General features: G+C 29.9%; 41 protein-coding genes. 34 read left to right on the top strand and 7 right to left on the bottom strand.

Annotated elements, in window-relative coordinates; translation table 11 throughout:
* The first annotated feature begins 336 nt into the window (after positions 1-336).
* The 22 genes from KGF52_RS07620 to KGF52_RS07515 all read left to right on the top strand — a co-directional run bounded on the left by KGF52_RS07620 (position 337) and on the right by KGF52_RS07515 (position 27,174).
* Positions 337-882, top strand: coding sequence for a biotin transporter BioY (locus KGF52_RS07620; RefSeq protein WP_227829577.1), 546 nt, complete (start codon positions 337-339; stop codon positions 880-882).
* A gap of 19 nt (positions 883-901) precedes the next feature.
* Positions 902-2,038: an acetyl-CoA C-acyltransferase gene (locus KGF52_RS07615; RefSeq protein ID WP_227839679.1), complete on the top strand. Its 1,137-nt coding sequence runs from the start codon at positions 902-904 to the stop codon at positions 2,036-2,038.
* A gap of 3 nt (positions 2,039-2,041) precedes the next feature.
* Positions 2,042-3,433: an AMP-binding protein gene (locus KGF52_RS07610; RefSeq protein ID WP_227839678.1), complete on the top strand. Its 1,392-nt coding sequence runs from the start codon at positions 2,042-2,044 to the stop codon at positions 3,431-3,433.
* Between the two features lie 69 nt (positions 3,434-3,502).
* Positions 3,503-4,378, top strand: coding sequence for a dipicolinate synthase subunit DpsA (gene dpsA, locus KGF52_RS07605; RefSeq protein ID WP_227839677.1), 876 nt, complete (start codon positions 3,503-3,505; stop codon positions 4,376-4,378).
* Positions 4,379-4,380: 2 nt separating this feature from the next.
* Positions 4,381-4,971 (top strand): dipicolinate synthase subunit B, encoded by a 591-nt coding sequence (locus KGF52_RS07600; RefSeq protein WP_227839676.1) that lies wholly within the window; start codon positions 4,381-4,383, stop codon positions 4,969-4,971.
* Positions 4,972-5,561: 590 nt separating this feature from the next.
* Positions 5,562-8,165: a bifunctional acetaldehyde-CoA/alcohol dehydrogenase gene (gene adhE, locus KGF52_RS07595; protein WP_227839680.1), complete on the top strand. Its 2,604-nt coding sequence runs from the start codon at positions 5,562-5,564 to the stop codon at positions 8,163-8,165.
* A 270-nt stretch (positions 8,166-8,435) separates the two neighbouring features.
* The gene (locus KGF52_RS07590; protein ID WP_227839675.1) at positions 8,436-10,655 is read left to right on the top strand and encodes an EAL domain-containing protein; all 2,220 of its coding nucleotides are present in this window, start codon (positions 8,436-8,438) and stop codon (positions 10,653-10,655) included.
* A gap of 246 nt (positions 10,656-10,901) precedes the next feature.
* Positions 10,902-11,564 carry a phenylalanine--tRNA ligase beta subunit-related protein gene (locus tag KGF52_RS07585; protein ID WP_227839674.1) on the top strand — a complete coding sequence of 221 codons (663 nt, stop codon included), beginning with the start codon at positions 10,902-10,904 and terminating at the stop codon, positions 11,562-11,564.
* 377 nt (positions 11,565-11,941) lie between these two features.
* Entirely contained in the window at positions 11,942-13,351 is a 1,410-nt protein-coding gene (locus KGF52_RS07580) for a L,D-transpeptidase family protein (RefSeq protein WP_227839673.1), read from the top strand.
* An 85-nt stretch (positions 13,352-13,436) separates the two neighbouring features.
* Positions 13,437-13,712, top strand: coding sequence for a Nif11-like leader peptide family natural product precursor (locus KGF52_RS07575; protein ID WP_227839672.1), 276 nt, complete (start codon positions 13,437-13,439; stop codon positions 13,710-13,712).
* 639 nt (positions 13,713-14,351) lie between these two features.
* The gene (locus tag KGF52_RS07570; protein WP_227827686.1) at positions 14,352-14,663 is read left to right on the top strand and encodes a hypothetical protein; all 312 of its coding nucleotides are present in this window, start codon (positions 14,352-14,354) and stop codon (positions 14,661-14,663) included.
* 1 nt (position 14,664) lies between these two features.
* Positions 14,665-16,590 carry a V-type ATP synthase subunit I gene (locus tag KGF52_RS07565; RefSeq protein ID WP_227827685.1) on the top strand — a complete coding sequence of 642 codons (1,926 nt, stop codon included), beginning with the start codon at positions 14,665-14,667 and terminating at the stop codon, positions 16,588-16,590.
* A gap of 2 nt (positions 16,591-16,592) precedes the next feature.
* Positions 16,593-17,084, top strand: a complete 492-nt coding sequence (locus tag KGF52_RS07560; protein WP_003422657.1) for a V-type ATP synthase subunit K — start codon at positions 16,593-16,595, stop codon at positions 17,082-17,084.
* A gap of 51 nt (positions 17,085-17,135) precedes the next feature.
* Positions 17,136-17,699: a V-type ATP synthase subunit E gene (locus tag KGF52_RS07555; RefSeq protein ID WP_227839671.1), complete on the top strand. Its 564-nt coding sequence runs from the start codon at positions 17,136-17,138 to the stop codon at positions 17,697-17,699.
* Positions 17,700-17,715: 16 nt separating this feature from the next.
* A complete protein-coding gene (locus tag KGF52_RS07550; RefSeq protein ID WP_227839670.1) occupies positions 17,716-18,693 on the top strand; it encodes a V-type ATP synthase subunit C in 978 nt (325 codons plus the stop codon).
* The gene (locus KGF52_RS07545; protein ID WP_009893746.1) at positions 18,686-19,003 is read left to right on the top strand and encodes a V-type ATP synthase subunit F; all 318 of its coding nucleotides are present in this window, start codon (positions 18,686-18,688) and stop codon (positions 19,001-19,003) included. The genes KGF52_RS07550 and KGF52_RS07545 overlap by 8 nt, the downstream gene beginning before the upstream one ends.
* Before the next feature lie 116 nt (positions 19,004-19,119).
* Positions 19,120-20,898, top strand: a complete 1,779-nt coding sequence (locus tag KGF52_RS07540; RefSeq protein ID WP_227433967.1) for a V-type ATP synthase subunit A — start codon at positions 19,120-19,122, stop codon at positions 20,896-20,898.
* A complete protein-coding gene (locus tag KGF52_RS07535; RefSeq protein ID WP_227433968.1) occupies positions 20,895-22,268 on the top strand; it encodes a V-type ATP synthase subunit B in 1,374 nt (457 codons plus the stop codon). Before KGF52_RS07540 ends, KGF52_RS07535 begins: the two co-directional genes overlap by 4 nt.
* Positions 22,269-22,273: 5 nt before the next feature.
* Positions 22,274-22,942, top strand: a complete 669-nt coding sequence (locus KGF52_RS07530; RefSeq protein WP_227482033.1) for a V-type ATP synthase subunit D — start codon at positions 22,274-22,276, stop codon at positions 22,940-22,942.
* 366 nt (positions 22,943-23,308) lie between these two features.
* On the top strand, positions 23,309-24,358 hold the full coding sequence (locus KGF52_RS07525; RefSeq protein ID WP_227839669.1) for a putative 2-aminoethylphosphonate ABC transporter substrate-binding protein: 1,050 nt from the start codon (positions 23,309-23,311) through the stop codon (positions 24,356-24,358).
* 103 nt (positions 24,359-24,461) lie between these two features.
* Positions 24,462-25,451 (top strand): ABC transporter ATP-binding protein, encoded by a 990-nt coding sequence (locus KGF52_RS07520; protein WP_227827681.1) that lies wholly within the window; start codon positions 24,462-24,464, stop codon positions 25,449-25,451.
* Between the two features lie 4 nt (positions 25,452-25,455).
* Complete coding sequence (locus KGF52_RS07515; RefSeq protein WP_227839668.1) at positions 25,456-27,174, top strand: putative 2-aminoethylphosphonate ABC transporter permease subunit; 1,719 nt, start codon at positions 25,456-25,458, stop codon at positions 27,172-27,174.
* Between the two features lie 95 nt (positions 27,175-27,269).
* Here KGF52_RS07515 and KGF52_RS07510 read toward each other — a convergent pair whose 3' ends face one another.
* Both KGF52_RS07510 and KGF52_RS07505 read right to left on the bottom strand, forming a co-directional pair.
* Entirely contained in the window at positions 27,270-28,421 is a 1,152-nt protein-coding gene (locus tag KGF52_RS07510; protein ID WP_227839667.1) for a GGDEF domain-containing protein, read from the bottom strand.
* Positions 28,422-28,640: 219 nt separating this feature from the next.
* Positions 28,641-30,404: a bifunctional homocysteine S-methyltransferase/methylenetetrahydrofolate reductase gene (locus KGF52_RS07505; protein ID WP_227839666.1), complete on the bottom strand. Its 1,764-nt coding sequence runs from the start codon at positions 30,402-30,404 to the stop codon at positions 28,641-28,643.
* A 438-nt stretch (positions 30,405-30,842) separates the two neighbouring features.
* Between KGF52_RS07505 and KGF52_RS07500 the strand changes: the two genes are divergently transcribed.
* The 7 genes from KGF52_RS07500 (at position 30,843) to KGF52_RS07470 (ending at position 37,325) form a co-directional block, all read left to right on the top strand.
* The gene (locus KGF52_RS07500) at positions 30,843-32,204 is read left to right on the top strand and encodes an MATE family efflux transporter (protein WP_227839665.1); all 1,362 of its coding nucleotides are present in this window, start codon (positions 30,843-30,845) and stop codon (positions 32,202-32,204) included.
* Between the two features lie 94 nt (positions 32,205-32,298).
* Entirely contained in the window at positions 32,299-33,003 is a 705-nt protein-coding gene (locus KGF52_RS07495; RefSeq protein WP_227827676.1) for a GntR family transcriptional regulator, read from the top strand.
* A 203-nt stretch (positions 33,004-33,206) separates the two neighbouring features.
* Positions 33,207-33,518 carry a PTS sugar transporter subunit IIB gene (locus KGF52_RS07490; protein ID WP_227827675.1) on the top strand — a complete coding sequence of 104 codons (312 nt, stop codon included), beginning with the start codon at positions 33,207-33,209 and terminating at the stop codon, positions 33,516-33,518.
* A gap of 21 nt (positions 33,519-33,539) precedes the next feature.
* Positions 33,540-34,856: a PTS sugar transporter subunit IIC gene (locus KGF52_RS07485; protein WP_227839664.1), complete on the top strand. Its 1,317-nt coding sequence runs from the start codon at positions 33,540-33,542 to the stop codon at positions 34,854-34,856.
* Between the two features lie 74 nt (positions 34,857-34,930).
* Positions 34,931-36,241, top strand: coding sequence for a 6-phospho-beta-glucosidase (locus tag KGF52_RS07480; RefSeq protein ID WP_227839663.1), 1,311 nt, complete (start codon positions 34,931-34,933; stop codon positions 36,239-36,241).
* A 22-nt stretch (positions 36,242-36,263) separates the two neighbouring features.
* A complete protein-coding gene (gene chbG, locus KGF52_RS07475; RefSeq protein WP_227839662.1) occupies positions 36,264-36,995 on the top strand; it encodes a chitin disaccharide deacetylase in 732 nt (243 codons plus the stop codon).
* Between the two features lie 12 nt (positions 36,996-37,007).
* Positions 37,008-37,325: a PTS lactose/cellobiose transporter subunit IIA gene (locus KGF52_RS07470; protein ID WP_227839661.1), complete on the top strand. Its 318-nt coding sequence runs from the start codon at positions 37,008-37,010 to the stop codon at positions 37,323-37,325.
* A gap of 122 nt (positions 37,326-37,447) precedes the next feature.
* Here the strand turns inward: KGF52_RS07470 and KGF52_RS07465 are convergent, their stop codons facing one another.
* Positions 37,448-37,912 carry a hypothetical protein gene (locus KGF52_RS07465; RefSeq protein WP_227839660.1) on the bottom strand — a complete coding sequence of 155 codons (465 nt, stop codon included), beginning with the start codon at positions 37,910-37,912 and terminating at the stop codon, positions 37,448-37,450.
* 280 nt (positions 37,913-38,192) lie between these two features.
* On the opposite strand from KGF52_RS07465, the gene KGF52_RS07460 reads away from it, so the two are divergent.
* From KGF52_RS07460 to KGF52_RS07440, 5 genes are all read left to right on the top strand, one after another.
* A complete protein-coding gene (locus KGF52_RS07460) occupies positions 38,193-39,131 on the top strand; it encodes an ABC transporter substrate-binding protein (RefSeq protein WP_227839659.1) in 939 nt (312 codons plus the stop codon).
* A 128-nt stretch (positions 39,132-39,259) separates the two neighbouring features.
* Positions 39,260-40,273, top strand: coding sequence for an iron ABC transporter permease (locus KGF52_RS07455; protein ID WP_227839658.1), 1,014 nt, complete (start codon positions 39,260-39,262; stop codon positions 40,271-40,273).
* A gap of 5 nt (positions 40,274-40,278) precedes the next feature.
* Positions 40,279-41,301, top strand: a complete 1,023-nt coding sequence (locus KGF52_RS07450) for an iron ABC transporter permease (protein ID WP_227839657.1) — start codon at positions 40,279-40,281, stop codon at positions 41,299-41,301.
* A 14-nt stretch (positions 41,302-41,315) separates the two neighbouring features.
* Entirely contained in the window at positions 41,316-42,098 is a 783-nt protein-coding gene (locus tag KGF52_RS07445; RefSeq protein ID WP_227839656.1) for an ABC transporter ATP-binding protein, read from the top strand.
* An 11-nt stretch (positions 42,099-42,109) separates the two neighbouring features.
* A complete protein-coding gene (locus KGF52_RS07440) occupies positions 42,110-43,450 on the top strand; it encodes an MATE family efflux transporter (protein WP_227839655.1) in 1,341 nt (446 codons plus the stop codon).
* 62 nt (positions 43,451-43,512) lie between these two features.
* Here the strand turns inward: KGF52_RS07440 and KGF52_RS07435 are convergent, their stop codons facing one another.
* From KGF52_RS07435 to KGF52_RS07420, 4 genes are all read right to left on the bottom strand, one after another.
* Positions 43,513-45,795 carry an EAL domain-containing protein gene (locus KGF52_RS07435; protein ID WP_227827664.1) on the bottom strand — a complete coding sequence of 761 codons (2,283 nt, stop codon included), beginning with the start codon at positions 45,793-45,795 and terminating at the stop codon, positions 43,513-43,515.
* Between the two features lie 355 nt (positions 45,796-46,150).
* Complete coding sequence (locus KGF52_RS07430; RefSeq protein WP_227839654.1) at positions 46,151-47,314, bottom strand: UxaA family hydrolase; 1,164 nt, start codon at positions 47,312-47,314, stop codon at positions 46,151-46,153.
* A 12-nt stretch (positions 47,315-47,326) separates the two neighbouring features.
* Positions 47,327-47,602 carry a UxaA family hydrolase gene (locus KGF52_RS07425; RefSeq protein ID WP_009891186.1) on the bottom strand — a complete coding sequence of 92 codons (276 nt, stop codon included), beginning with the start codon at positions 47,600-47,602 and terminating at the stop codon, positions 47,327-47,329.
* Positions 47,603-47,622: 20 nt separating this feature from the next.
* Positions 47,623-48,597: a 2-keto-3-deoxygluconate permease gene (locus KGF52_RS07420; protein WP_227839653.1), complete on the bottom strand. Its 975-nt coding sequence runs from the start codon at positions 48,595-48,597 to the stop codon at positions 47,623-47,625.
* Positions 48,598-48,750 lie beyond the last annotated feature (153 nt).

Here is a 48,750-nt window from a genome sequence, read left to right as displayed (position 1 = left end):
TCTTTATCTATGTTGTTTAATTGATTTTCATTAGTTTTCATATTGTCACTTCCTTGTTAATTTATTATATGAAATAAAATCTCATATAAAATATATCATATTATAATTTACAAGTATAGGGCAAATAGATTTGTTTATAAGTAAAATTTTATAAATAACCATTAAAACATAAAGGATTAGAAGCAAGTTTACTTATAAATTAAATGTAAACCTAAAATTATATTGAAGTTGACAAAAAACTGTCTTTCTTTTATACTAAAACAAAGCCTTAATAGAGGGTTTATTATATGTACATATAAACTAAATTGAATAAGACATATGAAGGGAATTATAAAAATGAAAAATAATAGAGTAAATATTCAAGATTTAACTAAAATGTCAATATGTGTAGCATTATTATGTATATCATCCTATATATATATACCATTACCATTTACACCAGCAGGAGTAACAGCACAAACAATAATGATAAATCTAATAGCTTTAATATTAACTCCAAGACAAGCATTTAGTACAGTTGGTGTATACATAATGATAGGTTTAATTGGAATCCCTGTATTTGGTGGAGGTGCATCTGGAATTGGCAAATTACTAAGCCCAACAGGTGGTTTTTATTTTGGATTTTTATTTGCATCACTAATTATTAGCTTATTAAAAGGTAAAAATAATGATATTAAAAGATATATACCAATAACAATTTTTGTTGGTATGCCTATTATATATTTTATGGGAACAGTATTTATGTGTTACTTTAATCAAATGACAGTAGAAGCAGCCCTTTTTGCAGCAGTGGTACCATTTTTAATTGGAGATACGATAAAAGCAATTATTGCATCTTTTTTAGGTGTTAAATTAAATAACGTACTTAAAAGAAATCTATGATGAAGAGAGGATATAATGTATGGAAGATGTTTTTATATTAGGAGGATTAAGAAGTCATATAGGTTTAAAAAATGGAATTTTTCAATGTGTTCAACCAGAATTACTAGGAGCAAAGGTTTTAAAACATCTAATTGAAAAGTATGAGATTGATAAGATTGATGAGATTATATGTGGAAATGCAGTTGGTACAGGAGGTAATATCGCAAGATTAATGACTTTAACAGCGGGAATAGAAAGTGAAGTTCCTGCTTTTACTGTAGATATGCAATGTGCTTCTGCTATGATGAGTTTAGATATAGCATTTTCAAAGATTAAATCTGGGCAATGTGATTTAATTATTGCAGGAGGTTTTGAGAGTAGCTCTCTACAACCAATGCGTACATATCATAAAAATGATAAAAGATATAATATCAATAATCCAAGCTATGCAGTTGCTCAATTTTCTCCAGATGATAATAGTGAGAATAGTATGCTCGAAGGTGCAGAAAGAGTGGCAAAGTTATATAAAATTGAGAAGGCAGAATTAGATTATTGGGTAAAAGAAAGTCATAGAAGAGCAAAAAACACAAGAGAAGAAAAATTTCTTGAAGATATTATATCTCCTATAGATAGCAATACATATGATGAAGGTATACGTGATAAAATGAGCCAAAGATTATTAGATAGGATACCTTCGATTTTAGGAAAGGGAAGTATTACAAATGCAGCAAATGCATGTCTTATTAATGATGGAGCTTCATTTCTTATACTGTGTTCTAAAAGATATTTAGAGACTACAAAAAAGAATCCAAAAGCTAAAGTTATTAACTCTTGTACAATAGGAACAGAGCCACATTTAAGCCCAACATCTGCTATGAAAGCTATGGAGAGAATTTTAGAGATAGAAAAGCTTAACTATATGGATATATCTGCGATTGAATTTAATGAAGCATTTGCAGTTATAGATGTTTTATTTCAAAGAAAATATCCAGCATTAATAGATAGGTATAATATATTTGGAGGGGCTTTAGCATATGGTCATCCATATGGTGCTTCTGGTGCAATTATTGCGTTACATCTTTTAAAAGCACTTGAAAAAAATAATGGAAGGTATGGAATTTGCTCTATAGCAGCTGCTGGGGGATTAGGCTCTGCTTTATTGATTGAAAGGGTGTAGATTATGAATTACTATGAACTTTTGAAAGTAAAAAGAAACAGCCATAAAGATAAAGATTTTTTGATTATAGATGGAGAAAAGTATACTTATGACAGTATATTAAGAGATAGTGAGGAGATTGGGAGACAAATTTCTATAGTTGAAAATATTCCTGTTTTAATTTATTCTAAAAATATAAAGTTCCAATTAGTAAGTTTTTTAGGTGTTAACTATTCAAATAATGTGCCTATCATTTGTCATTATAATCTTTCTAAAAGAGTATTAAGTGATATTTTAATAAAGAATAATATTTCAGTTGTTATATCTGATGAGAATATAGATATAAATGATTTATCTAATGGTAGTTGCAATAGGATATTAAAGATAACTAATTCTTCTACAGACCATCACAGTATAAATGTATATCAATATAATAATATCTTAGACTATTTAGATAAAGAAATTTGTATGGGAGCTTTATCTTCAGGCTCTACAAATGTCCCAAAAGTATTATATAGAACATATGAAAGCTGGGCTGGATTTTTTCCTATACAAAATGAAGTTTTCCATATTTCTGAGGACTCTATTTTATTTATCAATGGAACACTTAGTTTTACAGGAAATCTAAATTCTATAATGTCAGTACTCTATGAAGGTGGTAGTGTTGTAATAAGTTCAGGTTTAAATTGTAAAACATGGATAAATGCAATAAAACAATACAATATAACTAACATATATCTTATACCTACAAAACTTCAGTTATTGGTTAAATATTTAAGTGAGACAATAGTTAAAGTTAGAAGTGTTTTTACAGGTTCTCAATTGTTGTTTGAGGATACAGCAAGAAAAATAAAAAAATATATGCCAGACTCTGAAATAATTTTATATTATGGAGCAAGTGAATTAAACTACATTACATATTTGTGTTATGATGAATTGATTGAGAAACCATTAAGTATAGGTAAGCCATTTCCAAAAATAGATGTATATATTAAGAACGGAATAATTTTTGTAAATACCGAATATGCAGTATATAATGCATCAGAGCCTTATTCTGTCAATGACATTGGATATTTTGATGATGATGGATATTTGATATTTGAAGGAAGAAGTGATGATGTTGTAAATATTGGTGGATTTAAAGTTAGTTCTACTAAAGTTGAAAATGTAGTCAAAAGAATTCCTCAAATTGAAGATGCAGTTGCATTACCTTATTTAGATACTATAAGGGGAAGTCAAATTGCATTATTTGTAACAACCATAGATAAAATTACAAAGAAGGATTTATTGACTAAGATTAGAAATTATTTAATTAGAAATGAAATTCCAAGAAAAATTATTTTTTTAGATTCATTACCATATACATCTTCTGAAAAGATAGATAGATTAGCATTATTAGCAATGTTAGAAGTATAATATTTAATAATTTTAGTGAACCAATATATTGATAAAAACATATTGTATATAGTAAAGGAGGCTTACAATATGTCAAATCAATACGATATAACTGTTATAGGCGGAGACCTGCGACAAGTGTACATGGTAAAAAAACTAATTAATAAAGGATATTCTGTAGTTGTATATGGAATAGCAAATGAAATTATAAATGGAATCGCTGGAAAAGCAACTTCACTAGCTGAAGCACTATCCAAAAGTTCCATTATTTTATGTCCAATTCCATTTACAAAAAATCAATTTAGTATTGAAAATACTGATGGTTGTCTTGATGCTACTATTGATAACTTGTTAATTAACTTATCTCCTAATCAAATACTATTTGGAGGCAACATACCAACTAAAGTTTACAAATTTTGTGAGCAACACTCTATTCAGGTTTATGATTTTATGAAGATGAATGATGTTGCTATTTTAAATGCAGTTGCTACAGCTGAAGGAGCCATATCAGAAGCGATTAAAAGAAGTATAATCAATATGCACCAAAGTAACTGTCTAGTACTAGGCTTCGGAAGATGTGCACAAATACTTGCTAAAAAATTATATGCTTTAGATGCAAATGTATGTGTTGGAGCAAGAAATAATGATGCAAGGAGTACGGCTAATGCATTTGGGTATTCTAGTATTTCTTTAAATCAACTAGATGAAAATCTTTCAAAGTTTGATTATATTTTTAATACCATACCAGAATGTATTTTAACGAAAGAGAAATTAGAAAAAGTATCACAAGAAGTAACTATTATAGATATAGCTTCTTCTCCTGGTGGATTAGATTATTCTGCTACACAAAATTTAGGTATTAATGCAAATCTTTGTCTTGGGCTTCCTGGTAAATACTCACCAAAGACATCTGGTGAAATTCTTGTTAACGCTATAGAAAATATTATAAATGAAAGAAGGGATTAGAGATGAAACTTGAAGGACTTACAATTGGAGTAGGATTTACTGGTTCGTTTTGTACTTATGATAAAATATTTATAGAGTTAGAGAATTTGGTAAAAGCAGGAGCAAACGTGCACACTATATTTTCAGACGTATCACAAAATATAGATTGTAGATTTGGAAATTCTGAAGAATTTATGAAAAAAGCATATGAACTGACAGGAAATAAACCTATTGTTACAATTGAAGAAGCAGAACCATTTGGACCTAAAGGAATTGCGGATATTATAATAATAGCCCCTTGTACTGGAAATACTGCCGCTAAGTTAGCAAATGGTATTACGGACTCTCCAGTATTGATGGCAGCAAAGGGTCATCTTCGCAATGATAAACCACTTGTAATTTCAATATCAACTAATGATGCTCTAAGTTTTAATTTCAAAAATATTGGTATTCTTCTTAACTCTAAAAATATATATTTTGTACCTTTTGGTCAAGATAATTGTAATGCAAAGCCTAATTCTATGATTGCACATACAGAGTTAATAATTCCAACTATAGAGCTTGCTCTTGATAATAAACAGTTACAACCTGTTATAAAAAGTCCACATCAATAGATTAATGATGTAATATGATATATGTGTATGATTAGTAATATTAACAAAGTCCAGCAATCTTATTTGCTGGACTTTAGTTCGTAATATATTAATTTTATTTCATGATATATATAAATTATCAGGCATATATTTCTAATTATACTATATATTATAGCTGTTTGTATATTTAAGTGTATTTAATTTAATTTGCTTTTTAGGTCCTTTACTTTCTTCTTCAAGTCTTTTTAAGTTTTATATAATACTATACTTGAAAAAAGTATCTTTTAATTTTTTTATTAAAAAATACAAAAATACAAATGTTAAAATAATAACGTTATCCTTAAGCGTTGAGATGAATTTGTTTATAATTTATATAAAAAATAAAGTGATATATAGTTAATTTAGATATTTGTAAAGAATAGTATCATTAATATGAATAATATAAGACTAAATAAAAAATAAAATGTTAAAAAAATAACTTGAAAATGTAAAAATAACATGTTATACTGTTAATAAATTAACAGAAAAAGAAGATTATACTATTCTAGGAGGGCATTGAAATGGCTAATAAAGAACAGGTTATAATAGAAAATAAAAGGGGAGAAGAAGCTATGGTAGATAATTCATGTGTTGTAAATAATGTTGAAAATCTAGTTAAAAAATTAGCAAAAATTAGAGAAGCTCAAAAAATCTTTGCTACATACACTCAAGAACAGGTAGATAAGATTTTTTTAGCAGCATCTTTAGCAGCTAATAAGCAAAGAGTTCCTCTAGCTATAATGGCACAAAAAGAAACTGGTATGGGAATTGCCGAGGATAAAGTTATAAAGAATCACTATGCATCAGAGTATATATACAATGCATATAAAGAAACTAAAACTTGTGGTGTTATAGAGAGAGATGAAGCCTTTGGCCTGACTAAAATAGCTGAGCCAATAGGAGTTATTGCAGCAGTTATACCTACAACTAATCCAACTTCTACTGCTATATTTAAATCACTTTTAGCTCTAAAAACTAGAAATGGAATAATATTTTCTCCACATCCAAGAGCAAAAAATTCTACTATAGAGGCAGCAAAGGTAGTCCTTGAAGCTGCTGTTTTGGCCGGAGCTCCTGAAGGTATAATTGGATGGATTGATGAGCCATCTTTGGAATTAACTACGACTGTTATGAAGGAAGTTGACTTAACTCTTGCTACAGGAGGCCCTGGAATGGTTAAATCAGCATATTCATCTGGAAAACCAGCTATTGGAGTTGGTGCAGGTAATACGCCAGCAATAATTGATGACAGTGCAGATATAAAAACTGCTGTAAATTCAATTCTTGTATCTAAGACATTCGATAATGGTATGATATGTGCTTCTGAACAATCAGTTATAGTATTAGAAAATATATATAATGAAGTTAAAAAAGAATTTAAAGAGCGTGGTGCTTACTTATTAAATAAAGAAGAAACAGAAAAATTAAGAAATGTAATTTTAGTAAATGGAGGATTAAACTCTAAAATCGTTGGCCAAACAGCTTGTACAATAGCAACACTAGCAGGTTTTGAAGTTCCAGTTGATGCTAAAGTTTTAATAGGTGAAGTTGAATCAGTTGAAATAGAAGAAGCTTTTGCTCATGAGAAACTTTCACCAGTACTTGCAATGTATAAAGCAAACAACTTTGATGATGCAGTTAGTAAAGCAGAAAAATTAGTAGAAGATGGAGGGTTTGGTCATACATCTTCATTATATATTGACGATGTAAATCAGAGAGAAAAGCTTGATAAATTTACTAAAGCTATGAAAACTTGTAGAATTTTAATTAATACTCCTTCTTCTCAAGGTGGTATAGGTGATTTATATAATTTTAAACTAGCTCCTTCTCTTACTCTAGGATGTGGTTCTTGGGGTGGAAATTCAGTATCTGAAAATGTAGGAGTTAAGCACTTACTTAATATTAAGACAGTAGCTGAGAGGAGAGAAAATATGCTTTGGTTTAGAGCACCAGAAAAAGTTTATTTTAAAAAAGGTTGTTTAGGAGTGGCGTTAAAAGAACTTAAAGATGTAATGAATAAAAAGAGAGCTTTTATTGTAACAGATACATTCCTTTACAATAATGGATATACTAAAACAGTTACTGACTTATTAGATGAAATGAACATCAAGCATACTACTTTCTTTGAAGTTGAACCAGACCCAACTTTAGAATGTGCTAAGATAGGTGCTAAAGCTATGAGAGAGTTCAATCCAGATGTAATAATATCTATAGGTGGAGGAAGTGCAATGGATGCAGGTAAGATAATGTGGACATTATATGAGCATCCAGAAGTAGATTTCCAAGACCTAGCAATGAGATTTATGGATATAAGAAAAAGAGTGTATACTTTCCCTAAAATGGGTGAAAAAGCTAGTTTTGTAGCTATACCAACATCAGCAGGTACTGGTTCAGAAGTAACTCCATTTGCAGTTATAACTGACCAAGATACAGGGGTGAAATATCCATTAGCAGATTATGAGTTGATGCCAAATATGGCTATAGTTGATGCTGATATGATGATGAATATGCCAAAAGGATTAACTTCTGCTTCTGGTATTGATGCTTTAACTCATGCACTAGAAGCATATGTATCTATGCTTGCAACTGACTATACAAATGGTCTAGCTTTACAAGCCATTAAGAGCATATTTGAATATCTTCCACGTGCATACGATAATGGAGCAAAAGACTCAGAAGCAAGAGAAAAAATGGCAAATGCTTCTACAATGGCGGGAATGGCTTTTGCAAATGCATTTTTAGGTGTTTGTCACTCTATGGCTCACAAGTTAGGTGCTTTCCATCATGTACCACATGGTGTTGCAAATGCTCTTTTAATAACAGGTGTTATGAAATTTAATTCTTCTAATGCACCAAAGAAAATGGGAGCTTTCTCTCAATATAAGTATCCAGAGGCATTAAAGAGATACGCTGAAATAGCTTCATTCTTAGGATTAAAAGGAAATTCTGATGAAGAAAAATTCCAAAGTTTATTGATAGCTATTGAAGATTTAAAGAGTAAAGTTGGTATTCCTAAAACTATAAAAGAATTTGGGGTTGAGGAATCTAAATTTATAGATTCACTAGATGAAATGGTGATTCAAGCATTTGATGACCAATGTACAGGTGCGAATCCAAGATATCCTCTTATGAATGAAATAAAAGAAATGTATCTAAATTCATATTATGGAAAATAAATTTACTACAAAACTTACTATAAAATAAATAAACTAAAACCCTATATACATGAGATATATAATCTCATGTATATAGGGTTTTTTATTTGAAAAAATATAAATAGTTTTAAAACTTTAATTCAAAATTTAATTAAAGAATGTTATTATAATAATTAGAATGAATCTATATGTAATATTTAGATATATTTGTATGTAAGATAAGTAATAAATTTGTATTAAAAAAGATATAAATAGGGATATAAAGTGTTGACTAATTAAGGGAGGGGTAAGATGACTAAAAGAAATAAAAGTGTTACATTAATTATAATTCTCTTATTGGCATCATTATTTCTGATATTAGGATATCTATATATAGAAGATACAAGAAATCTTCTTATATCAGAGGCAGAAGTACATATAAAAGAAGTTGCAATACAAGGTTCTCAATTAGCACAAAGACAAATTGAAAAAGATTTAGATATTTTAAATATTTTTTCAAGTTATTATACTTCAAATCCAAACATGTCTAATGAAGAAAAAATAAAAAAGCTTTTAGATGAAATGGAAAACCAAAAATTTTATACTATGGCAATTGTTGATATAAATGGGAATACAGAAAATACTAAGGGTAATAAGTTTTCTGTTAAAGATAGAGAATTCTTTAAAAATTCAATTAATGGTAAAGAGTATGTTTCAAGTCCATATGTTGATGAAGTAAATAAGTCTGTAAAAAAGATTGCTATCTCAGTACCAATATTAAATAATGATAAAGTAGTTGGAGTTTTATATTGTACTTATGATGTCAATACTCTAATGAAACTTATAAATGTATCTTTTTATGAAAATAATAGTATATCTTATGTTGTAAAAAATAATGGGGCAGTTATACTTCATCCTCAACAAGATAGATTGTCAAAGAATATTTATGAATTGTTAAAACAGGATAATGACATTAAAGATGTAAATCAATTAAAAAAACAATTAGAAGAAAATAAAATAGGTGCAGCAATTTTAAATATGTCAAGAGAAAGACGATACCTAGGATATGCTACTATGGATAATGGGAAGAGCAAAGATAATTATATAAATGATTGGAACTTGATTTTTTCAATTCCAGAAAGTGTTATATTTCGTAATTCTGAGCAAATTATTAAGAGAGCTGTATATGCAGTGTTATTGATTATATTTGTGTTTATTGCAATTATTTTTTATATAATGTACATAAAAAAATCTAATGAAAAAGAAATATTGAGGTTAGCATATGAAGATAGAGTTACACATATAGGAAATCAAAATAAATTTTATAGAGAATGTAGTAAGTGTCTTTTAAATAAACCATCTTTAAATTATATTATAGTATATTTTGATATTGATAATTTTAAAATGATTAATGATACTTTTGGATATGAATTTGGTGATAATCTATTAATTACTATAGCAAGAGCTTTAAAAGAGGAATTAACAGAAGGTGAAATATATGCACGCCTTTCAAGTGATTATTTTGCTATTTTCTGTGAATATAAAAATGGAAGAAATAAAATTATAAAAAAACTTGATAGTATACGAAATAATATTGAAAATAATCTAAATACAGTATTTGAAATTTCTCTTTGTGTGGGTATTTACTTCGTAGAAGAAGGAGAAGTAGATGCTCAAAAGGCTGTAAATAAAGCTAATATGGCGAGGTCTGTTGCCAAAGGTAAAAATATAAACTATGCTATTTATAACGAAGATGTTAGAAATAAGCTTAGTGAGGAATCTATAATTTTAGATGATATAAAGACAGCATTAGTAAAGAATCAATTTGAAGTTTATTATCAACCTAAGTTTTCACTTGTAAATGGTGATATGATAGGAAGTGAAGCACTGATAAGATGGAATCATCCTGAACATGGTTTTATAAGTCCAGCTATATTTATTCCAATAGCAGAAAAAAGTCAATTGATTTTAAAAATAGGTAGATTTGTATTTGAAAGAGTCTGTATCGATTTATCTAAATGGGAAAAACAAGGTAAAAAATTAGTACCAGTTTCAGTAAATTTATCTAGAGTTGAGTTATATCAACCAGATATTGTAAAGTTTATCAATAGGACTATCCAAACATATAACATCCATTCAAATTTAATTGAATTGGAGATAACAGAAACTGTAGCTATTAATGAATTAAATATACTAAAGAGTGTTTTAAATGAATTAAGAAAGTATGGCTTTTCAATTTCTATGGATGATTTTGGGACAGGCTATTCTTCTATTAGTTGTTTAAGGGACATGCCAATTGATGTATTAAAATTAGATAAGTCTTTTCTTAATGGTATTGAAAATGATGAGAAAAGTCGTAATATAGCAAAGTCTATAGTATCTCTAGCAAAATCATTGGATTTAGTTGTAATTATAGAAGGGGTTGAGAGTAAGAAACAGGCTGAATTAATGAAACAATTTGGCTGTGATTTAGTTCAGGGATTTTATTTTGCAAGACCAATGCCAGTTCAAAATTTTATGGAATTACTCTAAGAATAAAATTTAATTTTTTATATAAAACACTATTATATATGCTTGTATTTAATAAATGCTTGCTAGATAATTAGTGTTTTTTATTTTGTAAGATTTATATATGAAGAAAGTAATTATCTTTTACAAAAAATCTGTTAAAAATGAATTATTTTAAATATAAATATGTTATTAACAAAAGAATAGTACTATAATGTATAGATGATAAAAAATTTAACTAAAAATTTAATGTATAGGAGTTGTTTGAGTATGATAGATATAAGCATTGATAAAAAACTTAAGGACAGATGGCCTGATGCAAAGTTAGGATGTATCCAAGCAAAAGTAGTAGTAAATAAAAGCTCAGAAAAGTTAATAAATGGGATAAATGAGTTTTGTGATATTTTAAATCAAAAGCTAGAAATTGAAGATATTACTAAATTGGATAAGATTAAAGATGCAAGAGATGCATATAAAGAGCTTGGAAAAAATCCAAGTAGATATAGAACGTCTTCAGAAGCATTAGTTAGAAGAATTGTTCAGGGGAAAGGTCTATATACAATAAATAATATAGTTGAAATAAATAATCTAATATCTATAAAATCACTATATCCAGTTGGTACATATAATATAGGTAAATTACATTCACCAATATGTTTTACTGTAGGTGATGAAGGCGAGCAGTATAAAGGTATTGGAAAAGAGTTGATAAATATAGAAAATCTACCTATACTATCTGATTCATTAGGTAAATTTGGAAGTCCAACTAGTGATTCTGAGAGAGCTATGATAACAACAGATGTAAATGAAATACTAATTTGTATATTTTCATTTAGTCCAGAATCAGATATTGAAGAGTATTTTGGATACGCTACGGATTTACTTAAAGAATACGCAGATGGGAAGGACATAGAAACTAAAATAATTAAATAATAATTATATAAAATGTATATAACAACGTTATGTTAAGTTGGATACTAATATATAAGAATAAATCAAAAAAGGAAACTAACAATATATTAGTTTCCTTTTTTGAAAATAGTAGTTTAATGTAACAAAAATAGACAGATAGCCACACTGAAACTTAAAAGTATGGTAATATATTATGTAGCAGAGGTTATGTTTAAGGGATTTTGAAAGGAGGTATTAACAATAAGCATTTTATCTGAAAGATAAAGTAGTATCATGTAAATAACTCTATCTTCAAAAATATAAATTAATAATATAATAGTTTGGGTATATAGAAGAAATAAGGTTTTTTAAAAACTAGTAAAGTACATAGGTAATTATAATGAAGAAAGGATTTAGTTATGATTGAAGGAAAAGAAGCAAAACAAGAAAGTGGGCAAAAAAATCTAAAAGTTAAGATAGCTATAGTAGTAGGTGTTTTGATTGTAGCTTATATAGGGATGGCAATCTTTTTTAGAAATCATTTTTACTTTGGTACTACTATTAATGGTGTGAAAGCATCAGGAAAGACAGTTGAACAAGTAAATGATTTATTAACATCAAGTACTAATTCTTATACTTTAAGTCTAGAGGAAAGAAACAATAAAAAAGAACAAATAAAATCAAAAGATATAGACTTAAAGTTTACACCAGATGATAAGGTTCAAAAAATAAAAAATAACCAAAGTGCATTTGGGTGGATTGGTGGAATATTTAAATCTAAAGAGTATAATAATATGGTAACTCTTTCATATGATAAAGATTTACTAGAAAAAAGGTTTAATGCTTTATCTTGTTTTGATAGTAAAAATGTTGTAGAGCCTAAGAGTGCATACCCTAAGTATGATAGCAGTAAAAATGCTTATGCTATAGTACCAGAGGTACTTGGAAACAAAGTAAAAAAAGATGATTTTTATAAACTAGTACAAAAATCAATTAATTCTGGTGTTACTTCTGTTTCTTTAGAGGAAAGTAAAATATATGAAGCTCCAAACAATACAAAGGATTCAGAAAAGTTAAAAGAAGCTATTAAGACATTAGATAAATATGTTAGTGTAGTTGTTACATATGATTTTAGTGACCGTAAGGAAACTTTAGACGGTTCTGAGATTAATAAGTGGTTAAAAGTAGACTCAGAAAAAAATTATGACATAACTTTCGATAATGATGTGATGGTAGAGTACACAAGAGGATTAAGCAAAAAATATAGTACTTTTGGAGATTCAAGACCATTTAAAACTGCAACTGGGAAAGAGATTACTATTTCAGGTGGAATTTATGGATGGTTGATAGATAAAAAGAAAGAAGCTGAAGCTTTAGTTGATGTTGTAAAAGCTGGGAAAAATGTTACAAGAGAACCTATCTACATACAAAAAGCTGTATCTCGTAATAAAGATGATATTGGTAATACCTATGTTGAGATTAGTCTTTCTGGCCAACACATGTGGTTCTTTAAAAATGGAGAAATGCTTGTATCAACAGATGTTGTAACAGGAAGTTTAGCTAGGGGATTTGCTACACCATCAGGTATATATCCTCTTAACTATAAAGCTAGAAATGTTTCTTTAACTGGTCAAGGCTATAGTTCACCTGTAAGTTATTGGCTTCCATTTAATGGAAATATAGGAATTCATGATGCTACTTGGAGAAGTTCTTTTGGTGGAGGTATATATAGATCTTCAGGTTCACATGGATGTGTAAATACACCTTTTTCTAAGGCAAAGAAAATATATGAAAATATAGAACCAGGTACACCAATTATTTTATACTAGTAAATGTACTGTTTATAACGATTAAGTGAAGTCATCTTAGTTTTTTTTAGATGGCTTCTTTTTTATATAGAAAGGAATGTATATAATGAATGAAAAATTAATTAAAATTTTAGATGAAGCAAAGAAAGATTCAGAGTTTAAGAAAGAGATTATGGAAACAAGAAAACAACGTGATGTTATGGATTCATTTTGTAAAGTAGTTACATCTAGAGGATATGATATAACCATAGGTGAACTTTTTTCTATAGGAGAAGAATATACATCCAATCTTCTAAAAAGCGTAAATGGAGGAGCTGCATATCCTATTGAAGATTGGAGTGATTGGTTCGAGGACTTTTTCATCATGTTGGCGAATATATAATATATAAACTAATTAGTTATATTATCTATTTAAAGTTAAGAAAATAATTGAGAGATTAAAATATTTAAAAATAAGTGTAAATTTTATCAATCTTAAAAAAGGATTAACTTATCTCTAATAAATTTAAAAAAATTTAAACTAAAATAAGCTGACAAAAATCGATATAAACTAATGATTTATAAAAGTTAGATGGAAAAATATAAGATATTTCTAAAAATTCAAAAAAAACAATAAGCTTTATCCTCTTAGGTGTTGAAAAAAAAGATAAAAATAATTTATATGGAATAAATAAAATCATACGTAAAAAAAAATTGAAATAAAAATTAAAAATGTCGATAAAATGTTAATTTCAAAACAAAATAACGCTATTGACAAACTATATTGCTTTAAATTATAATTATTGAAAATAATGATATTTAAAAATCATACTCATGTCATAGTCTAAAAGTAAGTCAAAAAAGAATATAAGTCTAAGCAAGTACTACTCTAAAATGTATTTTATTAAAAAATAAATGTTGAAAAAAATTAATTATTATATAAAAATGCTGTTTATACTTTAACAATGAGGTAGTAATCTAATTAGAATAAAAAACTCTAATTAGTTATATACATAGTAAAAAGGTAAGAGAGGTGATTTGGATGGCTTTTGAAATAATAAAAAGCATTGTTGAGGCAGAGCAGACAGCAGACAGTATTAAAGTAAAAGCTGTTACTGATGCAGAGTCTATCAGAGCTGATGCTGTAAACGAATGTGAAAGCATCTTGGCTGATGTAAAAAAGCAAGCAAAGCTTATGGAAGAAACTCTTGTTGAGAAGGCAGTCACCGACAGTAAAGCAGAGGTTGATAAAATCTTGGCAGATGCTAAAAGTGAATGTCTGAAAATTGAAAAAACTGCGACAGAAAGACGAAGTAAGGCAATCGAAGCGGTTATTGGAAAGGTAGTGAGATAATATGGCAATAGTTAATATGAACAAGATATCTATTGTTGGCTTAGAAGCTCAAAAAAGCCAAATTTTAAAGCTACTTATGAACCGTGGATTTGTTCAAATTGATGATAGTGCCTTTCTTACTGAAATGGATGAGTTAAAAAATCATCTTACAAAAGATGGTGAGGAGTCAGAGGTTATAATGCTAGAACAGAAGATGGCACATGTGAATCAAGCGATTGACATTGTTTCTTCACTAGTGAAACAAAAAAAAGCTATGTTTGCACCAAAAAGAGAATTTAACAAAATTGACAGTGAAAAAGAAGAGGAAATTTATGCTGAAGTTTTGGAGTTAAATAATCTAAATAAAGAGATAGGTACAATAAGGAGTAACATAAATTTATTAAATAATAATAAAAGTATGTTAGAGCCATGGGTAAACTTTGATGTTCCTTTTGAAAAGATGGAAACTAAGTATACAAAAACTATTCTAGGAACGATACCCACAAACGCAAATATTGATGCTTTAAGAGTTAGACTAGAGGATGAAGTGCCAGAAAGTGTTCTTGGAATTATTGACTCTGACAAGTTAATGAACTATGTTTATTTAATTACTTTAAAAGAAACTTTTGATAATGCTACAGAAGTTCTTAAAGAATTTAATTTTTCAATAGTTACATTACCAAGTGAGGAAGGAACACCATCACAAGCTATCAAGAAATACAATGAAATGATAATTAGACAGGAAAACGTTTCTAAAAATAAGACAGAAGAAATCAAAAATCATGGAAATAATATACACATGCTTGAAAATCTATATGATTTTTACACTATAGAAAGAGACCAGAAAAAGATTATAGAGAGACTTGTAAAAACAAAAACAACATTCTGTCTTAATGGTTGGTTACCAAGTAAAAGTGCCAGTGAGCTAATTAATGAAATCACAGAAAAGTTTGATTGTTGTGTTCAAACAGAGGAAGGAAATAAAGAAGAAGGTTTCCCAATTCTACTTGAAAACAATAAACTTGTAACACCTTTTGAAAGTGTAACAAACATGTACAGTTGTCCAAGCACAAAAGATATTGACCCAAATACAATTATGACTTTCTTTTATGTTATATTCTTTGGAATGATGCTAAGTGATGCTGCATATGGGATAATAATTGCCCTAGTTTGTGGATTTATTATATACAAATCAAAGATGAAAAAGGGTGAAGGAAATTTAATTAAACTTATTGGTATTTGTGGAGTTTCAACTACTATATGGGGTCTTATATTCGGGGGTATTTTGGGGGATTTAATTCCTATAAAAGCTTTAATTAATCCTTTAGAGGATGTTATGGTACTTATGGGGATGTCATTACTGTTCGGTATTATCCATATATATGTAGGTTTAGGAATTAAAGCATATACACTAATAAGAGATGGAAAGGTCATAGATGCAATTTGTGACGTAGGATTTTGGTATTTATGTATAACAGGGGTATGTCTACTTATAATACCTTTTGTTGCAGGAGATATAGGCGTATTTTCTGAAGTAGGAAAATATTTAGCAATTATAGGTGCTATAGGTCTTGTTCTTACTCAAGGGAGAAGCTTTAAAGGAGTACCTGTTAAGCTTTTTAAAGGATTTTCAAGTCTTTATGGTATAACAAGTTATTTTGCTGATATATTATCTTATACAAGAATTATGGCTCTTTGTCTAACAACAGGAGTTATAGGGCAGGTTATCAATCTTTTAGGGGCTATAGCTGGTCCAATATTTGCAGTTGTAATTGGTGTTGTAGGACACACAATAAACCTTCTTATAAATGCACTAGGTGCATATGTTCATACAAGTAGGTTACAGTATGTAGAATTTTTCAATAAGTTTTATGAAGGCGGAGGAGTTCCTTTTGTTCCGTTTAAGTATAAAACAAAATATACAAGCATTAATAAAAAGGAGATGTAAATATGGAATTTTTAAACGCGTTAGGAAATGGTCAATTTTTGGCAATATCAGGAGCTGCTATAGCAGCGTTATTTGCAGGTATGGGTTCTGCTAAAGGTACTTCAATAGCAGGGCAAGCCGCAGCAGGTGTTGTAACAGAAGACCCTAGTAAATTCGGTCAACTTCTAGTTTTACAACTTCTTCCTGGTACACAAGGTCTATATGGATTTATCATAGCTTTCCTTATTTTATCAAAAGCAGGAATTATTGGTGGAGATGCGATACCAACATCAGCTCAAGGTTTACAACTTCTTATGGCGGGGCTTCCAATTGGTCTAGTTGGTTTAGTATCAGGTATTGCACAAGGTAAGGCAGCAGCAGCAGGGGTTGGAATAGTTGCTAAAAGACCTGAAGAACTTGGTAAAGCTATAACATTTGCAGCGATAGTTGAAACATATGCTCTTTTAGGACTACTTGTTTCTTTCTTAGCTTACAATGGAATTGCAATTGGATAATTATAGAATATAATTCATAAGTAAAAAAAATGAAAAGGAGGAAGCACTCCTATGGGTAATGAACAAAAAATGATTGACAGAATTATAGCTGATGCCAAGCAAGAGGCGCAAGAAATATTGGATAAAGCTAAAATTGAAACAGATGCAAAGATAAGCTCAGCTAATGAAAAAGCTGAAAAGGAAATGGCTTCCTATACAAAGCTTGCAGAGGCAGAAGCAGAAAAAGCAGCTTCTAAAGAAATATCAGGAGCTTATATGGAGGCGAAGAAACAAATATTATCAAAGAAACAACAGATTTTAGAAGAAGTAATTTTAGAAGCTAAAAATAAACTTCTAAATCTTAAAGATAGTGAATATGAAAAAATTATATTAAATATGATTGAAAAAGCGAATTGTACAGATGGTTCTGAGATAGTATTATCTAAAAAAGATAGAAAAACATTAAAAGATGTATTATCTAAAAAAGACATCAAAGTGTCTGATGAAACTAGAGATATTACTGGAGGTTTCATAGTTAAAAAAGGTGATATTGAGTATAATTATTCGTTTGAAGCTATAATTGCAGTAGAGCATGAAGATATTGAGCAAATTGCAGCAGAAATTTTGTTTAATTAAGGAGGGGGGTTAAAAAATGGCAGAAGAAAAAACTTATCCCTATGCCGTGGCACGAATAAGAGTGCTTGAAAAACAGCTTCTTAACAGACAAATGTTTATTCAAATGGCAGAAGCTAAAAGCCCTGAAGACTCTTTAAGAATTATAGCAGAAGCAGGTTATACGGATTCGTCAAACAATAATGTTCACAATTTTGAGAATGTTTTGACTCAAGAATTATCTAAAACATATGAAATTCTTAAAGGTCTAGCCCCTGAAGAAAAATTTGTTGATGTATTCCTTTATAAAAATGATTATCATAACTTAAAAGTTTTGATTAAAGAAGAAATCTCTGGTGTAGATGGCGAAAAGTACTTAATTGATGGAGGTACAATTCCACTTGCTAAGCTTAAAGAATCTTTAGCAAATCGTAGTTTTAGTGATTTACCTAAGATAATGGCAGGAGCAATAACAGATGCATTTGAGATTTATAGTAAAACACAAAATGGTCAAATGGTTGATATTGTTTTAGATAAAGCAACTTTTTCAAGTATGAAAGAGACAGCTACAGAAAGCCAAAATAAATTTGTAATAGATTATGTTATGAAAGTTTGTGATTTAACAAATCTAAAGAGTTTTATAAGAGTTAAAAATATGAAGAAAGATTTTGATATGTTTATGAATGTGTTTGTTTCAGGTGGTTCACTTGATAAAGAAAAATTCTTAGAAGCTTTTTCTTCAGACACTCCAGCATCATGTTTTAAATCTACTTCTTACTCTGATGTCTGTAAAAATGGTATGGATAGTGGATTTACTGTCTTTGAAAAACTTTGTGATGATTATCTTATGGAATATGTTAGAGACGCAAAATTTAAACCTCTTACACTAGAACCGCTAATTGCATATTTATATGCTAAAGAATCAGAAATAAAAACAATTAGGATTATTATGACTAGTAAGCTTAATAATATAGACGCAGATACTATAAAAGAAAGGCTAAGGGATGCTTATGTATAAAGTAGGAGTAGTTGGAGATAAAGATAGCATCATGGGATTTTTAGCTCTTGGAATAGATATCTTCCCAGCCTATGATAGTGACGAAATTAAAAAAAGTATACATAAGTTGGTTGAAGATGAATATGCGATAATTTATATTACAGAACAGGCGTCATTGCTTGCAAAAGAATCAATAGCAAAATACAAAGACTATCAACTTCCTGCTATTATAGTTATTCCAGGTATTGGAGGAAGTATGGGATTAGGTATGAATGAAGTAAGAGAATCTAGTAAACGTGCTATAGGTGCAGATATATTATTTAAAGAATAGATGCAAATTGAATAAGAGACAATCTCAAATTTTGTTAATGCTAAAAAAATGTATTGATAAAATATAGGAGGGAATATTTAAATTTTGATAAAGTATATGATTGCAGGTGAGAGAATATGAAAACAGGCACAATTGTAAAGGTGTCAGGACCGCTTGTCGTAGCGGAGGGCATGAGAGATGCGAATATGTTTGACGTCGTAAGAGTTTCTGATAAACATCTTATAGGCGAGATTATTGAAATGCATGGAGATAAGGCTTCTATACAGGTTTATGAGGAAACTTCTGGTCTAGGACCAGGAGAAGAAGTGGTTTCTCTTGGAATGCCTATGAGTGTTGAGCTTGGGCCAGGTCTTATTTCAACTATTTATGATGGTATTCAACGTCCACTTGAAAAAATGTATGAGATTTCAGGTACTAATATAACTAAAGGTGTTGAAGTATCTTCACTTGATAGAACAATTAAATGGGAATTCAAACCTAAAAAGTCTGCTGGTGATAAAGTAGTAGCAGGAGATATAATTGGGGTAGTTCAAGAAACTGCTGTAGTGGAATGTAAGATTATGGTTCCTTATGGAGTAAAAGGTACTATAAAAGAAATATATTCTGGAGAATTTACTGTTGAGGATACAGTTTGTGTTATCACAGATGAAAAAGGTAATGATATAGCTGTAACTATGATGCAAAAGTGGCCAGTTAGAAAAGAAAGACCATATAGGGAAAAGAAAACACCAGATTCACTTCTTGTTACAGGTCAAAGAGTTATAGATACATTTTTCCCAATTACAAAAGGTGGTGTAGCAGCTATTCCAGGGCCTTTTGGAAGTGGAAAAACTGTTACACAGCATCAGCTTGCTAAATGGGCAGATGCAGATATAGTTGTATATATAGGATGTGGAGAACGTGGAAATGAAATGACAGATGTTCTTCTTGAATTCCCTGAACTAAAAGACCCAAGAACAGGCGAGTCACTTATGCAAAGAACAGTACTTATAGCCAATACATCAGATATGCCAGTTGCTGCACGTGAGGCCTCTATATACACTGGTATTACAATAGCTGAATATTTTAGAGATATGGGATACAGTGTTGCACTTATGGCAGACTCTACATCAAGATGGGCAGAGGCTCTTAGAGAGATGAGTGGTCGTTTGGAAGAGATGCCAGGTGAAGAAGGTTACCCAGCGTATTTAGGTTCGCGTCTTGCTCAATTCTATGAGAGAGCAGGAAAAGTAAACTGTCTAGGTATGGATGACAGAGAAGGAACTCTTACAGCAATTGGTGCTGTTTCTCCTCCTGGTGGTGATACATCAGAACCTGTCAGCCAAGCAACACTTCGTATAGTAAAAGTATTCTGGGGACTTGATGCTTCATTAGCATACAAACGTCACTTCCCAGCAATTAACTGGTTAACAAGTTATTCACTTTATCAGGAGAAAGTTGATGTATGGGCAGATAAAAATGTAAATGATAATTTCTCAGCTCAAAGAGCTCAAGCTATGAAACTTTTGCAAGTTGAATCTGAGCTTCAAGAGATAGTTCAATTGGTTGGTGTTGACTCACTTTCAGATGGAGATAGATTGATATTAGAAGTTACTCGTTCTATAAGAGAGGACTTCCTTCATCAAAACTCTTTCCATGAAGTTGATACTTACACATCACTTCATAAACAATATAGAATGATGGGGCTTATTCTAAAATTCTATAAGTCAGCACAAGATGCTATTAAGCAAAATGTTACTATAAATGATATTATCAAGCTTTCAGTTCTTGAAAAGATTGGTCGTGCTAAGTATGTAGAAGAAGATAAACTAGATGCTGCTTACGATGCAATTGAAGATGAAATAGACAACGAGCTTGCTGACCTTATTAAAAAGAGGGGGGCTGAAGAACTATGATAAAGGAATATAAGTCAATACAAGAGGTAGCCGGTCCTCTTATGCTAATAAACGGCGTAGAAGGTGTAAAATTTGATGAACTTGGAGAAATTGAGCTTTCAAGTGGAGAAATTCGTCGTTGTAAAGTTCTAGAAGTAAATGAAGATACTGCACTTGTCCAACTTTTTGAAAGTTCAACAGGTATAAACCTTGCTGAAAGTAAAGTACGTTTTTTAGGAAAGAGTCTTGATTTTGGAGTTTCACCAGACATATTAGGTCGTGTTTTTAGTGGGATGGGTAAACCTATTGATGGTGGACCAGAAATTATACCAGATAAGAGACTTGATATAAATGGTGCACCTATAAATCCAGCAGCGCGTGATTATCCAGCTGAGTTTATACAGACTGGTGTTTCTGCAATAGACGGACTTAATACCTTGGTTAGAGGGCAAAAACTTCCTATATTCTCAGGTTCTGGTTTGCCACATGCTAATCTTGCAGTTCAAATTGCAAGACAAGCAAAAGTTCGTGGAACTGACTCTAAGTTTGCCGTTGTATTTGCAGCTGTTGGTATAACTTTTGAAGATGCAGATTTCTTCATAAGTGATTTTAAAGCAACTGGTGCAATTGACCGTTCTGTGGTATTTGTAAACCTTGCAAATGACCCAGCAGTAGAGCGTGTATCTACACCTAGAATGGCACTTACAGCAGCAGAATACCTTGCTTTTGAGCAAGATATGCATGTACTTGTTATAATAACAGATATTACAAACTATGCAGAAGCATTACGTGAAGTTTCTGCAGCTAAAAAAGAAGTTCCAGGACGTCGTGGATATCCAGGTTATCTTTATACTGACCTTGCTACAATGTATGAAAGAGCAGGAAAAATGAAAGGGCATGAAGGGTCTATAACAATGATTCCAATACTTACAATGCCTGAGGATGATAAAACACATCCAATTCCTGACCTTACAGGATACATTACAGAAGGACAAATTATACTTAACCGTGAACTTTACAAAAAAGATATACAGCCTCCTATAGATGTTTTACCATCACTTTCTCGTCTTAAAGATAAGGGGATTGGTAAAGGTAAGACTCGTGAGGACCATGCAGATACAATGAACCAGCTTTTTGCAGCATACTCAAGAGGTAAAGATGCAAAAGAACTTATGGCAATACTGGGTGAATCTGCACTTTCTGAAATTGATTTAATGTATGCAAAATTTGCAGATGAATTTGAGAAAGAATACGTTTCACAAGGGTTTAGAACTGACAGAACTATTGAGCAGACATTAGAAATTGGATGGAAGCTTCTTAGTATGCTACCAAAAAGTGAACTTAAACGTATTCGTGATGAATATTTTGAAAAATATATGCCTAAGGAGTGATATCTGTGGCTAGATTAAATATAAATCCAACACGTATGGAAATGACTAGACTTAAGAAACTCCTTAAAACTGCAACAAGAGGTCATAAGCTTCTTAAAGATAAGCTTGATGAACTTATGAAACAATTTCTTGAAATTGTAAGAGAAAATAAGCGATTACGTGAAGAAGCAGAAAATGCTCTTGATGCTGCTTATAAAAATTTTATAATTGCAAGGGCAGTTATGAGTCAGGAGTATCTAGGTTCAGCACTTATGATGCCAAAACAATCTGTTTCTGTAGGTGTTTCTACAAGAAATATAATGAGTGTTGATGTTCCTGTGTTTGACTTTAAAACTGAAAACAATCAAAGTGATATTTATCCTTATGGTCTTGCTTTTACATCAGGGGAATTAGATTCTGCTATGGAAGCATTTTCAGATGCAATGGAACCACTTTTAAGACTTGCAGAAAGTGAAAAAAGTGCACAGCTTCTTGCACAAGAGATAGAAAAGACACGTAGACGTGTTAATGCTCTTGAAAATGTAATGATACCAAATTACATTGAAACTATTAAGTATATTGCTATGAAGCTTGAAGAAAATGAGAGAGCAAGTACTACTAGACTTATGAAGGTTAAGGATATGGTGCTTAAAAAAGCACTTGAAGAAAAAAAGAAAAATGATTTAGTTGGATAATTAAATACTTATAAAAAATAAGCCTAACGTCCTAGTTTATAGGAGTTAGGCTTATTTTGTACAATATTTCAACACTCCTGATGTAAAAGTTATGTATATTCTACCTTGTATATAAAAAAACTTCAAATAAAATCATACTCGTATGGGTAAAAGGGTGTTTTTTATAAGAAGTTTTATGAAGATATAAGGGTCTATATGCATAGAACTTTGTAAAAAAATAATAAATTTAACAAAAATTTCTAAAAATTAACGAATTGTTAATTTATACTTAACTTCATATTAACATATTAGGTGTATTATATAAACATAAACAAAAACAATAAAAAACAATTAAAAAAAGATAAAAACACAAAAAAGGGGGAAGATATGAAAGAATTTATATTTACTTGTCTGTGTATTGTAGTAATTGCATTTATGACAAGTTGCATATCAACAACACCACAAACTACTCAAGGAAAAGGAAATAATAAACTTACAATATATGCAGCATTAGAAGAAGAGCAAATATCTTACTATATGGAAGGATTTAGAGAAGAGTATCCTAATATTGATGTAGAAATAGTGATGGATTCTCATGGTGTAATAGCTTCAAAATTATTAGTAGAAAAGGATAATCCACAAGCAGATGTTATATGGGGATTATCAGCAATGAACATGATAGAACTAAAAGAAGATGGGGCACTTGAAGCATATAAGCCTAAAAACTATGACAAGGTAGATAAGAGATTTAAGGATACTGGAAAAAATGTATCATGGGTAGGTATGAGTGTACCAGAGACAGCAATAGTAGTTAATTATAAAGAACTTGAAAAATTAGGGCTGGATGTTCCAAAAGGATATAATGATTTAATAAAACCAGAGTACAAAGGTCTTATAACAATGCCAAATCCAGCATCATCTGGTACAGGTTATCTTACAGTATCAGGACTTATCCAAATGATGGGTGAAAAAGAAGCTTATAATTATATGGATAAACTACATAAGAATATAGCTACATATACACATTCAGGTTCAAAACCTGCAAAACTAGCTGGTTCAGGAGAATACCCAATAGGCATTACACTTGGATATAGAGCTACACAGCAATTGTCTAGTGGAGAACCTATAGAAGTAGTATTTCCAAAAGAAGGTTCAGGTTGGGATTTAGAAGCAAATGCTTTGGTTAAGAAAGATAATATAAAAAAAGAAGCAAAATTGTTTTTAGATTGGGCAATAGGTGATTCAGCTATGGACAGATATGCACATGAAGTAGCAGTGACTTCTATAAAGACAGATAATACTGTACCAAAAGGTTACTCTAAACGTCCATTAGAACAGTTGATTAAAGAAGTTGATTTAAACTCTGCATCAAAAAATAGAAGTGCAGTGTTAAAAACTTGGGAATCAAAATATGGTTCAAAATCTGAAAGTAAGTAAAAGTTAAATGGATTTTTTAATAAAAATAGAGAAAAAAACTTATAAGAAAAATTAAAAAACAAAATTAAAAAAACAAATATAATTGTATAAGGGGAGATTAGATATGAGTTACTTAAAAATAAATAATGTGTTCAAGAGTTATGACCAAAAAAGAGTGTTAAATAATATTAGTTTAGATATTGAAGAAGGTGAATTTCTATGTTTACTTGGGCCTAGTGGATGTGGAAAAACTACATTACTTAGAATAATAGCAGGGCTTGAAGATGTAAATAGTGGAGCTATAATTCTTCAAGATAAAGATATCACAGATTTAGAGCCATCAAAGAGAGGTTTTGGGATAGTATTTCAATCATATGCATTATTTCCAAATATGACAGCATATAACAATATAGCTTTTCCGCTTAAAGAAAGAAAGGTACCAAAAGAAAAGATAGATAAGAAGGTTAGAGAAGTGCTTGAAACAGTTGGATTGAGTAATGAAGCTCATAAGTATCCTAAAGCATTGTCAGGAGGTCAACAACAGAGAATTGCAATAGCAAGAGCATTAGCACTTGAACCAAAGTTTTTACTTTTAGATGAGCCAATGTCTGCACTTGATGCAAAGGTTAGACACAAACTTAGAATGGATATTAAAAAGTTACAGAAAGAATTAAATATAACAACAATAATGGTAACACATGACCAGGAAGAAGCTATAACTATGGCAGACAAAATTGCAATCTTAAATGGTGGTGACATAATGCAGATAGGGACTCCAGAAGAAATATATCAAAATCCTCAAAACCTATTTACAGCTCAATTTATAGGAGATACAAACTGTTTTGATAGAGGAGATTCTATATTAACTGTAAGACCAGAATATGTTCAAATAGAAAAGTCAACAAAAGAAAATTATCATGGAACAATATCTAATATAGAATTTAGAGGGAATCTATTGAGAGTGGAAATAAAAGATAAATTAAATGAAAACTTTATAATAAGTGATGTTTCTATAAAAGAATGGGTTAATTTAAATTTAGTAGAAGGCGACTTTGTAAGTGTAAGTATAGATGAAAAATACTATTTAAAGTATCCAAAAGTTAAAGGAGCATAAATATATGAATAATAATGCTATAAGTTCTAAAAGTATAAATATTAAATCTAAAATGAATTTAGATATAAAAAAATGTATACTTACAGTATTAGTTATGTCTTTGGTAATATTTTTATTGGCACCCATAATCTATCTGTTTGTACAAGCATTTTTAGATAAAGATGGAGTTTTTGTTGGGTTACAAAATTTTAGAGAATATTTAGCTTCTGAAGCACTGTTAAATTCTCTGAAAAATACAATATTTGTATCTGTTATATCAACTATAATATCTTTAACGCTTGCACTAGTCTATGCATATGCACTAACAAGAACAAAGATTAAGTTTAAAGGACTTCTTAAATCTATAGCGATGTTTCCTATGTTTGCTCCTACAATGATGCACGCTATAGGTCTGGTATATTTATTTGGAAACCAAGGAGTAGTGACTAATTTACTTGGAATAAATATTCCGATATATGGTTCAATTGGAATAGTATTAGCACAAATTATATATGTATTTCCTCAATCATTTCAAATACTTTATATATCACTAAACTCAACTGACTATAGATTATATGAAGCTAGCAATGCTATGGGAATAAGCAAGATAAGAGAGTTTTTAAGTATAACGATACCTAGTATTAAGTACTCTTTAATAAGCTCAGCATTTGTATCCTTCACATTGTGCTTTACAGACTTTGGAGCTCCAAAAGTTATTGGAGGAGATTTCAATGTATTATCAATAGATGTATACAAGCAAATTATAGGGCAGCAAAATATGCCTATGGGAGCAACTGTATCAATATTACTTTTAATACCTGCAATAATATCTTTTATAGTAACTAAAAAAATCGAAAAAAATCAAAATTCATATATAAATTCAAAATCAATCCCATATAAGGTTAAATCTAATAAGTTAAGAGACAGTATGTTTGGAGTCATTGTAGGAATTATTGCATTTGGAATAATAGCTGTAATGTTGACTGTAATCTTATCTTCACTAATATCTGTTTGGCCATATGATTTAAGACTCACACTTGAACACTTTTCTATGAAAAGTAGTATTGATGGAATTAAGCCATTTATAAATTCAATAGAAATGTCATTACTGACAGCGATTCTTGGTACAAGTTTTGTTTTCTTATTTGCATATCTAAACGAAAAAACAGAAAAAGCTCCATATTTAAAGTCATTTGGATATTTTTTAAGTACATTGCCTATGGCATTACCAGGGTTAGTGTTAGGTATAGCTTATGTACTATTTTTTAATAAATTAGAGTTTAATTTGATGGATACAATATACATTAAAAACTTATTTAATGGATTGTATGGAACATTATTTATCATGATTATATGTAATGTAGTACACTTTTTCTCAGTGGCATTTATAACTGCAACTACAGCTATTAAGAAAGTAGACAAAGAATTAGACATGGTGGCAAAATCGATGGGAATAAATAGTGCATCAATTCTTAAGAATGTAACAATACCACTTTGTTTGCCAGCAGTTTTAGAAAATTTTATGTATTTTTTCTTAAATTCTATGGTAACAATATCAGCGCTAGTCTTTATATATACAGCAAGTTCGAAGGTTGCAGCTATATCAATTGTACAGTTGGATGATAAGGGAAGTACAGCACAAGCAGCAGCACTGGCTGTATTGATATTAATTACAAATGTATTAGTTAAAGTAATTCATGAATTTATAAAAAATCGTTTGGAAAAAAGAGCAAATTTTAATTAAAGAAGTTATTGTATAAAAATACACATATAAATAAGTCTATTCTTATAATTTATTGTTTATAGAATAGACTTTTTTATATAAATTTAAAATAAATATTAATCTTTTTTATTAGTTTTTCTTTTGTTATAATACATTTCAGAATCTGCACGATGGTATGTATCAAATAAAGAGGTATCTAAGTTTTCATCAAAGACAGCATATCCAATAGACATGGATAAATTTAATTCATTAGTAGAGTTTTCTTCAATTATTTTTAAGTTAATCTTATCGACAATACTATCTATTTCTTCACGATAGGAATCTTTCAAAATAATTATATACTCATCTCCACCAACACGATAAACTATATGCTTTTTATTTATTACATCTTGTATAATTTTACTTGCATTTTTGATGTATAAATCTCCTGTTTGATGGCCAAATTTATCATTGATTTTTTTAAGACCATCTAAATCTATTGACATTATAGAAATTGGTATTTTGAGATTTGAATTGTTTAAGTTATTCATATCTATTTCAAAAGCATTTCTATTTTTTAAGCCTGTTAGATAATCAGTATTGGCAAAATCAGTATATGTAGGATTAGATATACGTTTAAATAGGATTACTGCTACTAATGCGGATATTAAACAAGTTAATAAAGCTATAAAAGGAGTAACTATACTTATAAATCTAAAAGTATTGTATTGATGTTTTGCTTCAAATTCAATTCCCATTACTCCAACGACTTTACCGGCATCATTATGGATAGGAAAATACGATATAAATATGTGTCCCCAGGACGTTTTCTTTATTTTTTTAGGTAGCAATATATTATTATCTAGTGCTTTGTTAAGGTCACCCCAAATCTCTTTTTCTATCAAATCACCAGCATTTCTAAAATCACTTCTAGATGAATCTAAACCATCAACAACATATACCAAGGAGTTGTCTTTTGTTTTTTTTGCAGTGTATAGGTACATAACTCCAGTAGTATTTTTTACAGATTCCAATAGCACCTTAGCACTTTTATAAGACTCTTTTGAGTGGTCTTTTTCAGAATTAATTTCAATAAAGGTATCTTTATCAAGATTTTTTTCTACATATTTATATATATGTCTTGACCTCTCACTTAAAGTATAAATCATATCATTATAAGTGAGTGCATAATTAAAAAAATAAACACATGAAGAAGAAATTATTACAATAATTGCAGTAAGTATTGAAACTTGCATATCAACTCTATTGAATTTTTTATTTATTTCCATATCCCAAATTTTTTGTGAAAAAATGTTTCACAAAATCTCCTCATAATTAATGTATAGCTATAAATATTACCATAATATACATATATATTATCAAAATCATCTAAAAATTACAATCTATAATTTAGCTTAAATGATTCAAATACAAGGCTTTCTAGAATTACACTATACTTTAATAAATAAACATTATAATATCTTAATAGTATTTGTATTATAATTATTTTATTTGTCAATACCTGCTAATATATCACATACTATGTCAATTCTTTTAAATGGTGTAATGATATAATAACCATCTACATAAGGTTCAATTTCTTTTGCTATTTGAGTTGATATATTGATAGCAAGTTTAGTAGCTTCTTCCTTTGAAGCGTCTTTGTACATATCTATAATTTCTTGTGAGACAGTAATTCCTGAAATTTCATTATTCATAAAACAAGCATTTTTGTAACTTACTACAGGTATAATTCCACCTAATATCTTTGCAGGAAGTATTTCTTTAGCTTTTTTTAAGTTTAATAGAGCTTGTTCTGTTAAAACTGGTTGAGTTAAAAACATAGTAACCCCATTTTCTATTTTAATCTTAGCATGCTTAAGTTGAGAATCAAAGTTTGTTGCATTTATATTTAAAGCTCCAAATATATTAAATGACGTATTAAAGGTATTTTCATTTAAAGTTTTTATGTAATTTGCTAGTATAGAGGAGTTGAAACTAAACATAGCTTTTATTTCATCTCTTTCAGCAGAAGGTATAGGGTCCCCAGTTACTACTAACACATTGTTTATGTTTTCAATATTTAATCCTAAAAGAAGAGCTTTTGTAGCATTAATGTTTCTATCCCTACATGTCATATGTGGTATAGGAGTGATGTCTAACTCTCTTTTTATTTTGCAAGCTAATAAACTACTATCAACTCTTGCTCTTGCTATAGGGCAGTCAGCAATTGTTATTGCATCAACTCCATAGTTTTTTAGTTTTTCAGCACTATTCATAAAAAAATCAATATCTGTATCAATAGGAGGGTCTAATTCAACTGCTATAATTTTTTTACCTACGTCAAGCTTTTCTAAGAGCTCGTTTTTTGTTACAGATTTAATTTTTTCTTTTGGAGAAATATCATTTTTTATGTCAACATTGCCTTTGTATGAAGAATTTATTATTTCAACAGTCTTTTTAATAAATTCAGGTGTTGTACCACAGCATCCACCTAGTATATGAACTCCTTGATTTAATATTTCTAGCATCTGTTCTGAAAAATAGTCTGAGTTATCTTCAAAAAATGTACGATTATTGATAATAGTTGGATAGCCTGCATTAGGCATAATAGAAACTATATTGTCATTAATATCAAGTGTCTTTATAAAATGTAATAAATGGTGGGGACCAGAGATACAATTAAATCCTAGTGCATCAATATTTTTGTCCTTGGAAATAGATTTAAAGATATTAGTTCCACTTTTTCCAAGCCTAGTAAAGCCCTCTGGATTAACTGCAAATTCTGTTAAGATAAATGCGTTTGGTTGTTTTTCCTTTATATAACTTGAGATTTCTGGTAAATATTCATCACTACTAAATGTTTCAAATAGAAAATTAGTTGCTCCAATTTCTAAAAATACATCTACTATTTTCTTATAATCAGGTAACAAATCTCTATCATTTAGAGCAGGTATTGGGCCAATATCAGCAAATATAAATACATCTGTATTTCTTGTTGCCTCTAATGCAATTTCATAGCCACTTTTTATAATATCTTTGACCGTTTTAAAATCACACTCTAGAAGTGTTTCATTTGCTGCAAAAGTATTTGTCTTAATAGCCATACATCCAGCTTTTATATATTCCTTGTGGATAGATAATATTGTAGATGAATCGTTTATATTGGCCATTTCACAATTGAAAGGACTATTTTTTAGTTTAGAATAGTATGTACCCATTGCACCATCAAAAACTAAAACAGAGTCTTTAATATATTCATTTATGTTCATTGCTTCACCTCACACGAATTTAAAATATTTTAAGTATTAGTATATCAACCCAAAAAAATCTTGTCAATATTTGGAAAACATAGTGGAGCATCTTAGCTTATATAACAAGTTTGCTAGTGATTTTGATATACTTGCTTAACTGATATTAAAATAAGAACTATAATAGTGATATAGGGATATAATTATATATATTGCCATAAGTCAAAGACAAACACTGTAGTATTTTTCTAGAGTTGATAAATTTTGAAGCTATATAGACCTATGATTTATATTAAACTATTAAAAATGATTATTATAATTAAATTTTTATAAATAGGGTATATTGTATAGAGTAAAATTTGTATTCATGATTGGAAATAATAATGTAAATATCCAAAGTGTTAAGTATACTGTTATAGAGAAATAACACATGATAGATTATAAAGACAGAGGTGGAAAATGAAAAATAGACTTGATTTAACAGAAGGAAGGATTACTGAAAAGTTACTTAGACTATCACTTCCAATAATGGGGACTTCATTTATACAAATGGGATATAATATGATAGACATGATATGGGTTGGTAAAGCTGGAAGTAAAGCAGTAGCCGCAGTTGGGACAGCTGGATTTTTTCCATGGCTTGCAATGGCATTTATTATGATTTCAAAAGTAGGTGGGGAAGTAAAGGTAGCACAAAGTATAGGAGAAAATAATATAAGCACAACTAAATCATATATAAAATCAGCAGTAGAAATAAATATTATGTTGGCAATAATGTATACTATGGTTTTGATAGTACTCAATAAACAACTAATAGGGTTTTTCAGATTGGGAGATTTAGAAGTTATATCTATGTCCAGACAATATTTAATAATAGTAGCTTTAGGTATGGTATTTTATTTTATCAATCCAGTATTTACAGCAATTTTCAATGGACTTGGGAATAGTAGAACACCTTTTTGCATCAATACAATAGGCCTAATAACCAATATTATACTTGACCCTGTGCTAATTTTTGGATGGGGACCTACTCCAAAACTTGGAGTTGCAGGAGCTGCTATTGCTACTGTATTTGCACAAATAGTAGTTACTACGTGTTTTCTATATATAATATTTAAGAGTAAAGAGGAGTATTTTAAGATAAAAATCTTCAGAAAAATAGAACTTAAATACTATAAAGTGCTATATAAATTAGGTTTTCCTGTAGCTATACAAAGTGGAATGTTTACAATATTTTCAATGTTACTTGGTGTAATAGTAGCTTCATGGGGACCTGTTGCAGTTGCAGTGCAAAAAGTAGGGTCACAAATAGAAGCAATATCATGGATGACTGCTGAAGGATTGGCTGTTGCATTAGGAAGCTTTGTTGGACAAAATTATGGAGCCAAAAAGTACTCTAGAATAAATAAAGGATGTAAAATAGCTATAATTGTATCTTCTATACTTGGAATAATGACAACCTTAGTATTGATATTTGCAGGTGGAAGTATTTTTTCTGTTTTTATAGATGAAAGTGAAGCAATAGAAAAAGGAGCGATGTATCTTAAAATATTAGGATACTCTCAATTTTTTATGTGTTTGGAAATAATAACAACAGGAGCTTTTAAAGGGTTAGGAAGAACCTATATACCTTCTATAATAGTTACTGTATTGACTGGTGCAAGAGTACCATTAGCTTATTTTATATCTAGACCAGAAATATTAGGATTAAATGGTGTTTGGTGGAGTATAACACTATCAAGTATATTAAAGGGAATATTAATGATAAGTTTATTTATATATCTGCTTAAACTTGGGAAATTATATAAGGTATCTAAATAAAATTTAATTTGTATTAAATGTATAGACATTTTGTTTGTTTGTATATAAAATTAACTTATCATATAAAAGTTCGAATTGATGAGGAGTGAATTAAATGAAAGAACCAATTTATAAAGTTATAGAAAATCATGTAAGAGAACTAATAAATTCAGATAGTTTGAAAGAAGGGGATTTAATCCCATCTGAAAAGCAATTAAGCGAAGAATTTAATGTGACTAGAATGACTGTAAGGTCAGCATTAAATAATCTAGTTAAGGAAGGTTATATAACTAGACAAAGAGGTGTAGGAAGTATAGTGCTCGCAAATAAAATATACGATAATATATCTTCTGTAAGTGGATTTACTAAGGAGATGGAAAATAAAGGTTATAAAGTATCTAATATATTGGTATCTCTTGAAATAGTTCAAGCAGATGAAGAATTATCAAGTAAATTGAACATTAGCTTAGGAGAAAATGTATGGGAGATAAAAAGAGTAAGATTGGCAGATGAAACAAGGGTTTCATATATGATTACATATATGCCAGTTAAGTTATTTCCAAATTTAAATAAGATTCATTGTGAAAATTCACTTTATAATTTTGTAGAAGAAGTATGTGGATATAAAATAGCTATGTCAGAGAGAGAAGTACAAGCTGTAATATCAAATGAGGAATGTATGACTAATTTAAAGATTGAAGAGCCAGAAGCACTTTTATATATAAATCAAGTTTGTAAGTTACAAAATAGTGAGGTTTTTGAATACTCACACACATATCATCATGGATATACTTTAACTTTAAGTGCTGTTGTCGAATAAAAATTAAGAAAAAATGAAAAAGTTTTCTTGAAATGTATATACATTTGATATATAATAATATCAAGAAATAAATGTATATACATTTAAAAATAAAATATATACATTAAAATAAAAATTAATAAATAAGGACACTTTAAATGTATAGTTTAAAGATATTGTGACTTAAAAAGATACTTAATAAATTCTAATTTGGAGGTAAGAAAATGATAAAAATAATGTTAGCTTGTTCAGCAGGGATGTCAACTAGTTTATTGGTTACAAAAATGGAGGATGCCGCGAAGGAAAACGGTATAGAAGCAAAAATATGGGCTATATCAGAAGTGAACTTAAAAAATGAAATAGAAAATTGTGATGTCTTACTTTTAGGACCTCAAGTTAGATATGTATTAGGAAAAGCAACTGAAATGGCAAAACCACATAATATTCCAGTAGAAGTTATAAATATGATGGATTATGGAAGATGTAATGGGAAAGCTGTCCTAGATAGAGCAGTAGAATTAAATAATTCAAAATAAAATTGTACTGGAGGATGTAAAATGGAAAAATTCATGTCATTTATGGATAAATATATAGTGCCTGTAGCTGCAAAGGTAGGGGCTCAAAGGCACTTGGTAGCAGTAAGGGATGCATTTATAGCAATGATACCTATAACTATGGTAGGTGCATTGGGAACATTGATAAACAACTTGCCATTAGAAGCATATAAAAATCTGATGGCAAGTATATTTGGAGAAAATTGGACTATGTTTGGAGGAGACCTTTGGTGGGGAGCTATAGGTACGATGGCAGTATTTTTAGTAATAGGTGTTGCATATTTCCTAGCAAAGTCTTATGAAAGTGATGGATTACAAGCTGGGCTTATAGCACTATCTATATTTTTTATAATGGCTCCACAAATTGGTAAGATAGTTCCAGAAGGTGGTACTAGCGCAGTTGAAGGATGGGGAATGATACAACAGACTTACTTAGGAACAGCAGCACTCTTCTCTTCTATATTAATAGGGTTATTATCTGCTGAGATATTTGTAAGATTATCTAAAGTAAAGAAATTAACTATAAAAATGCCAGATGGAGTTCCACCAGCAGTTTCAAGATCATTTGCAAAGTTAATACCAGGAATGTTAACTATAATGATATTTACTGTAATAGGAATATTTATAAAAATGCTTTCAGATGGAAGTTTCTTAACAGATATTTTGAATACTTACTTAGGAGCACCACTATCAAATGTAGCTGATAGTTTAGGTTCTACAATGCTTATTGCATTTATAATTCATATACTTTGGACTGTTGGTCTTCATGGTGCAAATATAGCACTTCCTTTTACAGAAACAATACTTATGAAATTAGGTGGAGAAAACGCTGCATTAGCTCAAGCAGGTGCAACTGAAGGATATCATGTACTTGCAGGTTCATTCTTTGATGCATTTGTGTATTTAGGTGGTTCAGGAATGGTATTAGGATTAGTTGTAGCTTTATTAATAGCAGGAAGAAGACGTAAAGAGATGATATTGTTAGGGGGACCTCCAGCAATATTTAACATAGGAGAACCATTAATATTTGGGCTTCCAATAGTTTTAAATCCTATTTTTATGATTCCATTTGTACTTGCACCAGTAGTGTGTAGTGCTGTATCATATTTAGCAATAGATTTTGGATTAGTAGCACCAGTAATTTTACCTAAAATACCTTGGGTAACACCTCCTATATTAGGTGGAGCAATGGCTACAGGTGACTGGACTGGAGGAGCTTTAGCACTATTTAATTTAATATTGTCAATATTAATATACATTCCATTTGTTATAGCATCTGAAAAAATGGAAGCTAAAAAATTAACAAAAATTGACAACTAGGTAATTTTATTCGACAATAAACAGATAAAGTTCTGTAATATATACTAAATTATAAGTAAGGATGGTATAATGAGATGAAAAATGAGCTAAAAATAGTTACAATTGGAGGAGGTTCAAGTTATACTCCTGAACTTGTAGAAGGTTTTATAAATAGATATAAGGAGCTACCTGTAAAGGAATTATGGCTTGTAGATATAGAAGATGGAAAAGAAAAACTAGAGATAGTAGGGAATCTAGCTAAGAGAATGGTAAAAAAAGCTGGAATAGATATGAAAATAAATCTTACTTTAGATAGAAGAGAAGCTTTAAAAGACGCAGATTTTGTAACAACACAACTCAGAGTAGGCCTTTTAGATGCAAGAATTAAAGATGAAACTATTCCTTTATCTCATGGAGTTATGGGACAGGAAACTAATGGTGCAGGTGGGTTGTTTAAAGCTCTTCGTACAATACCAGTTATATTTGATATAATAAAAGATGTGGAAGAATTATGTCCAAATGCATGGATGGTGAACTTTACAAATCCAACAGGAATAATAACAGAAGCTGTATTCAAATACACTAACTTTAAAAAATATATAGGTCTATGCAATGTCCCAATTCATTTAAAAAATGATGTAGCTAAACTATTCAATGTAGAAAGTGATAGAATAAGTATGGATTTTGCAGGTCTTAATCATATGGTTTATGGTCTTAATGTAGCTTTAGATGGAGAAGATGTTACAAATGAAGCAATAGATAAGTTTGTTAAAGCAGATATAAGTATGCAAAATATAAAGGCAATTGATTTTAATGCTGATTTTATAAAATCTTTAGGTGCTATACCTTGCCCATATCATAGATATTATTATAAAACTAAAGAAATGCTTGAAGATGAGTTATTAGAGTTTAAAGAGGGAAAAGCTAGAGGTCAAGTGGTTAAAGAATTAGAAGAACAATTATTTGAATTATATAAAGATGAAAAACTAGATATAAAACCACCTCAACTTGAAAAAAGAGGAGGAGCTTATTATAGTGATGCTGCTTGTAATCTAATAAGTTCTATGTACAATGATAAAAAAGACATCCAAGTAGTTAATACATTAAATAATGGGGCTATAAGAGACTTTAAAGATGAGCAGGCAGTAGAAGTAAGTAGTGTAATAACAAAAAATGGACCAAGACCATTAAGTATAGGATATTTACCAGATTCTGTACATGGGTTAGTAAGTCAAATTAAGTCATTTGAAGTTTTAGCAGCCAAAGCAGCTGTATATGGAGATTATGATTCTGCTCTATTGGCACTTTGTATAAACCCATTGATTCCATCTGATGATTTGGCAAAAACTATATTAGATGAAATGTTAGAAGCTCATAAAGATTATCTTCCTAGATTTAATAGATAGTTTATAGAAAGTAGGTTATGGTATGACTAAAATTATAATAAATGCAGATGACTTTGGATATTGCGAAGCTGTGAATTATGGTATAATATCAGCTCATAATAATGGAATAGTTAAGTCTACATCTATGATGGCAAATATGCCTGGTGTAGAACATGGAGTAAAGCTACTTAAAGAAAATAGAGATTTAAATTGTGGAGTTCATATGACTTTAAGTTGTGGTAGACCATTATTGTCTAACTTAAAAACTATTGTTGATAAAGAAGGTTTTTTTATTAGAAGAATTACAGACGAAATTATTAAAAAAATGGATTATGACGAGATTTATAGAGAACTTTGTGCTCAAATAGATAGAGTAAAAGAACTTGGAATAGACATATCTCATTTAGATAGTCATCATCATATTCATACTTTAGTAAATTTAAAACCAATAATAGAGAAAATTGTAAATAAGTATAATCTTCCAATAAGAGGAGGTTTTGAATACGATTTAGAGTATTCAAAAATAGTTCCATTAATAGATAGCTTTTATAAAGAAAATGTGAGTGAAGAATATTTTATAAAAAATATAGAAGAAATAATGAAGTATGATGTAGTGGATATTATGTCTCATCCAGCTTTTTTAGATGATTATATTTTAAATTCTACATCTTATGCAATTGATAGAACGAAAGAGCACAAAATACTTACATCTAAAAAAGTCAGAGAGTTTTTTAGAGAAAATGGATTAGTCATATCAAGCTATAGAGATATTTAGGAGGTAATACAGATGGATGAGAAGATGATAGAAATATCTTTTGGAATAATTGGATTTGCAGGTGATGCAAAAGGTCTAGCTTTTGAAGCTATAAAAGAAGCAAAGAACGGAAATATAGATGAGGCTAGAGCGTGCATTGAAAAGTCAAAAGAATCAATTCATAAAGCACATAAATTCCAAACAGAATTAATACAAAATGAAGCTAGTGGTAATAAAACTGAAATGAGTGTTATATTGGTTCATGCACAAGACCATTTAATGACATCTATGAACTTTCAACAACTAGCAGAAGAATTTGTAGATTTGTATGAAAGATTGGAAAGCAAGTAGTCTAATTTAACTATTATGAAAGAGTGTTTTTAATAATTTCTATAATTATTAAAAACACTCTTTTTTATTAGAATAAATTTAAAAGTTATAACTTAGGAATCTATTATTATTTTATTAATGTTTTAAAATTTAGATTTTTCGTAATTGTAAGGTATACTAGTACCAACAACTACATCCTCAATTTTTTCAATAATAAGCCAATCATCCATATTCCCTTGGTGGTCGAAATCAAGAGGTGTTATTTCTTGAACGTTTTCAAACTCAACCAAGCATAAACACTTTTTATGCCAACGAATTTTTTGCTTTTCGGATAAATTTAATTTTGATTGATTTTCATCTAGAACTTTGCAAATTTCGTCTTCTGTTAATTTAACATAGTTGTCTACTTTTTTAACAGTAGCCTTTGCAGAAATTTTTGAAGTTCCTTTTTCCATAAAATAAAGTAACTCTCCTTGAAATACTCTGCTATGTGGTATTTTTCTACCAGCAGCACCTCTAATTACCAGCGTCTTCGTTCCCGCTAAAATTTTGTCTAAGACCTTTTCTCCTTTTTTCCCTGCATTATCACAATATACTAAATGTACCACGATTTAAATCCTCCTTACTAAATTACTGTTTTGTACCTTGCATTTTATCACTGTTTAACTGAAAAGTCATTCTATTTATTATATTTACATAAAAAACAGGTATAAAATTTATTGTCAAATAAAAGAAAACCTTATCTGTAGTATATATAATTAAGATTAATTAGGAATTTTTATCCTTTTGCAAAATAATATTGACTAAAACTAGAAAAATGCTATAATAAATATGTGCTTATGATAATCAATATCATATAAGTATAATAAACAAGTAGGAGAAATAATCATGAAAAAAATAAAATCATTAGCAATATTTATATCTATTATAACTACGTTAGTACTTGTTACAGCATGTTCAGATAGTAACACAGATAATAAAGAAAAATCAGATACAATAGTTGTACAATCTGTTAAGGGAGAGGTGAAGATACCATCAAATCCTAAAAAAATAGTTGATATATCAGGAAGTAGTGAGGAATTATTAATAGCTGGCTATAAACCTATTGCAACAGCAAATATAGACTCATATGAAACTGATAAATTACCAAGTTACATAAGAGAAGAACTTAAAGATGTAAAGATAGTAGGTCACTCTATGATGGATACTATGGATATGGAAGCTATATTAGAAGCAAATCCAGATTTAATAATAATGAGTCAAAGACAAGAAAAAATCTATGACCAATTAAAAGAAATAGCTCCTGTAGTCATGATGAAAGATTATGCAAATGACTGGAGAAGTAAGTTAACTGATGTTTCAAAAATATTTGATAAAGAAGACGAAGCTAAGGATTGGTTACAAAAGTATGATGAAAAAGCTACAAAACTAGGTAAAGAAGTTGTAGAAAAAAATGGAGAAAAAACTTATTTACCAGTGTTAGCAAGTTCAGGGCAATTTATGGTGTTTAGTGATGGAGGAATTGGAACTTTAATTAATGATGATATGAAATTAGCTAGACCTAAAAATATGCCAAAGCAAGATGGAATAACATTACCAATGGTAAGTATGGAAGGTCTTACAGATATAGATGCAGACCATATAATTGTGATAGCTACAGAATCAGATAAAAAAGATTTAGAAAATAGTGCTATATGGGCTCAAATAAGAGCAGTAAAAGATGGAAACATAACAATACTTGATGCAGCTCCATTTTTCAGCCAATCATATAATCCAATTGGAAAAGAGTTGTTATTAGAATCAGTTAAAAATGAATTAACAAAGTAATTCTTAACTTATTAGGTGTGAGATAATGATGTTCATTTTTCACACCTATTTTTAATAAGTTTAAAATTATAAAATACCTAATGAATATTACTGTACTAACAATTAAAAGGGAAAAGGAGGTAGGATAATTGACTACACTTAGTAAAAAAAATCTGACTTATTCGTTGATATTAATAAGTATAGTTGCGCTTGTATTTGGAATTGTATTATCCATAACTATTGGGGCTAAAGATATGAATCTATCGACTGTTATAAGTAGTTTGATAAATATGGAAGATGGAATAAATATGAGAATAGTGAAGGATGTTAGACTTCCAAGGGCAATAGCAGCAGCACTTGTTGGAGGATTTTTAGCAGTTTCAGGTGCTATAATGCAAGGAATAACAAGAAATCCTATAGCTGAACCTTCTGTTATAGGAATTACACAGGGAGCTACATTTGCAATTGCAATATCATTAGTACTTCAACAAAAATTTCCTAAACTTATACATGGGAGCTTTAGCATAATGATATTTGCATTTATTGGAGCAAGTATAAGTGGTTTATTTATATATTTTATAAGTTCCAAATCAAGAGGAAGAGTTAATAACGTAAAATTAGCTCTTGCAGGGGTAGCTCTTGGAACATTGTTAATTTCTTTGGCATCTGCAATATCCATGTACTTTAATCTATCTCAGCAATTAAGTTTTTGGATATCAGGAGGACTTGTAGGCGTGACGTGGGAAGGTATAAAGCTATTATTTATAGTTGGAGGTATTGGATTTATACTATCTATGATTATGGCCTCAAGAATAACTATCCTAAGTCTTGGAGAAGAAGTGGCAATAGGACTAGGACAAAAAACTGACATTGTTAGGTTTATATGTATAGTCTTAGTAATATTAATGACTGGAGCATCTGTTTCAGTATCAGGTAATATTATTTTTATAGGTCTCATAGTTCCTCAGATAGCTAAAGGAGTAGTAGGCTCAGATTATAAGTATATAATACCAAGTTCTTTGGTTCTAGGAGCTGTGCTACTTGTATATACGGATATATTAAGTAGAATGATAAATCCTCCATATGAGACTCCAGTTGGCTCTATAACTGCTCTTATAGGAGTTCCAATATTTATATATCTTGTTAGAAAGGGGAATAAATAGGTGCTATGAAAAATATTATAAAAACAAATTCTAAAACTTTACTTGTTATATCAATTTTGATGGTACTTATTTTTATTGCTTTTCTAGTTAGTTTAAATTTAGGTTCATTTTCTATAGAACCAATGGATGTTATAAAGACTTTTATAGGTCAAGGTCAGCGTAATCATGAAATTGCAATATTTAAACTGAGATTACCAAGAATAATAATAGCGTTATTGGTTGGTTCAGCATTATCAACAGCAGGTGTAATACTTCAAGGAGTTACAAAGAATGATTTGGCTGACTCTGGAATTTTGGGTATAAATTCAGGAGCAGCATTATTTGTAGTTGTTTATATATATCTTATGAATGGTAATGTTTATGAAGGCATGAGTAATCTCACTGTATTTACAATGCCAGTTGTTGCACTTGTAGGAGCTTTGTTTGGAGCATTTTTGATATATTCTCTTGCATGGAAAGGTGGAATAAATTCATCAAGGTTACTACTAATTGGTATAGGCGTAAATATCGCTTTTACTTCAATTTTGACGATATTTCAATTAAAATTTACAACACAAGAATTTAATAGAGTTATGGTATGGACATCAGGTAGCATCTGGGGAACTAGTTGGAAATATGTAATAGCTGTACTTCCATTTATAGTGATTTTTATGGGAATAACTATGTATAAGTCTAAGTATATAGATGTCTTGAACTTAGGTGATGAAGTGTCTACAAGTCTTGGTGTAGATGTAGAGAAGCAAAGAAGAAGACTCATAATATATGCAGTGATTTTATCTGGTGTATCAACGTCCGTAGCAGGGAGTATTTCGTTTTTAGGTTTAATAGCACCACACATAGGAAGAAAGATAATAGGTCCAAGACATAAAAGACTAATACCAGTATCAGCGTTGATAGGTACATTATTACTTTTAGTGGCAGACACTATATCTAGAAATATTCTTGCTCCTATAGAAATACCAGTAGGTATAGTTGTCTCTATAATAGGAGTACCATACTTTATTTATTTAATGTTGGCAAATGATTAGGAAAGGGTGTTGTTATGAATTGTATAAATACTAAAAATCTAAATGTATCATATGGAAATACAGATATTATAAAAGATTTAAATTTAAATATACCAAAAGGAAAGATAACTACTATAATAGGGGCTAATGGTTGTGGAAAGTCTACAATACTTAAAACAATAGGAAGAATTATTAGTCCTAAAAATGGAAGTATATATATAAATGGAGAAGATATATATAAGAAAAAATCTAAGGAGATAGCGAAAAGTATGGCTGTACTTCCACAAAGTCCTCAAGCTCCTAGTGGTCTTACTGTTTCAGAGCTAATTTCATATGGAAGATTCCCTCATAAAAGTGGATTTGGAAATTCTAGTAAAGAAGACAGAGATATTGTAAATTGGAGCTTAGAGGTTACTGGAATTTCAGAGTTTAAGGATAGAAGTATGGAAGATTTATCAGGAGGACAAAGACAAAGAGCATGGATAGCTATGGCTTTGGCACAAGAGACTGATATACTTTTATTAGATGAGCCTACAACATATTTAGATTTAGCTCATCAATTAGAAATACTAAAATTATTAGATGAATTAAACAAAAAACAAGGAAGAACTATTGTCATGGTAATACATGAACTTAATAACGCAGCACGATTTGCTGACCACATGATAGGTATTAAGAAAGGTAAGATAGTTTGTCAAGGTAATGCGTACGATGTTATGACAAAAGATAATCTAAAGGAGTTGTTTAATATCGATGCAGAGATAGCTACAGACCCAAGGACAAATAAACCAATTTGTATAACTTATGACATGGTATAAATGGTGACAACATGGAAAATCAAGAAGCATTAAGACGTGAAAAAATATGGATTTTATTATTTAGGTATTCAATACCTGCAATAATAGCGATGATGGTAACTTCACTTTACAATATAGTAGATAGAGCTTTTATTGGTTCTATGGAAGGAGTTGGGTCTATAGCTATTGCAGGGCTTGGTGTAACTATGCCAGTATTTACACTAATAATAGCTTTTGGAATGTTAGTATCAGTAGGTGCTAGTACAAGCTTATCTATAAAGTTAGGAGAAAGAAATAAGAAAGAAGCAGAAAAAATATTGGGTAATGCCCTTACACTATCTATAATTATTTCTATAATTATAACTGTATTAGGATTAGTTTTTTTAGAAGACATACTTTTTCTTTTGGGAGCAAGCAAAGATTCAATATCTTATGCAAAGGACTATATGAGTGTTATATTGGTTGGAACTCCATTTAATCTAATTGCATTTTCTTTAAATAATGCAATTAGAGCAGAGGGAAATCCTAAGTTAGCAGCTAGAACAATGATAGTAGGTTGTATACTAAATTTGATATTAGACCCAATATTCATATTTGTGTTTAACTTAGGTATAAAAGGTGCAGCTATAGCAACTGTACTCTGTCAAGTAGTGGTGTTTATTTGGGTAGCACATTATTTTATAAGAGGAAAATCTAATTTAAAATTAAAAAAATACAATTTAAAATTAGATATAAATATAACAAAAAAAATATTTGCAATAGGTATGACACCATTTGCAATGGAAGTAGCTATAAGTATAACTCATGTACTTACTAATAATTCTCTAAAGGTTTATGGTGGAGATTTGGCTATTGGAGCTATGACAGCTCTTACATCTATTTTGTTGATGTTTATGATGCCTGTATTTGGTCTAAATCAAGGTATGCAAACTATAATATCATATAATTATGGAGCAAAGCAATTTGACCGTGCAAAGAAAACCCTAATACTGTCTATCTTAGTATCTATAGTTATATTATCTTTTGGATTTTTAGTAGTGCAGGTATTTCCTGAAGCATTTGTTGGCATATTCAACAAAGATTCAAATCTAATGGAAATAGCTGTAAGAGGTATAAATATAAATTTAATCACCTTGCCTATAATGGGGATTTCTATTGTTGGACCTGTGTATTTTCAATGTGTAAGTAAAGTTAAACATTCTATGTTTTTGACTCTTTTGAGACAGTTTATCTTATTTATACCATTGATTATTGTACTTCCAATTCGATTTAATTTAGATGGGGTTTGGTTAGCACAGCCAATTGCAGATTTTATTGCTATGATAATTGTATTATTGTTCTTAAGAAGAGAATTTAAGATGAATCAAGCCTAAAATGTTGAAAAATAAAAAGTCCTGTCTCAAAATGATTAAAATCATTTTATAGAGACAGGCTATTATTTTATGGCATCGCTTGTATTGACTTCATCTAGTGTTTTTCCAAAAGCCATTTTTTCAAATATTTCTTGAGGTATAGGTTTAGAAAAAACATATCCTTGTATCATATCACAATTAATTTTCTTTAGATATTCCATCTGTAAGATTGTTTCAACACCCTCCGATATACTATTCATATTTAATTTTTTTGCCAGTTCAACTACAGATTCTATTACATGATTTTCAGATATATTATCTGCATTGGGAGCACTAAAAAATGCTCGGTCAAGTTTTAGAGTATCGACTTTTATTTCTTTTAGCATGTTAAGTGAAGAATATCCGCTTCCAAAATCATCTAGTGAACATTGAAAACCTTCCTCATGGATTTGGTCTATTACATTGAGTAACATTTGTAAGTTATCAAATACAAGTGTTTCAGTTAATTCGATTTCCAAAAGTTTAGCAGGAACATCGTATTTATCACGAATTGTTTTGTATTTTTTCAAAAAATCTTTATTATTTAAATGGGCACGTGAAAAATTAACTGAAATAGGTATTGGAGTTTCTCCATTGTCTATCCATTTTCGTATCATGGCACATGATTTTTCAAACACATAATGGTCAAGTTTGATGATGAAGCCATTCTTTTCAAAGAAAGGAATAAAATCATTTGGTGGAATAAGACCTTTATCTGGGTCTTGCCATCGTACTAACGCTTCTGCACCTACAATATTATTGTTTTTAAGGTCTACCTTAGGTTGGAGGTAGACTACAAATTCATTATTATCTAATGCTTCTTCCATTCTATTTTCCATTTCTTTTTCTTTAAGCATTCTCAAACGTTCTAAATCACTATAAAATACACATGTGTAAAGTGGATGATTTACAGCATTTCCTTTAATATTTTTTCGTGCTACATTTGAACGGTCTTGAATTGATACTAGTGGTATATTTGGGTCATCAATTTTATAGACGCCTATAGAAAGAGCTATGAAATATTTACATTCTTTATCTTTATTAAAACTATTAATATCGTTTGTAATATTTTCTATGTACTTAAGAATTTCTTTCTGTGAAATAGTTTTAATAAGAATATTAAACTGGTCATTAGAAACTCTACAAAGTAATTCTTTTCGTTCCAAATAATTAGCAATTACATCATGTATGTATTTTAATGTTTTATCTCCAGCGTCACTACCAAAAGAATCATTAATAAGTTTGAACTTCTGAATATTTATAGATACTAATGAATAGGTTCCTGATGAAGATGATTGTATGATTTCTTTAGCTTCCATATCAAAACGTGCCTTACTATAACCTTTAGTTACAGGGTCTACATAGGCGATTTTTATAAGTTGTTCTCTATTTTTGCGATTTATAAATATAATTGATATGATAAGTAATAAAAATAATATAATAATTAAAATGTTGATAAAAACTACTTTTTTTAGAAGTAAATCAAACTGTGCATTTGCTACTTTTACTGGAACAATTGAAAGTAGGTATAGATTTTCTTCTTCCAGAGGAACATAGTGCATTGCTTTATAAATACCATCATCCAATGTAAAGTACATAGAACCTTTTTTGTTCTCTTTTAAGTTTGCTTTCATTTCTCCAAGAGTATTTTTACCAGTATAGCTTCCATGTTTTTTAATTGTGTCGAAAAAGTTTACAACATTTTTTGGCGCGTTTTTGTTGTCTGAACTTACAATAAAATTTCCATTTTTGTCAATGATTTGAGAAAATCCTTCACCACCAAAACTTTCCACGCTTAGTAAAGTTCTCATAGTATCAAGAGTATTCCAAGCAGTAACAGCTCCGACTATTTTATCATTTTTATAAAGTGGTACAGAATATAAAATTCCATATATACCAGATTGAGATTTGATTGGAGTAATTGTCTCTTCACCTTGAAGAGCTTTTCTATAAAAATATTGTCCTTTAACATTACCTGTACTTTCATCAGTGCCTATAAAACTCCCATTAGAATTGACAATACCTAACCAATCAAACTCCAATAATTTTGATTTTTTAGATAAATATTCAGTGACATTTTTATTGTTATCACTAAACTGAAAATAAGTATCTCCTATAGAGTATAATATTTTAAATATACTTTTACATTTTACATTAATTGTAGTGGAGACACTCTCTGAGATTTCTGTAAGATAGCGTTCTGTTTCACTATGAGTTACTTTATGTAGTGTCATAACAAAAGTAATACAAACTAAGGACACAATTATAATAAGTGTTAGCAATAAAGTAATTATTATTTTTTTATTTTGTGCGCTTTTAGTATACATTTTTTATATTCCATCCTCCATCTTTTATTGGCTTACAAAGAAGACTCCTCTCAGACATATTATACCAAATATTTCTATCTGTGAAGGCGCTAAATTTTATTTTTACGCTTATTCTTATGTAGATTCTTTTAAAAAGTAGGGAAGATATTCTTATAATTTATACTGGAATTTAATTAAATAATATTGTTATGAGTTATAATATTTTATAAATAAAAAAAGAACTGTTTTCAAAATTATTTTAACTATTTTGATACAGTTCTTTTTGGGGTTGAAAAAACATTTATAAAGGATTTTTAATTTATAGTCTCTGCATAAATATTGAATTTATAAAACAATACCTTATATTTATTACAAACTAGAATGTAGATGAAATTCTGTAAATACCAAATTCTCTATGACCAAGGCTTTCAGCTTTAGTGTGTTTGCCATTACATACTTCTACTATTTCATCGAATATTTCTTTACCTATATCTTTAATTTTAGCACCTTCTGTTATAATTCTACCTGCATTTATATCAATATTATCTATCATTTTGTTGTATGTATCACTGTTTCCAGTAATTTTAATAACTGGTGAAATTGGGCTTCCTGTTGGAGTACCTCTACCAGTTGAGAAGATTACAATCTGTGCACCACCTGCTACCATACCAGTGATAGAATCTATATCTTGACCTGGAGTATCCATAAAATATAATCCTTTCTTATCTGAAGGTAAAATCTCAGCATATTCAAGAGCACCTTTGAATGGTTTGTCCCCTGCTTTATACATACAGCCAAGTGATTTTTCTTCAATTGTTGATAATCCACCAGCTTTATTACCTGGAGTAGGTTGACCACTGCGTAAATCTTCTCCCATAGTGATTGCTCTTTTTTCTACATCACTTACAAATTTAAGAAACTTTTCTTTTATGTTTTCATCTTCAAAGCGAGTAGCCAATAAATGTTCTGCACCAATTACTTCTGTAGTCTCACTTAATATACTACTTCCACCTTCGTCTATAAGAAGATTTGATGCAATTCCTATTGAAGGGTTTGATGCGATTCCACTTGTTGGATCAGAGCCACCACATTCAAGTGCCAATGTAATTTCGCTCATATCAAATTCAACTCTTACTTCTTTTGATATTTCACGAGCCATATGACCTGCTATTTCAGCACCTTTAGCTATTGCTTTTAGTGTTCCACCACATTCTTGTATAACAACATAGTCAACTTTTTTTCCTGTTGTAGATATTTCAGATGCTAAATCTTTTGCTTGAATACCATCACATCCAAGGCCAATTACTAAAACAGCAGCTACATTAGGGTTTTTACCAAATCCTATTAATGTTTTTGCTGTAAGCTCTATATCAGAGCCAATTTGACAACATCCATGTTGATGTGGGATAGCTATTGCTCCAGGAACAAGTGCTGCAATTCTTATGGCTGTCTCACTTGAACAGACAGATGTTGGAATAACTAAAACATGATTACGAATACCATATTGTCCATTTTCTCTTAAATAACCCATTAATTTCATTTTTATTACCTCCTATTTTTTATCTCCACGACCACGTGTACTTTCAATATTATGTACATGAACATAGTCACCAGTTTTTATGTCAACTGTTGCAATTCCTATAATCTCGCCATATTTATAAACAACATCACCTTTTTTTACATCTTCTGTAGCCATCTTATGAAAAACAGGAATATTATCATTTACTATATAAGATTTTCCATCAATTGAAACTTTTTCACCTTTAACTAAAGGTCTAACACATGTAACTAGATTGTCTTTTTCATTTGCATGAATAATTGCGTTCATACTTTTACCTCCTCAAAATATTAGTTTACTTCTATGTTTTTATTTGTTTTAAAAATAGCTTTTTTTCTTTTTTCTCTTTTATCCAAATAGGAGACGAGCATTGGACAACATATTGCTGTAACAATGATAGCAGCAGCAACTTGTACTGTTGAAACGGCCGCAATTGTGGCAAGTGTAGGGTCAATAGCGGCTAAAGCTTCAGGAGTACCAGCTGCATTACCTGCTGTTGTACCAGTAGCTGCACCTACTGCTGGATGTTCTGCACGTATAAGTTTCATTACAAAATATCCACCCATACCTGTTATTAGAGTTACAGCAAGACCTAGTATAACTCCAGGGAATCCAGCAGTTATAATTTGGTTAAAGTTTAATGCAGCTCCTAGAGGAAAAGCAAAGAAAGGTATTAATAATGTTGTACCAGGTGCAAGAAATTCTCGTATATCTTCATCGAGATTACCAAGTATAAATCCAAGTAGTATTGGTATGAGTGCTGCAAATAAAGCTACTATAGGTACATTTGCAAGTCCAGTTACCCCAAAGGCAAGCATCGTAAAAAATGGACCATCATTTAGAGATAATATAGATATCGCACCAACATCTGTAGAATCTCCATATTCACCAGCAAGAGCAGCAAATAGACCTCCATTTGAATTAGTCATAGTAGCAACTATAGCAAGAGGTGTAATACCAATTATGCCTTTAGGACCAATGAATTTACTAACAATAATACCTAGTACTGCACCAATTATAAATTTTGTTGCCGTGAGTACTATGCCCTTAGTCAAAGGTTTGCCTGCTTGTCTTATGTTGATTTGAGCGCCATTACATAGACAAAATAGAGCAAGTATACTCATTGCACCAGTTTTAAATAAGGAAGTTGTAAATCCTCCAATTTCAAGAGCCTGTGGACATACTGTATTAAATAGTGCTCCCAATAGCAGGGGACAGACCATAAGTCCACCTGGTATCTTTTTCACCGATTTTAAGATATGCATCTAGTATCACTCCTTTTAATTTTTATATAAGTATTTAAAAGCAATTACTATGCCAATAGAGGTGTCATATAGTTTTTATTTTTATAAGTATTTTTAATATTCGTATAAAATACTGTAGATTACTTAGATTAAAAAAAATATATGGAAAAATAT

The organism is Clostridioides sp. ZZV15-6597, assembly GCF_020657815.1.
In the GTDB taxonomy this organism is placed as follows: Bacteria; Bacillota; Clostridia; order Peptostreptococcales; family Peptostreptococcaceae; genus Clostridioides.
The sequence above is the reverse complement of the archived record's forward strand: the minus strand, read 5'-3'. Positions and strand labels throughout refer to the sequence as shown.

What these genes read in the sequence shown, in the direction of transcription:
- KGF52_RS07480 (WP_227839663.1), top strand. Translation starts at nt 34,931, where the DNA reads ATGAAAAATGAGCTAAAAATAGTTACAATTGGAGGAGGTTCAAGTTAT.
- KGF52_RS07575 (WP_227839672.1), top strand. Translation starts at nt 13,437, where the DNA reads ATGAATGAAAAATTAATTAAAATTTTAGATGAAGCAAAGAAAGATTCA.
- KGF52_RS07425 (WP_009891186.1), bottom strand. Translation starts at nt 47,602, where the DNA reads ATGAACGCAATTATTCATGCAAATGAAAAAGACAATCTAGTTACATGT.
- KGF52_RS07600 (WP_227839676.1), top strand. Translation starts at nt 4,381, where the DNA reads ATGAAACTTGAAGGACTTACAATTGGAGTAGGATTTACTGGTTCGTTT.
- KGF52_RS07610 (WP_227839678.1), top strand. Translation starts at nt 2,042, where the DNA reads ATGAATTACTATGAACTTTTGAAAGTAAAAAGAAACAGCCATAAAGAT.
- KGF52_RS07515 (WP_227839668.1), top strand. Translation starts at nt 25,456, where the DNA reads ATGAATAATAATGCTATAAGTTCTAAAAGTATAAATATTAAATCTAAA.
- KGF52_RS07495 (WP_227827676.1), top strand. Translation starts at nt 32,299, where the DNA reads ATGAAAGAACCAATTTATAAAGTTATAGAAAATCATGTAAGAGAACTA.
- KGF52_RS07520 (WP_227827681.1), top strand. Translation starts at nt 24,462, where the DNA reads ATGAGTTACTTAAAAATAAATAATGTGTTCAAGAGTTATGACCAAAAA.
- KGF52_RS07490 (WP_227827675.1), top strand. Translation starts at nt 33,207, where the DNA reads ATGATAAAAATAATGTTAGCTTGTTCAGCAGGGATGTCAACTAGTTTA.
- KGF52_RS07510 (WP_227839667.1), bottom strand. Translation starts at nt 28,421, where the DNA reads ATGGAAATAAATAAAAAATTCAATAGAGTTGATATGCAAGTTTCAATA.
- KGF52_RS07585 (WP_227839674.1), top strand. Translation starts at nt 10,902, where the DNA reads ATGATAGATATAAGCATTGATAAAAAACTTAAGGACAGATGGCCTGAT.
- KGF52_RS07500 (WP_227839665.1), top strand. Translation starts at nt 30,843, where the DNA reads ATGAAAAATAGACTTGATTTAACAGAAGGAAGGATTACTGAAAAGTTA.
- KGF52_RS07590 (WP_227839675.1), top strand. Translation starts at nt 8,436, where the DNA reads ATGACTAAAAGAAATAAAAGTGTTACATTAATTATAATTCTCTTATTG.
- KGF52_RS07550 (WP_227839670.1), top strand. Translation starts at nt 17,716, where the DNA reads ATGGCAGAAGAAAAAACTTATCCCTATGCCGTGGCACGAATAAGAGTG.
- KGF52_RS07620 (WP_227829577.1), top strand. Translation starts at nt 337, where the DNA reads ATGAAAAATAATAGAGTAAATATTCAAGATTTAACTAAAATGTCAATA.
- KGF52_RS07420 (WP_227839653.1), bottom strand. Translation starts at nt 48,597, where the DNA reads ATGCATATCTTAAAATCGGTGAAAAAGATACCAGGTGGACTTATGGTC.
- KGF52_RS07430 (WP_227839654.1), bottom strand. Translation starts at nt 47,314, where the DNA reads ATGAAATTAATGGGTTATTTAAGAGAAAATGGACAATATGGTATTCGT.
- KGF52_RS07525 (WP_227839669.1), top strand. Translation starts at nt 23,309, where the DNA reads ATGAAAGAATTTATATTTACTTGTCTGTGTATTGTAGTAATTGCATTT.
- KGF52_RS07560 (WP_003422657.1), top strand. Translation starts at nt 16,593, where the DNA reads ATGGAATTTTTAAACGCGTTAGGAAATGGTCAATTTTTGGCAATATCA.
- KGF52_RS07445 (WP_227839656.1), top strand. Translation starts at nt 41,316, where the DNA reads ATGAATTGTATAAATACTAAAAATCTAAATGTATCATATGGAAATACA.
- dpsA (WP_227839677.1), top strand. Translation starts at nt 3,503, where the DNA reads ATGTCAAATCAATACGATATAACTGTTATAGGCGGAGACCTGCGACAA.
- KGF52_RS07545 (WP_009893746.1), top strand. Translation starts at nt 18,686, where the DNA reads ATGTATAAAGTAGGAGTAGTTGGAGATAAAGATAGCATCATGGGATTT.
- KGF52_RS07470 (WP_227839661.1), top strand. Translation starts at nt 37,008, where the DNA reads ATGGATGAGAAGATGATAGAAATATCTTTTGGAATAATTGGATTTGCA.
- KGF52_RS07535 (WP_227433968.1), top strand. Translation starts at nt 20,895, where the DNA reads ATGATAAAGGAATATAAGTCAATACAAGAGGTAGCCGGTCCTCTTATG.
- KGF52_RS07570 (WP_227827686.1), top strand. Translation starts at nt 14,352, where the DNA reads ATGGCTTTTGAAATAATAAAAAGCATTGTTGAGGCAGAGCAGACAGCA.
- KGF52_RS07555 (WP_227839671.1), top strand. Translation starts at nt 17,136, where the DNA reads ATGGGTAATGAACAAAAAATGATTGACAGAATTATAGCTGATGCCAAG.
- KGF52_RS07615 (WP_227839679.1), top strand. Translation starts at nt 902, where the DNA reads ATGGAAGATGTTTTTATATTAGGAGGATTAAGAAGTCATATAGGTTTA.
- KGF52_RS07435 (WP_227827664.1), bottom strand. Translation starts at nt 45,795, where the DNA reads ATGTATACTAAAAGCGCACAAAATAAAAAAATAATAATTACTTTATTG.
- KGF52_RS07580 (WP_227839673.1), top strand. Translation starts at nt 11,942, where the DNA reads ATGATTGAAGGAAAAGAAGCAAAACAAGAAAGTGGGCAAAAAAATCTA.
- KGF52_RS07440 (WP_227839655.1), top strand. Translation starts at nt 42,110, where the DNA reads ATGGAAAATCAAGAAGCATTAAGACGTGAAAAAATATGGATTTTATTA.
- KGF52_RS07540 (WP_227433967.1), top strand. Translation starts at nt 19,120, where the DNA reads ATGAAAACAGGCACAATTGTAAAGGTGTCAGGACCGCTTGTCGTAGCG.
- KGF52_RS07485 (WP_227839664.1), top strand. Translation starts at nt 33,540, where the DNA reads ATGGAAAAATTCATGTCATTTATGGATAAATATATAGTGCCTGTAGCT.
- KGF52_RS07450 (WP_227839657.1), top strand. Translation starts at nt 40,279, where the DNA reads ATGAAAAATATTATAAAAACAAATTCTAAAACTTTACTTGTTATATCA.
- KGF52_RS07565 (WP_227827685.1), top strand. Translation starts at nt 14,665, where the DNA reads ATGGCAATAGTTAATATGAACAAGATATCTATTGTTGGCTTAGAAGCT.
- chbG (WP_227839662.1), top strand. Translation starts at nt 36,264, where the DNA reads ATGACTAAAATTATAATAAATGCAGATGACTTTGGATATTGCGAAGCT.
- KGF52_RS07505 (WP_227839666.1), bottom strand. Translation starts at nt 30,404, where the DNA reads ATGAACATAAATGAATATATTAAAGACTCTGTTTTAGTTTTTGATGGT.
- KGF52_RS07460 (WP_227839659.1), top strand. Translation starts at nt 38,193, where the DNA reads ATGAAAAAAATAAAATCATTAGCAATATTTATATCTATTATAACTACG.
- adhE (WP_227839680.1), top strand. Translation starts at nt 5,562, where the DNA reads ATGGTAGATAATTCATGTGTTGTAAATAATGTTGAAAATCTAGTTAAA.